This window comes from Luteibacter rhizovicinus (genome assembly GCF_004342265.1).
Classification (GTDB): domain Bacteria; phylum Pseudomonadota; class Gammaproteobacteria; order Xanthomonadales; family Rhodanobacteraceae; genus Luteibacter; species Luteibacter rhizovicinus_B.
Genome location: NZ_SMCS01000002.1, coordinates 573,834 through 631,504 on the forward strand (window position 1 = coordinate 573,834; position 57,671 = coordinate 631,504).

General features: G+C 64.3%; 48 protein-coding genes (2 of these 48 cut by a window edge). 24 read left to right on the top strand and 24 right to left on the bottom strand.

From position 1 onward, the window contains the following. The 8 genes from EC912_RS06675 to EC912_RS06710 form a co-directional block, all read left to right on the top strand. On the top strand, positions 1-442 hold the 3' end of the coding sequence (locus EC912_RS06675) for a 2-dehydro-3-deoxygalactonokinase (protein ID WP_132142357.1). It extends 578 nt beyond the left edge of the window; 442 of the gene's 1,020 nt are visible here — the last part of the coding sequence; its start codon lies off the left edge, out of view; its stop codon occupies positions 440-442. A gap of 37 nt (positions 443-479) precedes the next feature. Next, the gene (locus tag EC912_RS06680) at positions 480-1,469 is read left to right on the top strand and encodes an arabinose ABC transporter substrate-binding protein (RefSeq protein WP_132142358.1); all 990 of its coding nucleotides are present in this window, start codon (positions 480-482) and stop codon (positions 1,467-1,469) included. Then, positions 1,469-3,001: an L-arabinose ABC transporter ATP-binding protein AraG gene (gene araG, locus EC912_RS06685; protein ID WP_132142359.1), complete on the top strand. Its 1,533-nt coding sequence runs from the start codon at positions 1,469-1,471 to the stop codon at positions 2,999-3,001. Before EC912_RS06680 ends, araG begins: the two co-directional genes overlap by 1 nt. Beyond that, a complete protein-coding gene (gene araH, locus EC912_RS06690) occupies positions 2,998-4,002 on the top strand; it encodes an L-arabinose ABC transporter permease AraH (RefSeq protein WP_132142360.1) in 1,005 nt (334 codons plus the stop codon). Before araG ends, araH begins: the two co-directional genes overlap by 4 nt. After that, positions 4,002-4,916, top strand: a complete 915-nt coding sequence (locus EC912_RS06695) for an SMP-30/gluconolactonase/LRE family protein (RefSeq protein WP_132142361.1) — start codon at positions 4,002-4,004, stop codon at positions 4,914-4,916. Before araH ends, EC912_RS06695 begins: the two co-directional genes overlap by 1 nt. Continuing rightward, positions 4,913-5,725, top strand: a complete 813-nt coding sequence (locus tag EC912_RS06700; protein WP_132142362.1) for an SDR family oxidoreductase — start codon at positions 4,913-4,915, stop codon at positions 5,723-5,725. Before EC912_RS06695 ends, EC912_RS06700 begins: the two co-directional genes overlap by 4 nt. Positions 5,726-5,730: 5 nt before the next feature. Further along, positions 5,731-6,348, top strand: coding sequence for a 2-dehydro-3-deoxy-6-phosphogalactonate aldolase (locus EC912_RS06705; RefSeq protein ID WP_132142363.1), 618 nt, complete (start codon positions 5,731-5,733; stop codon positions 6,346-6,348). Between the two features lie 231 nt (positions 6,349-6,579). Then, entirely contained in the window at positions 6,580-7,728 is a 1,149-nt protein-coding gene (locus EC912_RS06710; RefSeq protein WP_132142364.1) for a hypothetical protein, read from the top strand. A 198-nt stretch (positions 7,729-7,926) separates the two neighbouring features. Here EC912_RS06710 and EC912_RS06715 read toward each other — a convergent pair whose 3' ends face one another. After that, positions 7,927-8,718 carry an AMP nucleosidase gene (locus EC912_RS06715; RefSeq protein ID WP_132142365.1) on the bottom strand — a complete coding sequence of 264 codons (792 nt, stop codon included), beginning with the start codon at positions 8,716-8,718 and terminating at the stop codon, positions 7,927-7,929. Positions 8,719-8,932: 214 nt separating this feature from the next. Here EC912_RS06715 and EC912_RS06720 point away from each other — a divergent pair, with 214 nt between their 5' ends. Then, the gene (locus tag EC912_RS06720) at positions 8,933-9,877 is read left to right on the top strand and encodes a DegV family protein (RefSeq protein ID WP_207906774.1); all 945 of its coding nucleotides are present in this window, start codon (positions 8,933-8,935) and stop codon (positions 9,875-9,877) included. A 2-nt stretch (positions 9,878-9,879) separates the two neighbouring features. Continuing rightward, a complete protein-coding gene (locus EC912_RS06725) occupies positions 9,880-10,527 on the top strand; it encodes a DUF4124 domain-containing protein (protein WP_132142366.1) in 648 nt (215 codons plus the stop codon). Here the strand turns inward: EC912_RS06725 and EC912_RS06730 are convergent. Then, positions 10,515-11,297, bottom strand: a complete 783-nt coding sequence (locus EC912_RS06730) for an SDR family oxidoreductase (protein WP_132142367.1) — start codon at positions 11,295-11,297, stop codon at positions 10,515-10,517. The two genes, EC912_RS06725 and EC912_RS06730, sit on opposite strands and share 13 nt — an antisense overlap. Before the next feature lie 76 nt (positions 11,298-11,373). Between EC912_RS06730 and EC912_RS06735 the strand changes: the two genes are divergently transcribed. Both EC912_RS06735 and EC912_RS06740 read left to right on the top strand, forming a co-directional pair. Further along, complete coding sequence (locus EC912_RS06735) at positions 11,374-12,174, top strand: ABC transporter ATP-binding protein (protein WP_243649176.1); 801 nt, start codon at positions 11,374-11,376, stop codon at positions 12,172-12,174. Positions 12,175-12,202: 28 nt separating this feature from the next. Beyond that, the gene (locus EC912_RS06740; RefSeq protein ID WP_243649177.1) at positions 12,203-12,427 is read left to right on the top strand and encodes a hypothetical protein; all 225 of its coding nucleotides are present in this window, start codon (positions 12,203-12,205) and stop codon (positions 12,425-12,427) included. A gap of 193 nt (positions 12,428-12,620) precedes the next feature. On the opposite strand, the gene sppA is transcribed toward EC912_RS06740, so the two are convergent. Both sppA and EC912_RS06750 read right to left on the bottom strand, forming a co-directional pair. Next, positions 12,621-14,528, bottom strand: a complete 1,908-nt coding sequence (sppA, locus tag EC912_RS06745; protein ID WP_207906775.1) for a signal peptide peptidase SppA — start codon at positions 14,526-14,528, stop codon at positions 12,621-12,623. A 51-nt stretch (positions 14,529-14,579) separates the two neighbouring features. Next, positions 14,580-15,968, bottom strand: coding sequence for an MATE family efflux transporter (locus EC912_RS06750; RefSeq protein WP_132142369.1), 1,389 nt, complete (start codon positions 15,966-15,968; stop codon positions 14,580-14,582). 163 nt (positions 15,969-16,131) lie between these two features. Here EC912_RS06750 and EC912_RS06755 point away from each other — a divergent pair, with 163 nt between their 5' ends. The 4 genes from EC912_RS06755 to tal all read left to right on the top strand — a co-directional run bounded on the left by EC912_RS06755 (position 16,132) and on the right by tal (position 22,232). Beyond that, positions 16,132-17,286 (top strand): DUF3667 domain-containing protein, encoded by a 1,155-nt coding sequence (locus EC912_RS06755; protein WP_132142370.1) that lies wholly within the window; start codon positions 16,132-16,134, stop codon positions 17,284-17,286. Between the two features lie 389 nt (positions 17,287-17,675). Continuing rightward, positions 17,676-19,850 carry a primosomal protein N' gene (locus EC912_RS06760; protein WP_132142371.1) on the top strand — a complete coding sequence of 725 codons (2,175 nt, stop codon included), beginning with the start codon at positions 17,676-17,678 and terminating at the stop codon, positions 19,848-19,850. A 25-nt stretch (positions 19,851-19,875) separates the two neighbouring features. Next, positions 19,876-21,162: an NAD(P)/FAD-dependent oxidoreductase gene (locus EC912_RS06765; RefSeq protein WP_132142372.1), complete on the top strand. Its 1,287-nt coding sequence runs from the start codon at positions 19,876-19,878 to the stop codon at positions 21,160-21,162. A gap of 116 nt (positions 21,163-21,278) precedes the next feature. Continuing rightward, the gene (gene tal / locus EC912_RS06770) at positions 21,279-22,232 is read left to right on the top strand and encodes a transaldolase (protein ID WP_132142373.1); all 954 of its coding nucleotides are present in this window, start codon (positions 21,279-21,281) and stop codon (positions 22,230-22,232) included. Positions 22,233-22,701: 469 nt separating this feature from the next. Here the strand turns inward: tal and EC912_RS06775 are convergent, their stop codons facing one another. From EC912_RS06775 to EC912_RS06830, 12 genes are all read right to left on the bottom strand, one after another. Next, entirely contained in the window at positions 22,702-24,114 is a 1,413-nt protein-coding gene (locus EC912_RS06775) for an efflux transporter outer membrane subunit (protein ID WP_132142374.1), read from the bottom strand. After that, on the bottom strand, positions 24,101-25,279 hold the full coding sequence (locus EC912_RS06780; protein ID WP_132142375.1) for an efflux RND transporter periplasmic adaptor subunit: 1,179 nt from the start codon (positions 25,277-25,279) through the stop codon (positions 24,101-24,103). Before EC912_RS06780 ends, EC912_RS06775 begins: the two co-directional genes overlap by 14 nt. Then, positions 25,269-28,478: an efflux RND transporter permease subunit gene (locus EC912_RS06785; RefSeq protein WP_132142376.1), complete on the bottom strand. Its 3,210-nt coding sequence runs from the start codon at positions 28,476-28,478 to the stop codon at positions 25,269-25,271. The genes EC912_RS06780 and EC912_RS06785 overlap by 11 nt, the downstream gene beginning before the upstream one ends. 132 nt (positions 28,479-28,610) lie before the next feature. After that, positions 28,611-29,981: a sensor histidine kinase gene (locus tag EC912_RS06790; protein WP_243649178.1), complete on the bottom strand. Its 1,371-nt coding sequence runs from the start codon at positions 29,979-29,981 to the stop codon at positions 28,611-28,613. Beyond that, entirely contained in the window at positions 29,965-30,645 is a 681-nt protein-coding gene (locus EC912_RS06795; RefSeq protein ID WP_132142378.1) for a response regulator transcription factor, read from the bottom strand. The genes EC912_RS06790 and EC912_RS06795 overlap by 17 nt, the downstream gene beginning before the upstream one ends. A gap of 81 nt (positions 30,646-30,726) precedes the next feature. Next, positions 30,727-31,587, bottom strand: a complete 861-nt coding sequence (rpoH, locus tag EC912_RS06800) for an RNA polymerase sigma factor RpoH (protein ID WP_132142379.1) — start codon at positions 31,585-31,587, stop codon at positions 30,727-30,729. Positions 31,588-31,800: 213 nt separating this feature from the next. Next, entirely contained in the window at positions 31,801-32,214 is a 414-nt protein-coding gene (locus EC912_RS06805) for a hypothetical protein (RefSeq protein ID WP_132142380.1), read from the bottom strand. Between the two features lie 229 nt (positions 32,215-32,443). Beyond that, entirely contained in the window at positions 32,444-33,139 is a 696-nt protein-coding gene (ung, locus tag EC912_RS06810) for a uracil-DNA glycosylase (protein WP_132142381.1), read from the bottom strand. Next, positions 33,136-33,978: a response regulator gene (locus tag EC912_RS06815; protein ID WP_132142382.1), complete on the bottom strand. Its 843-nt coding sequence runs from the start codon at positions 33,976-33,978 to the stop codon at positions 33,136-33,138. Before EC912_RS06815 ends, ung begins: the two co-directional genes overlap by 4 nt. 14 nt (positions 33,979-33,992) lie before the next feature. Then, entirely contained in the window at positions 33,993-34,970 is a 978-nt protein-coding gene (gene ftsX, locus EC912_RS06820; RefSeq protein WP_132142383.1) for a permease-like cell division protein FtsX, read from the bottom strand. After that, positions 34,967-35,644: a cell division ATP-binding protein FtsE gene (ftsE, locus tag EC912_RS06825; RefSeq protein WP_132142384.1), complete on the bottom strand. Its 678-nt coding sequence runs from the start codon at positions 35,642-35,644 to the stop codon at positions 34,967-34,969. Before ftsE ends, ftsX begins: the two co-directional genes overlap by 4 nt. Before the next feature lie 257 nt (positions 35,645-35,901). Next, positions 35,902-37,641, bottom strand: a complete 1,740-nt coding sequence (locus EC912_RS06830; protein WP_132142385.1) for a DEAD/DEAH box helicase — start codon at positions 37,639-37,641, stop codon at positions 35,902-35,904. 442 nt (positions 37,642-38,083) lie between these two features. Between EC912_RS06830 and trxA the strand changes: the two genes are divergently transcribed. The 6 genes from trxA to EC912_RS19505 all read left to right on the top strand — a co-directional run bounded on the left by trxA (position 38,084) and on the right by EC912_RS19505 (position 44,093). Then, positions 38,084-38,410, top strand: coding sequence for a thioredoxin TrxA (trxA, locus tag EC912_RS06835; RefSeq protein ID WP_132142386.1), 327 nt, complete (start codon positions 38,084-38,086; stop codon positions 38,408-38,410). Positions 38,411-38,549: 139 nt separating this feature from the next. Further along, positions 38,550-40,385 (top strand): transcription termination factor Rho, encoded by a 1,836-nt coding sequence (gene rho / locus EC912_RS06840; RefSeq protein WP_132142387.1) that lies wholly within the window; start codon positions 38,550-38,552, stop codon positions 40,383-40,385. Between the two features lie 159 nt (positions 40,386-40,544). Continuing rightward, positions 40,545-41,462, top strand: coding sequence for an RHS repeat-associated core domain-containing protein (locus EC912_RS19845; RefSeq protein ID WP_428993089.1), 918 nt, complete (start codon positions 40,545-40,547; stop codon positions 41,460-41,462). Positions 41,463-41,482: 20 nt separating this feature from the next. Beyond that, a complete protein-coding gene (locus EC912_RS06850; protein ID WP_132142389.1) occupies positions 41,483-41,827 on the top strand; it encodes a hypothetical protein in 345 nt (114 codons plus the stop codon). 187 nt (positions 41,828-42,014) lie between these two features. After that, the gene (locus EC912_RS06855) at positions 42,015-43,382 is read left to right on the top strand and encodes a glutamate--cysteine ligase (protein WP_132142390.1); all 1,368 of its coding nucleotides are present in this window, start codon (positions 42,015-42,017) and stop codon (positions 43,380-43,382) included. 18 nt (positions 43,383-43,400) lie between these two features. After that, positions 43,401-44,093, top strand: coding sequence for a UPF0149 family protein (locus EC912_RS19505; RefSeq protein WP_132142391.1), 693 nt, complete (start codon positions 43,401-43,403; stop codon positions 44,091-44,093). A 705-nt stretch (positions 44,094-44,798) separates the two neighbouring features. Here EC912_RS19505 and EC912_RS06865 read toward each other — a convergent pair. Further along, positions 44,799-46,229, bottom strand: a complete 1,431-nt coding sequence (locus tag EC912_RS06865; protein WP_132142392.1) for an OmpP1/FadL family transporter — start codon at positions 46,227-46,229, stop codon at positions 44,799-44,801. 226 nt (positions 46,230-46,455) lie between these two features. On the opposite strand from EC912_RS06865, the gene EC912_RS06870 reads away from it, so the two are divergent. Together EC912_RS06870 and EC912_RS06875 are read left to right on the top strand one after the other, a co-directional pair. Beyond that, positions 46,456-46,758: a YcgL domain-containing protein gene (locus EC912_RS06870; RefSeq protein ID WP_132142393.1), complete on the top strand. Its 303-nt coding sequence runs from the start codon at positions 46,456-46,458 to the stop codon at positions 46,756-46,758. An 86-nt stretch (positions 46,759-46,844) separates the two neighbouring features. Continuing rightward, complete coding sequence (locus EC912_RS06875) at positions 46,845-50,282, top strand: ankyrin repeat domain-containing protein (protein ID WP_132142394.1); 3,438 nt, start codon at positions 46,845-46,847, stop codon at positions 50,280-50,282. Between the two features lie 25 nt (positions 50,283-50,307). On the opposite strand, the gene EC912_RS06880 is transcribed toward EC912_RS06875, so the two are convergent. From EC912_RS06880 to EC912_RS06910, 7 genes are all read right to left on the bottom strand, one after another. Next, complete coding sequence (locus EC912_RS06880) at positions 50,308-52,116, bottom strand: monovalent cation:proton antiporter-2 (CPA2) family protein (protein WP_132142395.1); 1,809 nt, start codon at positions 52,114-52,116, stop codon at positions 50,308-50,310. Between the two features lie 138 nt (positions 52,117-52,254). Then, positions 52,255-53,244, bottom strand: a complete 990-nt coding sequence (gene hemB, locus EC912_RS06885; protein ID WP_132142396.1) for a porphobilinogen synthase — start codon at positions 53,242-53,244, stop codon at positions 52,255-52,257. Positions 53,245-53,323: 79 nt separating this feature from the next. Continuing rightward, positions 53,324-54,118, bottom strand: a complete 795-nt coding sequence (locus tag EC912_RS06890; RefSeq protein ID WP_132142397.1) for a heme ABC transporter ATP-binding protein — start codon at positions 54,116-54,118, stop codon at positions 53,324-53,326. Further along, entirely contained in the window at positions 54,115-55,164 is a 1,050-nt protein-coding gene (locus EC912_RS06895; RefSeq protein ID WP_132142398.1) for a FecCD family ABC transporter permease, read from the bottom strand. Before EC912_RS06895 ends, EC912_RS06890 begins: the two co-directional genes overlap by 4 nt. Next, positions 55,161-56,006 (bottom strand): heme/hemin ABC transporter substrate-binding protein, encoded by an 846-nt coding sequence (locus EC912_RS06900; RefSeq protein ID WP_132142399.1) that lies wholly within the window; start codon positions 56,004-56,006, stop codon positions 55,161-55,163. The genes EC912_RS06895 and EC912_RS06900 overlap by 4 nt, the downstream gene beginning before the upstream one ends. Next, entirely contained in the window at positions 56,003-57,076 is a 1,074-nt protein-coding gene (locus EC912_RS06905; RefSeq protein WP_132142400.1) for a hemin-degrading factor, read from the bottom strand. The genes EC912_RS06900 and EC912_RS06905 overlap by 4 nt, the downstream gene beginning before the upstream one ends. A gap of 11 nt (positions 57,077-57,087) precedes the next feature. Continuing rightward, positions 57,088-57,671, bottom strand: the end of a protein-coding gene (locus tag EC912_RS06910; protein WP_165973528.1) for a TonB-dependent hemoglobin/transferrin/lactoferrin family receptor. It continues 1,726 nt past the right edge of the window; the window shows 584 of its 2,310 coding nt (coding positions 1,727-2,310); its start codon lies off the right edge, out of view — the gene reads right to left on this strand; it ends in the stop codon at positions 57,088-57,090.

A 57,671-nucleotide genomic window follows, 5' to 3' on the forward strand; every position in this document is an offset into this window, starting at 1 on the left:
CTCGCACGACACCATTCTCGCCAGCTCGCTCAAAGAGGGTTTCGCCAAACGCATCGACAAGGAGATGCTGCTGGCCGGCGCGCGCTCGGCGAAACAGATCGGCCTGGGGCGCGCCTGTTTCAGCGTGCGCATCCTCGACCAGTTCGCCGTCTACGACGCGAATGCCCGCGCCAACTTCCTGCTGGGCGCCGTGCTTGGCTCGGACCTGCTCACCCTGAAGAACTCCAGCGCCATCCGCATGAACCCGGGTACGCGCTTCGTGGTCAGCGGCAAGCCGATCCTGCGCGAGGCCATCGCGCTTCTCGTCGAAGGCGACGATTTCTTCTCCGGTGCCGTGACGGTACTGAGCGACGACGAACAGCGCGACCTGGCGGGATACGGCGTTATCGCCGTCGCTCGCGTCCGCGGACTGGTCGATACGAACGAACCCGCGCTTGGCTAAGGCCATACGCAATTAACGATCCAACGAGGGAGCAATGATGAAAATTCGATTCGCTTTCGCACTGCGCGCACTTGCCGTCGCACTGGCCATGGCCAGCGCGCCCGCCTTCGCCGCCGACACCGTAAAGATCGGCTTCGTCGTGAAGCAGCCCGAGGAACCCTGGTTCCAGGACGAATGGAAGTACGCCGAGCAGGCGGCGAAGGAAAAAGGCTTCACCCTCGTCAAGATCGGTGCGCCGAGCGGCGATCAGGTGCTGACCGCCATCGACAATCTCAAGGCGCAGCACGCGCAGGGCTTCATCATCTGCACGCCGGACGTGAAGCTCGGACCGTCGATCGTGGCCAAGTCGAAGATCAATAACCTGAAGCTGATGACCGTCGACGATCGTCTTGTCGACGGCTCGGGCAAGCCGATCGAAACCGTGCCGCACATGGGCATTTCGGCAAGCAAGATCGGCGAGCAGGTCGGCGAAGCTATCGCGGCGGAAATCAAGAAGCGCGGATGGAAGCCCGAGGACACCGGTGCGCTGCGTATCTCCTACGACCAGCTGCCGACCGCGCGCGACCGTACCGACGGCGCCATCGCCGCGCTGACCGCCGCGGGCTTCCCGAAGGCGAACATCGTCAACGCGCCGGAAGCGAAGACGGATACGGAAAACGCATTCAACGCCGCGAACATCGCCATCACGCAGCATCCGAACTTCAAGCACTGGATCGCGTTCGGACTGAACGACGAGGCAGTGCTGGGTGCCGTACGCGCCGCCGAAGGTCGCGGCTTCCGCGCCGAGAACATGATCGGCGTCGGTATCGGCGGCAGCCGCTCCGCACTGAACGAATTCGCCAAGGGACAGCCGACCGGCTTCTACGGCAGCGTGCTGATCAGCCCGAAGCGCCACGGCTATGAAACATCCATCAACATGTACGACTGGATCGCCAGCAACAAGGCGCCGCCGATGCTGACGCTTACCACCGGCAAACTCGTCACGCGCGACAACGCAGCCGAAGTCCGCAAGGAAATGGGCCTCTGATGTCGTTTCTCGAGTTCCAGGGTATAGGCAAGGCATTTCCGGGCGTTCGCGCGCTGTCGGACGTGAGCTTCGGCGTGGACGCGGGTAGCGTCCACGGCCTGCTCGGCGAGAATGGCGCCGGCAAGTCGACCATGATGAAAATCCTGGGCGGCGAGTACGTGCCCAACGAAGGCCGGCTGGTGATCGACGGCCAGCCGCGTGCGTTCCGTTCCGCCGCCGATGCGATCGAAGCCGGCGTCGCGATCATTCATCAGGAACTGCAGTACGTTCCCGAACTTTCGGTGATGGAAAACCTCCTGCTCGGCCGCTTGCCCACCCGCCTGGGTCTGGTCGACCGCCGCCGTGCCCTGGACTGGACGCGCCAGCGCCTGAACGCGCTGGGCGTCGACCTCGATCCCCGCGCGAAGCTCAAGCAGCTTTCCATCGGCCAGCGTCAGATGGTCGAAATCTGCAAAGCCGTGCTGCGCGATGCGAAGATCCTCGCGCTGGATGAGCCGACCAGCTCGCTGTCGCATCGCGAAACCGACGTGCTGTTCCGCCTCGTCCGCGACTTGAAGGCACAGGGCAAGGCGATGATCTATATCTCGCATCGTCTGGACGAAATCTTCGAGCTTTGCGATGCGGCGACGATTTTCCGCGACGGTCGCAAGGTCGCCGATTTCCCGACTCTCGAAGGCATCACACGCGATACCCTCGTCCAACGCATGGTCGGTCGCGAAATCTCGGATATCTTCGGCTACCGTCCCCGCGTACAGGGCGACGTTCGCCTTGCCGTGCGCGACGTGACCGGACATGCGGTCGCCGAGCCCATCGGCTTCGATGTCCGCGCGGGTGAAATCGTCGGCTTCTTCGGTCTTGTCGGCGCGGGTCGCAGCGAGACCATGCGCCTGATCTACGGTGCCGACAGCAGAAGCGGCGGCACGGTGGCCATCGATGGCAAAACGCTACGTAGCTCGGATATCCGTTCCGCGATTCGTGGCGGCCTGATGTACTGCCCCGAAGATCGCAAGGAAGACGGCATCATCGGCGTGCGCTCCGTCGCGGAGAACATCAATATCAGCGCGCGTCGCAATCATCTGCGCGCCGGCATGTTCGTCAACGAAACCAACGAAGCGCGCACGGCCGACATCTTCATCGAGCGTCTGCGCATCCGTACGCCGAATCGTCGCCAGGAAATCCGCCTCTTGTCCGGCGGTAACCAGCAGAAAGCCGTGCTCTCGCGCTGGCTTGCGGAGAAAGATCTCCGGGTGCTGATTATCGACGAACCCACGCGCGGCATCGATGTCGGCGCGAAGAACGAAATCTACAACGTGCTTTACGAACTGGCCGAACGCGGTGTCGCGATCGTGATGGTGTCGAGCGAACTGCCTGAAGTACTCGGCGTGTCCGACCGCGTCATCGTCATGTGTGGTGGCCGGATCACCGGCGAGTTCACCCGTGAGCAAGCCAGTGAAGAAGCCGTGCTGGCCAGGGCGTTGCCCGAAGGCGCGGCGCGCGCGGATGCGAATACCACGAGGACTGTTTCACCATGACCGACAGCAAGACCGCCCCGGCACTCGACCTGGCGCCCGGCAGCAGCAATACCGAACGTCGCGCCGCATTCTGGCGGTTCGTCGACGACTACAGCCTCATCCTTATCTTCATCGCACTGTTCGCGGTGCTGAGCTGCACCGTCGAATATTTCTTCTCGTGGGATAACGTCGTCGGTCTGGCGCTATCCGTGTCGCAGATCGGCATGGTCGCGTGCACGATGATGTTCTGCCTCGCGTCGCGCGACTTCGATCTTTCGGTCGGCTCCACCGTCGCCTTCGCCGGCGTGTTGTGCGCGATTGTGTCCAATGCCACCGGAAGCGTCACGCTCGGCATCGCGGCCGCGCTGATGGCGGGTGCGGCGATCGGTTTCGTCAACGGCGCTGTCATCGCCAAGCTGAAGATCAACGCGCTAATCACGACGCTGGCGACGATGGAAATCGTACGCGGGCTGGCCTTCATCTCGTCGCAGGGTCAGGCCGTCGGCGTCGCCAACGAAGCCTTTTTCAGCATCGGCAGCTCCATCCTGTTCGGCTTGCCGGCGCCGGTATGGGTCACCCTCGCCTGCTTCGTGCTGTTCGGGGTACTCCTCAACAAGACGATCTACGGACGGAACACGCTCGCCATCGGCGGCAATCCGGACGCGGCGCGGCTGGCCGGCGTCTCCGTCGACCGCACGCGCATCCTGATCTTCCTGGTGCAGGGTGCCGTGGCGGCACTCGCCGGCATCATCCTCGCCTCGCGTATGACCAGCGGCCAGCCGAACGCGGGCGAAGGCTTCGAACTGAACGTCATTTCAGCATGCGTGCTGGGTGGCGTATCCCTGATGGGCGGCCGGGCAAGCATCAGCGGCGTGCTCGTCGGCGTTCTCATCATGGGCACCGTACAAAACGCCATGAGCCTGATGAACATCGATGCGTTCTATCAGTACCTCGTGCGCGGCACGATCCTGCTGATCGCCGTGCTGGTCGATCAGCTGAAGAATCGCCGGCAGTCCCGCTGATGGCAGCGAACGATACCTTCCAGCCCCTGGGGGCGACCCGTCACGCACTGGCCGAAGGCGTGCTGTGGGACGATCTTTCCGGCGTGATCCGCTGGACCGATATCCATGCGTCGCGCCTGTGGGAATACGATCCCGCCACCGGCAAGAGCCGGGACTGGATTCTTCCCGCGCGTCTGGCGTGCTTTGCCCTGACGCATAAGCCCGGCGTGCTGCTCCTGGCGCTCGAGCACCAGCTTGTGCGCTTCGATACACACGACGGCTCGATCGTGACGCTTGACGACATCGAACCCGAAATCGCCAGCACGCGCGCCAACGACGGTCGCTGTGACCGCGCGGGCAACCTCGTGTTCGGCACGCTGAACGAAGGCGGCAGCGAGAAGATCGCGTCGTTCTATCGTTATGGCGCCGACGGTCGCCTGAGTCGCCTCGCCCTGCCCAAGGCAGCGATCACGAACAGCATCTGTTTCAGTCCGGATGGCGAAACGATGTACTTCACCGACTCGCCCAGCCTGCGCATCATGGCCTGCGACTACGACGCCGCGACCGGCGAAGTCGACCGCATTCGCGGCTTCGCCGAACTGGACCCCGCACTCGGCGGTGAGCCGGATGGCTCGACGATCGATGCCGATGGCTTCCTGTGGAATGCGCAATGGGGCGCCTCGCGCGTCGTACGTTACGCACCGGATGGCCGCATCGACGCCATCGTCCACCTGCCTGCCCGCCAGCCGAGTTGCGTCGCCTTCGTGGGCCATGAACTCGACCAACTGGCAATCACGTCGGCGCGCCAGGGATTGAACGACGACGACATCGAACGGCAGCCATTGCATGGCGCCGTCTTCCTCGGCAAAGCGCCGAAAGGACGCGGCCTGCGCGAAAGCCGTTATGGACACGCCCCCCAAGGAATACACGCATGACCGCGGCAACCACGCGCTCCGACCCGCGCACGACACCCCTGCCCCGTCTGGCTGGCAAGATCGCCATCGTCACCGGAGCTGCCCAGGGCATCGGTGCAGCCACCGCGCGCCTGTTCGCGGCACACGGTGCGAAAGTCGTCGTCAACGTGCTGGAAGAAAACGCGGCGGCGCATGAAACCCTCGCCGCGATCGGTGTGGACGATGCCATGCTGTTTCAGGCGGACGTCACTGATCCCACTGCCATCGCCCGCATGGTGGAAGCCACCGTGCAACGCTTCGGACCGCCCGACGTCCTTATCAACAACGCCGGCATCAACGTCTTCAACGATCCGCTGAAGTTGAGCGACGACGAGTGGGCACGCTGCTTCGAAGTCGATCTCAAAGGCGCGTGGAACTGCAGCAAGGCCGTGCTTCCGCACATGCTCGCCGGGAAAGCCGGCAGTATCGTCAACATCGCCTCCGTGCACGGGCACAAGATCATTCCGAACTGCTTCCCCTATCCGGTAGCCAAGCACGGACTGATCGGCCTGACACGCGCACTGGGCATACAGTACGCCGCGCAAGGCGTGCGCGTGAATTCCATCTCCCCGGGTCTCATCCTTACCGCCATCGCCGAAGCCGGCTTCGCCTCCGCGCCGGATCCGGCGGCGGAGCGTCAGCGTCAGGCCGATATCCTGCCGACGAAGCGCATCGGCGAACCCGACGAAGTGGCCTATACCGCGCTCTTCCTCGCCAGCGACGAAGCACGTTTCATCAACGCCGCCGATATCCTCATCGACGGCGGCCGCTCCCAGCTGTACCACGAGTGATTCCGATGACCTGGCCGACTGCCCTTCCCCTGATCGCCATCCTTCGCGGCATTACTCCCGACGAAACGCTCGCCCATGTCGGCGCACTGGTCGACGCGGGATTCGACGCTATCGAAATCCCGCTCAATTCGCCCGACTGGATGCTGAGCATCCCCGCTGCCGTTTCGCGATACGGTGCACGCGCGCTGATCGGTGCGGGCACGGTCCTGACGCCAGAAGACGCCGTGGAGGTCGCGCGACTCGGCGGCAAGCTGATGGTGACGCCGAACACCGATCCGGCAGTGATAAGACAGGCTCGCGAGAGCGAGTTGTACACGGCCATCGGCTTTTCCACGCCAAGCGAAGCGTTCGCCGCACTCAAGGCTGGCGCTCACTCCCTGAAACTCTTTCCCGCGACGACATTCGGTCCGGCGTATATCAGGGCAATCCGCGCGGTGTTGCCGAAGAACGTTCCCCTGTTGGCGGTCGGCGGCGTGACGCCGGAGAATCTGCACGAATTTCTCGACGCTGGCTGTATCGGCGCGGGTCTTGGAAGCGATCTGTACAAGCCGGGCCAGTCGCCCGCACGCACGAGCGAACGCGCCAAGGCATTCATCGACGCTTACCGCAGCTATCGCGTTTGAATTCGCCGTTCACGACGATTCGTGCAGGGTGTCTCTGACGGAATAACGGCAGTAAAGCAACGCCCGCGCACATGCGTGGGCCTTCGCTGCAGCGGGTATATGCGAATTCACAATGGGCATGCGACGACCTTAGAGTCGACCGGTCGCGGAATCGACCGCGATAAACCCTGTGAAGGACCACTTATGCCATCGTTACCCTTACGCAACCGCTTACGACGACTTCTACCCGTCATGGTATTCCTACCCGCGCTCGCGGTAGCGGGAAATCCATCCGCGCCGTCCTCCCACGCCATCGCCATGTTCGACGAAACAGTAGCGGCGGGCCTGCCTCGCGCAGTCGCGCTGCCGACGTCGGCGAAACAAGCACGCGGGTCCGCCAGCGAGAGCGAACTCCTCATCGAATCGCCACTGGATATCGAATTGCATTTTCCCGGCGACGTGCCGGCCACCATGTACACCGCAACCTGGCAGGGCGAGCCCGCGGTCGTAACCCGATCGGACGGACACCTGGACATCACCGTACTCACCCCGGACGGCGTCGCCATTACGGGCTACAGCGACGACGCCGAAGAGCCGCATCACGCCTCTCCGGACACCATGTCCCGGGAAACCGACCCACCGGCATCGCATGACGTCGCGACGACGTCCCGGGGTACGCGCGCCTCCCGCCCGGTCGACCGCATGACTTTCGACGCTAACGCGTACTCCTGGACACGACCGAAGATCGTTTTCTGGATGTTCCAGCACGACGACACGCTCGATATCAGGCTACCCCACATTCACGCGGGCTACGTGGCCTGGTGGCTCGCCGACATGATGAAGATCGTGCCCACACGCCAACTGGCCGTGATCTACAGCGAGAATGTCGAGGGCGTGACGGATATGGCTTACGGTCACCCGTCCTCTCTTGAGGACTGGTCGAGGGCGATAAAGTCCTATGCGCTGCAAGAAAATCTGCCCTGGCTTCCCGGAAAAATGGACTTCAAGTTCATGCTCCTCACGAAGAACCTGCCTGTGCCCAATGCTACCGGTGTGGCGTGGCACGGCGGCGATCAGGCCATGGGGTCGCTCAATGGCCGCTATACCATCGTCGCCCACGAGTACGGCCACAGTCTTGGCACGATGCACGACGATGCCGAAATATTCTGGAACAGAGGCTGGCCGTGCGAATCGAACATGATCGCGGTCACCACACCGCTAAGAGCAAACTGCTACCGCTACACGGCGAAGAACGAACGAAATATACGAGTCTTCCTGGCCCGTGAATGGAGCTCGACCCTCAGCCCAAACATTCCGGACATTCCGAAAAACATCGCTGACGAACCTTCGATCTGGCCACCCGGGGTAATTCGCGATATCCCGTCCATCGTCATCGATTGACTGCCGTGAACAGGCGGGGACGAGGGATCGATTCGCTCATTACCGATCCCTCGTCCCCGCGGTCGACTTATCGGACCCCACAACAGGCATGCGACGACCTTACAGTCGGCCGCGATGAACGACGATACCGCCTGCCCGGGCAGCCCCGATATACCGCTTAACAAACTCGACGCACACCCCACACCATCGAATGATGGTTTATTCAGTGTCGCCGTCGTCTTCAAAGCGAAGATGCTTCACGCTACGGCCATGACGACGCACCAGCTTCAGCGCTTCGACACCGACCTTGATGTGCCGCTCGACGAAGTTGGCGGTGACGTTCTTGTCGCTGAGTTCCGTCTTCACGCCTTCGGGAATCATCGGCTGATCGGAAACGAGCAGCAATGCACCGCAGGGAATGTGGTTGGCGAAACCGGCGGCGAAGATCGTCGCGGTTTCCATGTCGACTGCCATGCAACGCGTACGGCGCAGGTAGTCCTTGAATACCTCGTCGTGTTCCCAGACGCGGCGGTTGGTCGTGTAGACCGTGCCAGTCCAGTAGTCGTGCCCGAGGTCGCGGATCATGGTGGACACCGCGCGCTGGAGCTGGAAGGCCGGTAGCGCGGGAACTTCGGGCGGCAGGTAATCGTTCGAGGTGCCCTCGCCACGGATCGCCGCAATCGGCAGCACCAGGTCGCCGATGGCATTTTTCTTCTTCACGCCACCGCACTTGCCCAGGAACAGCACGGCCTTGGGAGAGATGGCACCCAGCAGGTCCATGACCGTGGCGGCGTTGGGGCTGCCCATACCGAAGTTGATAAGGGTGATGCCATCCGCCGTGGCATTGGGCATGGGCCGGTCGCGACCGTTGACCGGCACACCATGTTCTTCGGCGAAACGTTCGACGTAATGGCCGAAATTGGTCAGCAGGATGTGCTCGCCGAACTCCTCGACCGGCGTACCCGTGTAACGCGGGAGCCAGTTGGAGACGATTTCGTTCTTGGTTTTCATTGCGGATCACGCCAGGCGGGGCCGACACGGCATCCGTTGGACCCTGAGGTCCGGGACGGGTTTGTGCGGCGCGGTTACCGGCGACGCCACGCCGGCGAGCTGCCAAAGTTTGTGACGCACAGTGTAGCATCCGCCTTAACGAAGGTAGGCGAAGCGGAAGGGTGCTTCTCAACTACCGACCACCCGCAAGGGGACAGGAAGGGGGGAGCTCCAGATGCGAATCGGCGTAGCTATCGACGCGGCCTGCGATGTGCCGCAATCCTTCATCGAGCAGAACGGCATCGCCGTGATGCCGATCACCGTCCGGGTGGACGGTCACGTGTTCAAGGACGACCGCGATCCCGTGGAAATCCAGCGGTTCCTGGACCAGAAGCTCGGCAGCCGGGGCCATTCGGCGGAAACCGAGCCCAGTACCGTCGAGGACGTCCAGCACCTGTTCCTGGATCGCATGGTCAAGGAGTACGACTGCGTCATCTGCCTGACGATCATGGCGACGCGCAGCCCGATCCACGACAACGTCATCAAGGCCAGTTTCGCGATCCTGAAGCACTATCGCCCCGTTCGCGAAGCGGCCGGCATAACCGGCCCCTTCCTGATGCGCGTGGTGGACACCCGCAGTATCTTCGCCGGCTCCGGGCCGTCGGTGGCCGAAGCCATACGAATGATCCAGACCGGGCAGCCCCCGCAGCAGTTGCGCGAACGGGTGGCGCATATCGCCAACAACTCCTACGGCTACATGATGCCCCGCGACCTGCACTACCTTCGGGCACGGGCGAAGAAGAAGGGCGATCGCAGCGTCAGCGCCCTGAGCGCGATGCTGGGCTCGGCGCTGGATATCAAACCCTTGCTGCGCGCGTATCGCGGCGAGACTGCGCCGGTCGGGAAAGTACGCGGGTTCGAGCACGGTGCGCAGACCCTCTTCGACTACGCCGCGAAGCGTGTGCAGGCGGGCCTGCTGGTGCCGGCACTTTCGCTGAGCTACGGCGGCGACCTCGACGACATGCGCAATCTCGTCGGCTATCACGCGCTCACCCGCGCCTGCGGCGACGCCGGTGTTGAGTTAATGGAAAGTCCGATGAGCATTACCGGCATGGTGAATGTCGGGGAGGGCGCGCTGACAATCGGCTTCGCCTCCGAAGAACACGTCGCCGAGTTCTGACGATGCGACTACGCTGGTTTTTCCCGCTTCTGCTGGCGACCTGTGCGCCGGCAGGCGCGGAGACGATCTACAAGTGCGTCGGCGCGAACGGCCTGCCCAGCTACCAGCAACAACCCTGCGCGAAGGGTCAGAAACAGAACACCATCCAGCTACAGGATTCGGCGCCTGCGTCCGGCCAGGTCGCACCGATGCCGGCGCCCCCGCCGCGCGAAGAGGCGTTGCCGCCTCCCCCGCAGCCCACGGCGCCGCGCGTGCCGCCGCCGCGCGTCTACGCCTGCGTTCGCGCGACGGATGGCAAACCATATACCAGCGCCAATGGTCATCCCGATCCCTATCTCGCACCCTTCGGCGTACTCGGCGCGGTGCAACAGCCACTCGCCGATGTCTATGGTCCGCCGAACAACGCGGGCGGTTCCGCACCGGAACTCAACCGCGGACGCGTGAGTTCCACGCTCGTCGCGAATAACTATGTCTGGGTGCAGGACCAGTGCCGCGAATTGAGTCCCGCCGAAGCGTGCAGCGCGATCCGGGACGAATACGACCAGAACGATCTCAAGCTGCGCAACGCGTTCAAGAGCCAGCAGGGGCCGTTCGAGGAGCAAGCCGCACGGCTGAAAGCGAAGCTCGCCGGCTGCGGTCAGAACCCGTAGCGCAGGAACCCGCCGTCCACGGCGATGACCTCGCCGGTGACGTAGCTGGATGCCGGCAGGCACAGAAACGCCACCGCGCCGGCCACTTCCTCCGGTTCGCCAATACGACGCATGGGCGTGCGGTCGAGGACTTCTTCCAGATACTCGGCATCCGCCAGCGCGGGTTCCGAACGCTGCGTGCGGATATACCAGGGCGCCACGGCGTTCACGCGGATACCGTCTTCGGCCCATTCGCAGGCGAGGTTGCGCGTGAGCTGGAGCAACGCGGCCTTGGTCATGCCGTACGGCGATCCGGTGCGTACATGGGTGATACCGGAAACGGAGCCGACGTTCACGATCGCGGCGTTGGCGTGCTGGACCAGATGCGGATAACCGAGACGGCACATCTCGAAGGCCGAGAACACATTGAGTTCGAAGAGCTGCCGGTATTCGGCCTCGGCGTATTCGAGCGTCGCACGCGGGACGTTGCCGCCCACGTTGTTCACCAGCACGGACAGGCTGACTCCCAGATCGACGACCCAGTCGAAGACCGACAGGCGGTCTTCCTGATCGGCCAGATCGGCGGCGAATGCCAGAACGTCCACGTCGGGACATTCTTCCGCCAGTTCGCCACGCACCTCTTCCAGTTGCAGTTCGTCGCGTGCCACCAGCAGCAGGTCGGCGCCAAGCGCCGCGAGTTCGCGCGCGCAGGCATAGCCGATGCCCTTGCTGGCTCCCGTCACCAGGGCCGTTCGGCCGTCCAGTCGCCAGTTGCCGAGTCGTGGGTGCATGCGAGATCTCCGTCGTTATCCGCGCATCGTACAACGTGCGAACATGAGGCGACCCGCACCCGCATGGAGACGCCCCGTGGACCCGACCGCCCCGCTGCTCGAGATAGACCACGCCACCGTGGTCCGCGACCGGCATGCCCTGCTCGACCGGCTTTCGCTGCGGATCGAAGCCGGTCAGCACACGGCGATCCTCGGCCCCAATGGCTCGGGTAAGTCGACACTGGTCAAGCTGATCGAACGGCGCATCTACCCGCTGGTGCACGACGACGGCAAACCGGTGCTACGGGTATTCGGACGCGAACGCTGGAATGTCGTGGAACTGCGTAGCCTGCTCGGCGTGGTTTCGTCGGATTTGCGCCGCGAGTTCGAAGGGATGACGCAGAACGCCCTGGATGCCGTGCTGTCCGGTTTCTTCGCTTCGTTGACGCTCGGGCTCGATCACGAAGTGACGGACACCATGCGCCGGGAGGCACTGGACGCGCTGCATCGCGTCGATGCCGCGCATCTGGCCGACCGCGATGTCGCCACGCTGTCCACTGGCGAGGCTCGCCGCGTCCTCATCGCGCGAGCACTCGTACATCGGCCTCGCGCGCTCCTGCTCGATGAACCATGCGCCGGACTCGATCCGGGCACCCGCCGTCGTTTTCTCGATCATCTTCGCCGTCTGGCGCAGGAAGGCACGACGCTGATTCTCGTCACGCATCACATCGAGGAAATCGTCCCCGAAATCGGTCACGTCGTCATGCTTCGCGATGGCGCCCTGTTCGATCAGGGCCCGAAAGAGCGACTGCTGCGCGACGAATGCCTTTCGGCGCTGTTCGACTGGGATATCGCAGTCGAGACGGACGACGACTTTTACGCGGCGCGGCTGCGCTAGACTCCGGGCGAATCGCCTAGAGCCATCCATGAACCGACTTGCCGTGTTCGCCGTGCTTACGCTCGCCTGCGTCGCCTGCTCGAAGAAGATCGAACCGCAGCCGCCGACCCCGCAGGCCGCCGCATCCACCGCGCGCGTGGCTACGCCATGGGATCCGCTGCTGGCGGATAAGAAGCGTGCGGAGGATGTGCAGAAGACGGTCGACGATCAGGCGAAACGGCAACGCGATGCTGTGGATGCGCAGGATAAATAATTCCGCCGCAGGCGCGCTCTATCGGTAGGAGCCCGCTTGCGGGCGAAAGCCAACAGGGCGAGGAAGACGGATGCTCACCTCCGCGAGCCCGGTCTTCTGGCTGCGGATGTCACGCACATCTTCATCGCTTCGTTGGCTTTCGCCCGCAAGCGGGCTCCTACACAAGCACCGCTTACAAGCTACCGCGCAGACACTATCTCGGCGAACAGAAACAATACGCATAAACCTGCGGCTTGCCCGGCTGCGCGTTGCGGAACAGCGCCAGCTCCGGCGCCAGCATCGGCAGCTGCGAGACCCACGACGGCAGTCGTACGCCGTACGACAGTGCGACGTGCGCCGAAGAGCTCTCGCTCATATTCGTCAGGAATCGTTCGAACGCACCCATCGGCTTTTCGGCATAGCGAACGCTGAAATCGTCACCGAGGTTCGCCTTGGCCGCAGCCGCGTGAACGGCATCGTCGAGGCTGCCCAGCTGATCGACCAGACCGCGCTCCAGTGCCTGCTTCCCTGTCCACACACGCCCCTGTGCAATGGCGTCGACCGATGCGAAGTCTTTGTTGCGCGCCTTGGCGACGCTGCCGACGAAGTCGCGGTAACCCTTGTCGATGATGCTCTGGATCAGCACGCTGACCTTCGGGTCGAGCGGACGAGTAATGTCGAATGCGCCGGCAAGCGGGCCGGTGCCGACGCCGTCGCTGGTGACGCCGAATTTCTGCAACGTATCGGGCACGGTGAAGAACATGCCGAAGATGCCGATCGAACCGGTGATCGTATTGGGTTCGGCGAAAATGCGATCCGCATTCATCGAAATCCAGTAACCACCGCTCGCCGCCATATCGCCCATCGACACGACGACCGGAATGCCCGCGTCGCGCGTGAGTTCCACTTCGCGGCGAATCTGTTCCGCGGCGAACACTTCGCCGCCGGGCGAGTTCACGCGCAGCACCAGTGCACGGGTACGCTTGTCGTTGCGCGCCTGACGGATCAGCTGTGCCGTCGAATCGCCGCCGATGCTGCCCGGTCCCTGTTTGCCGCCGACGATTTCGCCTTCGGCCACGACGACCGCAACGCCGGGCTTCGTGGTCAATGCGTCCATCGAAAGACCGCGATCGGCGATATATCCCGACAGGTCGACCTGTCGGAACGCGTCTTCGCGGCGTCCGGCCGGTACGCCTTCCTTATGCAGCAGTTCGACCAGCTGCTGTTCGGTGGCGATGCCGTCGGCGAGGTGCTCCTTGAGCGCCAGCTCGGCAAGATTGCCGTTGGTGCTCTGGATACGCTGCGGCAGTTCGTCGATATCGGCGCGCAGCGCGACGGGATCGATGCCTCGGCGCTTCGACACTTCGTCGATCCACGTATCCCATAGGCCGCCGAGCCAGAAGGCATCGGCCTGTTTCGATTCGGGCGACGCGTGGTCGAGGATGAAGGGTTCGGCAGCGGACTTGAACTGACCGACGCGGAACAGGTGCACCTGCACGCCGAGCTTGTCGAGCAGGTCCTTGTAGAAGAGCCGGTAGTTCGCAAGGCCCGTGGCGACGACGCCGCCTTGCGGGTCGATCAGGATGCGGTCGGCATGTGCCGCGAGGTAGTACTGGCCCTGGTCGAGATTGACCGACCAGACCAGCACCTGCTTGCCGCTCTTGCGGAAGCGGTCCAGCGCCGCGCCAACTTCGCGCAGCGCGGCGAAACCGCCAGCCTGGAGCTTGTCCGGCTTCAACAGGATGCGCGTGATCCGCGCGTCTTTCGCCGCCGCGTCGATGGCGCCGACGATGTCGCGCACCTGGGTCTGCTTCGGCTGCTCGCCGGAAAGCCGGCTGAACGCGCGCGACAGCGCATCGATGCTGAATTGCTCGACGAGCTGGCCTTCCGGCGCGAGCACCAGCACGGTCTTGTCCTGGATGGCATTGCTTCCGCCACTGGTGAACAGCACCAGCAGGAAGACAAAGAGCAGCCCGAAAAAGATGCCGTTGATGATGACGAGCCGCACCACGTTGACGCCGCGGCCGAAGCCGAACAGCGCCGCGACGAAACCGTTCCGGCGACGCGGCGGCGGAGCCGGGCGCGGCAGGGGCGGCGGGATGGCGTCGTGGCGTTCCGTCATGGGGCAGACCTCTTGGAGTTGCGTGCAGCGTAACGCGTCAGGCGACGCGCATCACGTGTGTAACGGCAGGGGCGGCGAAGTGTCCGAATTGCCCCGCCAGCGTTCGGTGGCGCTGATCCGGTAGAACCTTGCGAACAGCAGCACGGCGGCCATCGAAAGACCGGCGATCAGGCCCATCCACATGCCTCGCGCACCGAGGTCGTGCACGAAAGCCAGGTACCAGCCGACCGGCATCCCGACCACCCAGTAGGCGAACATGGTGATGACCATGGGAACGCGCGTGTCCTTCAACCCGCGCAGGGCGCCGTTGGACGCGACCTGGATACCGTCCGAAAACTGGAAGAAACCCGCCAGTATCAGCAACTGCGATGCCATGGCGAGCACGCCGGGATCGCCCGTGTACAGCCGGGCGATGGGACCTGGTATCGCCAGCATCACGCCCGACGAAACCAGCTGTGTCACGAGGATCAGTGCGATGCCGCAGAACCCGGCATAGCGCACGCCCGCGCCGTCCCCGCGGCCGACGGCGTTGCCGACGCGCACGGTGATGGCCATCGACAGACCCAGCGGGATCATGAAGGCGACCGATGCCACGTTCAGCGCCACGTGATGGGCGGCGGTCACCGTTTCGCCCAGTCGGCCGATCAGCAGTGCAACGGCGACGAACAGTCCGCCTTCCATCAACAGCGTGACCGCCATCGGCACGCCGATATGCAACAGCTGGCCGATGGGTTGGCGACGCGGCAGGACAAAGCGCTGGCGAAGATTCAGGTCGCGATAGTTCCGGTGGAGCAGCACATAGGCCGCGAAACCCAGCATTTCCAGCCAGAGCACGATCGCCGTGGCGATACCGCTGCCTCTCGCGCCCATGGGCGGGAAGCCGAGCTTGCCGTACATCAACACGTAACCCAGCGGCGCCAGCACCAGCAGTCCGCCGAAACTGAAGTACATGGAGGGCCGCGGCATGGACAGACCTTCGGACAGCCCGCGCAACGCGAAATACGTGGTGAGCGCGGGCGCCGCCCAACTGATGGCGTGCAGGAAACCGGTCACGTCGGGCCGCAGCGAGGGCACCACGCCGAACGCATTCATCAGCGGCGCGGCATGGCGCACGCCGAACCAGAGCAGGATGCCCAGCCCCCAAGCGATCCACAACGCCTGATGGAATACCGCGCCGACCTCGGCGCGACGACCGGCACCGTCGAGCTGGGCCACGGTCGGGGGCACCGACATCATCGTGCCGATACCCGTGACGATAGCCAGCGCCCAGATGCTGGCGCCCGTGACCACGGCGGCCTGCGTATGGGCGTTGAGGTGTCCGGCGAGCACGGCGTCCACGACATTCGTGCCGATCGCGCTCAACTGGGCAATCACCATCGGCAGGGCAAGCCGGAGGGTGGCGCCAATGTCGCGCCTGGCGCGGGCACGGTCGATGGACATGGGTGGGGACTGCGGGGAAAAGTGGTCGGTATTGTAAGACACAACCTCAAATGGCGCTGAGGAGCCCCATCCGTTTGCCGGTTGCAGGAGCCCGCAAGCAGGCTCCTACAAGAAGGCGGCGGGGCATGCCATCATCTGCGCTTCATGTCGGGGGACAAGACGAATGAACGAACTTAAGCCGGCACCGGTGCTTCTTTGCGCCAATTGCAGCACCGAGTTGCAAGGGGAGTTCTGCTACCACTGCGGCCAGTCGGTGAAGAGCGTGCTGCGACCGGTCTCGCACATGATCGAGGACGTGGGCGATCTGTTTTTCCACCTCGACGAGCGCGTGATCCATACCCTGCCCGCACTGTATTTCAAGCCAGGCTTCCTGACCCTCGAATACTTCGCCGGCCGCCGGGTGCGCTACATCGCGCCGTTCCGCCTGATGTTCGTGTTCTGCCTGCTGGCGTTCTTCTTCGTCCACATGATGCTGGGCGCCGCCGAACATACGAGCTTCAAGAACGAAGAGCCCGTCGCCATTGGCAATACCGACGCGTTCGTCGCAGCGAAGACGCCAGAGGAGGTAAAGACGATTTACACCTCCCGGATCGAGAGCCTGGAACACGCAGCGGACAACCCCGAGCTTCCCGCCATGGCCCGCATGGGGATCGAAGCCGGTCAGACAATCGTCTGGAAAGCCGCCAACGAACGACTGATCCAGCTCGGCGCCGACGCCTTGCCGACGCCCAGGGCGTTGCCCGGCAATGGCAACGACCGGGACATGTCCACCTTTCCCGTGGAGGTCCATGCCTGGTGGCTTCCCAGTTTCCTCAACGAGCGCATCAGTGAAGGGCTCGTTCATATGAAGGCCAACGTCATCCTGCTGAAGAACGGCGGTCCGCAGCGCCAGCTCGCGGCACGTCGCCTCCAGGATGGCGTGTTCGGTGTGTTGCCCCAGGTCATGTTCGTCCTGCTGCCAATCTTTGCCCTGATCCTGAAGCTGTTCTATGTCTTCCGCCGACGGCTCTACATGGAACACTTCATAGCGTGCCTGCACAGCCACGCGTTCATGTTCCTGTCGCTGCTGATCCTGACGATCCTGGGCATGCTCGCCGCATGGGTGAGACCGCATGCCGGGTTCGTGGCTAGCAGCATTGGCTGGGTCCAGTTTGCGATGGTCCTCTGGATCCCGATCTACCTGTTGATCATGCAAAAGCGGGTTTACCGGCAAGGCTGGGGTATGACGGTCTTCAAATACTGGCTGGTAGGCAGCATCTACTTCTGGTTGCTGGTAGCCGCGCTGTGCATGTCCATCGTGATTTCCATGGCCCATTGACGGCTAGGATTTTTTCCTAGCCGAACCAGGTTGTACACAGCCCGCGAACGGCCGTCGCAATTGTCAATATCCTGACGAAGCGAAGTGAAGAGCCTTCGCCATGTTTTTTCAGGCCATTGATATATAAGCATATTTCAGCTTGGTTAAAATGTACCCAAGCTGACTCGAAGGGCCTAACCATGCGCCTTGGATGGCCTCCATCCGACGCTCATCCACAGACTTATCCACAGGACTTGTGGATAACCGGGAAACCCTTCGCACGACGGGCACTTACCGGGGACTCCTCTGACAACCCGCGTCATCCGACGCCAACTCCATGATCGTGCCCGCAAAGCCGCTGGTCAAAGATTGACCAGCTTCAATCTCTCGCGCGGGTACACTTCCCGACCATGCCCGCAGTCCTTCGCGTCGCCCTTCCCCTACCCTTGCTGACCCTCTTCGACTACCTGCCTCCGGAGGCAGGTGTCGCTGCCGCGGGGTCTCGCGTGCGGGTGCCGTTCGGCCGCGGCGAGATGCTCGGCATCGTGATCGATCCTGCCGCCGAGGCAACGGTCGGCAAGGGTCGGTTGAAGCGCACGCTGGAAGTTCTGGACCCCGCGCCGTTGCTCGATGCGGAACTGCTGGCGACGCTGAGCTGGGCTGCCGAGTACTGGGCTGGCGCGCCCGGCGAGGCCTTCGCCAACGCACTACCGCTCGCCCTTCGCGAACCCCGGGCATTGCCCGCGACCGGACGCGAGGTATGGGCCATGACCCTGCAAGGACGTAGCGCGCTCGACGCAGGCAGTCGCAAGGCCGGAAGCGCGGCTTTGCTGACGGCACTCGCGGACGGACCGCGCGCCGCCGACGAACTGCAGCTGGCGTTGCCGGGCTGGCGCGCGGCCGCGCGTCGTCTGGCGGAAGCCGGGCTCGTCGAAAAACTCGATCTCGAAGAAGTCGCCCTCCCCGCCAGTCCGGCACCGGGCCCGGCACTCAGCGACGAACAAAGCCAGGCGGTAGACGTCATCGGCGCCGCGTTCGGCCGGTTCCAGCCCTTCGTGCTGGACGGTGTTACGGGCAGCGGCAAGACCGAGGTATATCTGGCGCTGATCGAGCGGGCGCTGGCCGAAGGCCGGCAGACACTGCTCCTGGTTCCCGAGATCGGCCTCGCCCCGCAAACGGTACGCCGGCTGCGCGAACGACTGGGCGTCGCCATCGAAGTGCTGCACTCCAATCTTGCCGAAGGCGATCGCGCCCGTGCGTGGTTGCGCGCCCGGAATGGCACGGCCAAGGTCGTACTCGGCACCCGTTCGGCGGTGTTCACTCCCCTGCCCAAAGCCGGGCTGATCATCGTCGACGAAGAACACGATCCTTCTTATAAGCAACAGGAAGGCTTCCGCTACCACGCCCGCGATCTCGCCCTGGTCCGAGCCCGTGCCCACGGCGTGCCCGTCGTGCTGGGCTCGGCCACGCCGTCGCTGGAGAGCCTCGCGAACGTGGATGCCGGACGCTATGAACGCGTCGCCCTGCGCGGCCGTCCCGGCGCCTCCCAACCGACGCAGGTACGCATTGTCGACATGCGTGCGCAACGCCTGGACCACGGCCTGTCGCCGACCCTGCTCGCGGCCGTGACCGACTGCATCGGCCGGGGCGAACAGGCGCTGGTGTTCCGCAACCGGCGTGGTTACGCCCCCGTCCTGCTCTGCTACGATTGCGGCTGGCATGCGGACTGCCCGCGTTGCGACCGCCCGCTGACCCTGCACGCCCGGCGACGGCGCCTGATCTGCCACCACTGCGACTACACAGCGCACGTTCCCGAGGCCTGCCCCAGCTGCAAGTCGGCCAATATCAGCCCACAAGGACAGGGCACCGAGCGTCTGGAAGAGGCGCTGACCGAGCGCTTTCCCGATACGCCCGTCATCCGGGTCGACCGCGAAACGACCCAGCGCCGGGACGCCTTCGACACACTGCTATCCAGCCTGCGCGACGACAAGCCGGCAATCCTCGTCGGCACGCAGATGCTGGCCAAGGGACACGATCTGCCGAACCTCACGCTGGTCGCGATCGTCGGCGTGGACGAGGGACTGCACAGCATCGACTTCCGGGCCAGCGAACGGCTGGCCCAACTGGTGGTCCAGGTAGCCGGGCGCGCCGGGCGCGCCCGCAAGCCGGGCAGCGTATTGCTCCAGACCCATCATCCCGACCACCCGTTGCTGCATACCCTGCTGCGTAGCGGTTACGGCGCCGTGGCGAAGGAGCTGCTGGCCGAGCGCAAGCTGATTCAGTTGCCACCGTATGCCCATCAGGTGCTTCTGCGCGCCGACGCCCACGACCGCGCCGACGTCGATGCTTTCCTGATCCAGGCGAACGAGGCCATCGGCGATCCCGGCGACATGCGCGTCGCAGGGCCGATGCCGGCGCCCATGCCACTGCGCGCAGGTCGTCACCGGGGGCAATTGCTGGTCGAAGCCGACACCCGTGCGCGCCTGCATGCCTTTCTGCGCCCTTGGCAATACGCGTTGGCCGCGTTGCCGACGGCCCGCAAGGTGCGTTGGTCACTCGACGTAGACCCGATCGATCTATATTGAGCACTCCACATCGGCGGGAGCTTTCATGCATAGCGACGATGCCGCGCGGGGCAAGCGACACCGCGTACTGATCATCGGCGGCGGTTTCGGCGGACTGTCGGCCGCCAGAGCACTGGCGAAAACGCCAGTCGAGGTAACGCTGGTGGACCGGCGCAACCACCACCTGTTCCAGCCCCTGCTCTATCAGGTCGCCACGGCTGGCCTTTCCGCGCCGTCGATCGCCGCGCCGCTGCGTTTCATCCTGCGCGAACAGGCCAACGCGTTCGTCTACATGGACGAGGCCCTGGAAATCGACCGGGAACGGAAAACCGTGCGCTTCGCCCATGGGGTACGCGAGTACGACACCCTCGTCGTCGCGACCGGCGCGGGTCATGCCTACTTCGGCCACGACGAGTGGGCGAAGGACGCACCAGGACTGAAGACGCTGGAAGACGCATTCCACATCCGCCGGCGCATCCTGCTGGCGTTCGAGAACGCCGAGCGCGAAACCGATCCCGCGAAGCGGCAGGCGTGGCTGAACTTCGTCATCGTCGGCGGCGGCGCAACCGGTGTGGAACTGGCTGGCACGCTGGCGGAAATCGCCAGACATACGCTGCCGCGCGAATTCCGCAACAGCGAGCCGCGCGATGCCAACATCATGCTGGTGGAAGCCGGCCCACGCGTGCTGCCCGCCTTCGCCGAAGATCTTTCGGAGAAAGCCCGCAAACAGTTGGTGAAGCTGGGCGTCGACGTGCGCACCGGCGGCGCGGTCACCGCGATCGATGCGCATGGCGTAGATCTCGGCGACCAGCACATCGCAGCCCGTACCGTACTGTGGGCCGCTGGCGTGGCGGCCTCGCCATTAGGAGCGCTGCTCGGCGCGCCGGTCGATCGCGCGGGGCGCGTGCAGGTACTGGGCGATCTCAGCATCCCCGGTGACCCGGATGTCTTCGTCATCGGCGATCTGGCCAGCGTCAACAGCGACGGCAAGCCGGTGCCCGGCGTAGCGCCGGCGGCAAAACAGATGGGCGCGTACGTCGGATCGGTCATACGCGCGAGGATCGAGGACCAGGCCGCACCCGCGCCCTTCCGCTATCGCGACGACGGCTCGCTCGCCACCATCGGCCGCATGGCGGCGGTGGCGCAGTTCGGCAAGGTGAAGCTGTCGGGCGTCCTGGCGTGGTGGGTCTGGCTGATCGCCCACGTTTACTTCCTGATCGGTTTCCGCAACCGTCTGGTCGTGCTCATGGACTGGGCGTCGTCGTACTGGACCTACCAGCGGCACGCGCGCATCGTGCAGGGCGATATCGGCCGCGACGATCCGCCACGATGAACGGCCGCGTTCCCTGCACATTGTCTCCACGTAGTTAAACCCAAACCTACAGATGCATACCCCCCGGCGCCAATCGGCGCGACAATAGGGGTCTTACCGGCACAGGAACCGCTCTCGTGACGAACCAGCTCGAACAACTGCGCAAGATCACCACCGTCGTGGCCGACACGGGCGACATCGAAGCCATCGCGAAGTACAAACCCGTCGACGCGACCACCAACCCGTCGCTGCTGCTGAAAGCGGCCGGCATTCCGGCGTACGCCTCGCTGCTGGACGAAGCCATTGCCTGGGCGAAGGGCAACGGCAACGATCGCTCGCAGCAGCTGATCGACGCCGGCGACAAGCTCTCGGTCCTCGTCGGCCGCAAAATCCTGGACGTGGTTCCGGGCCGCGTATCGACGGAAGTCGATGCCCGCCTCTCGTTCGATACCAACGCCACCATCGCCAAGGCCGAACGCCTGATCGGCATGTACGACGAAGCCGGTATCTCGAAAGACCGCATCCTCATCAAGACCGCTTCGACCTGGGAAGGCATCCGCGCCGCCGAGCAGCTCGAAAAGAAGGGCATCAAGTGCAATTGCACCCTGCTCTTCAGCTTCGAACAGGCCGTGGCCTGCGCCGAAGCCGGCGTGTTCCTGATCTCGCCGTTCGTCGGCCGCATCTTCGACTGGTACGTCGCCAATACCGACAAGAAAATCTACGCGCCGGAAGAAGATCCGGGCGTGCAGTCGGTCCGCAAGATCTACGATTTCTACAAGCTGCACGGCTACGAAACCGTCGTCATGGGTGCCAGTTTCCGCAACATCGGCCAGATCCAGGCCCTTGCCGGCTGCGACCGCCTCACGATCAGCCCCGAGCTGCTCGGCGAGCTCGAAGCCAACACCAACGATCTGCCGCTGGCGCTGAAAGACAGCGGCAAGCGCGAAAAAGCGGGCGAGCGCCTGACGGAAGCCAAGTTCCGCTGGGGCCACAACGAGAACGCGATGGCCACCGATAAACTCGCCGACGGCATCCGCAAGTTCGCGGTCGATCAGCGCAAGCTCGAAGCGTTGCTGGGCGCGAAGCTGTAAATCCGTTCCCACAGGCGTAAAAAAGGTTCTTCACGTTTTTTTGTGGAGGGCTCGGCTTCGCCATCGCTTTCGCGCTGTGACGTTTCGGGGAGAGCATCGCGTCGACGCATGGGTATAGCTGACCACATGCCGGTCCAGTCCCGTCACGTGCTCGGCTCGCGCTCTGCCCACAGCCAACCGCAGTCGACGGTACCGTGGCCGGGTTGGCCCTTGGGGCCGCCTTAGCCGAGGGCCGCGATGACTGACTGACGGAGCGAAGCGGCGCTACGGCCCGCTCCCGCAGGGACGGCGCCGAAGGCCCCAAGGGCCAACCCGGCCGCGGCTTCCACAAGGCACGAGCGTGAGGCGGCCAAGTCACGGATAACACGAGCCACCCAACGCTTGTGCTTACCCGAAGAGCGACGAGAAGCGTGAGGCCGTCCCCGCTAAGACGTGAGAAACAAAAAAAAGCCGCTCGCGCGGCCTTTTTTTATGCACCTGTCGTCGACCAGCCTCCGCCTAGTGCACGAATCAGCTGCACGCTCGCACGCAACTGGCGTGTCTGCAGATCGAGCACGCTGCGTTGCGCATCGAGTGCGGCCGTCTGCGCCTGCACGACATCGAGATAGCCCACCGCACCCGCGCGATAACGATCCATCGACAGATCGACGGAACGCTGGGCGGCATCCGCCGCTGCCTTCTGATCGTTCAGTGCGGAACCGAGATCCTTCAGCAGCGTGAGATTGTCCTCGACCTGCTGGAACGCCGTGAGTACGACGCCGCGATACTTCGCACCCGCTTCGTCGGTCGCGGCTTTCGCCGCTTCGACGCCGGCTTTGCGACGACCGCCATCGAATACATTCAGCAACAGGTTCGGTCCGATGGCCCAGAAGCGATTCGGCGCGCTGAGCAATCCACCGTAAACATCGCTCTGATAGCCGCCCTGCGCACTGAGCGTCACTTGCGGAAAATACGCGGCTCGCGCGACGCCGATACGCGCATTGGCCGCGGCCGTACGACGTTCGGCTGCCGCGATATCGGGACGACGCTGCAACAGAAGCGATGGCACTTCGAGCGGAATCGTCGGCACGGGGACGATATCCGTCTGTGCGGCGACGTGGAATGACGACGGCGAATCGCCGACCAGTACAGCGATGGCGTGTTCGACCAGCGCCCGCTGTGCCTGCGCCTGCTGAAGCTGCGAGCGTGCCGACGACAACTGCGTCTGCGCGCGTGCAACGTCGAGTCCCGAGGCGATACCGCCCTGGTGACGCGTCTGCGTGAGCTGCAACGCACGCTCGAAAGCGTCGATGCTTTCCTGCAACAGCTTTACCTGCCGATCCAGTCCATTGAGCGCGAGATAGCTGTCGGCAAGCTGCGCCTGAAGGCTTAGCCGCGCCGATGCAAGATCGGCTGCCGATGCCGCCTCTTCCGCGGTACCGGCTGCGACGGAGTCACGCACACGGCCCCACAGATCGACTTCGTAATCGACTTCACCACCCAGCGTGTATGAGTCGTATACCGCAGGCGATGTCGAACCGCGCAGCGGCTTGGTATCCGACTGCCGATCGCGCTGGCCATTGCCGTTGAGACCGACCTGCGGGAACAGTCCGGAACGCACCTGCGACGTGAACGCCTGGGCCTGGCGGTAATGCGCCAACGCGGCGGCGAGGTCGGCATTGTTTTTCGACAATCGCGTCTGCAGATCGTCCAGTCGCGAATCGCCGTACAGCTTCCACCAGCCGTCGCGTGCGAGATGATCGGCGGGCTTCGCGTCCGTCCAAGGTGTCGTCGCACCCGCGTATTCGGTGGCTTCCGGCGTCACGGGCGCCTGATAGGTCGGGGCGAGCGAGCAGGCCGAAAGGCTCGCTGCCAGCAACACGACGAGTTCAAGCCTGCGCATGGGTCGCCTTCGCCTTTTCCGGAGCTGCAATGCGTACGGTGTCGCCATCCGCGAGACCGTCGGGCGGGCTTTCGATGACGCGGTCACCGGCGGCGATGCCGGAACCCAGCTCTACGCTCTTACCGTAGTCGCGCGTGATGGTCACGGTCTTGAACGCCACTTTGTTCTGTCCGTCGACGACAGCGATGCGCAGACCCTTGTCGTCGAACACGAGCGCACTGGCTGGCACACGCAACGCACCGGCATCCGTCGGCAGGTCGAACGTCACGCTGGCATAGCTACCGGGAAGTAGCTGGCCATCGGTATTGTCGACCGCCAGCTGGACCAGGGTCGTACCCGTCGTCGCGCTGATGGCGTTGGCCGATGCTTCCACCGTACCCGTGAAGGTCTTGCCCGGATACTCGGGAACCGTCAGCGTGGCTTTGGCGCCCGGACGAATGGAAGGTGCATAGTTCTGCGGCACGTTCACGTACATGCGCAGCATATGCGTATCGGATACCACGAACAGCTCCTGACCGCCGCCGCCTGCGTTGATGAGCGCGCCGACATCGGTTTCGCGCGCGGTCACCACACCGTCGAACGGCGCGACGATCCGGGTGAAGCTCTTGAGCGCGACGATGCGATCGACGTTCGCCTGACCGGAACGCGCCAGTGCCTGCTTCGCGGTGTAGTCGCCGGTTTTCTCGTCGACTTCCTGCTTCGATACGGAATCGGAATCGCGCATCGCTTCCCAGCGTTTCGCGGTGGTACCGGCCAGTGCGGCATTTGCCTGGGCACTGGCGAGGTCCGCGCGAGCCTGCAGCAATTGCTGGTCGAGGTCCGGGGTTTCGATTTCGGCAAGCAGCTGACCGGATTTCACCTTCGCGCCGATATCGGCCTTCCAGTACTTCAGGTAACCGCTGACGCGCGCGTAGATCGGCGCACGTGCATAGGCGTCCAGACGGCCGGGCAGTTGCAGGCTGTGATTGGCGTCGCCGGTTTCCGGCGCGACGATAGCGACGGTCGGGGTCGACTGCTCGTCCGTCCACTTGCGCAGCTTGTGCGCGTCGTTCGCGCGCGTGGCCACACCGGCTACGACGATGGCAAGCACGACGATGGCTGCGATGATGCCTGCGAGCCGCAAGCGACGACGCGGTGAGGGGGACTGGAAAGAATCAGACGACATGGACGGGCTCTCCGGAAGCGGGCACCGGTGCGGGCGAGGCACGGCCGTGCTTCGCGTGGATGATGCTGAAAACGACGGGGACGAACATAAGGGTTGCAATGGTGGCGAACACCAGGCCGCCGATCACGGCGCGGCCGAGCGGTGCGTTCTGTTCGCCACCTTCGCCAAGGCCAAGCGCCATGGGTGCCATGCCGATAATCATCGCCAGTGCGGTCATCAGCACGGGGCGGAAGCGAACGAAACCGGCTTCGATCGCGGCCTTCGTCGCATCGCCGTGTTCGGCAAGGCGTTCGCGACAGAAACTCACCACGAGGATCGAGTTCGCCGTGGCCACGCCCATGCACATGATCGCGCCGGTGAGTGCGGGGACGGACAGCGTCGTGTGCGTCGCGAACAGCATCCAGACGATGCCTGAAACGGCAGCCGGCAACGCGGTCACGATCACGAACGGATCGCTCCACGACTGGAAGTTCACGACGATCAGCAGGTAAATGAGCACGATGGCGCCGAGCAAGCCGAGGATCAGGCCGGAGAAGGCGCTGTTCATCGTCTGCACCTGACCGAGCAGCGCAACGTTCGACGCCTTCGGCAGGTACTGCTTGTTGGCGTCGATGACTTTCTGGATATCCGCCGCCACGCCGCCGAGATCGCGATCCTGGGTCGTGGCGAATATCTCGACCATCGACTGGATGTTGTACTGACTGACTACCGCATTGGATGCATTGCGACTGATGGTCGCCAGACCGCCCAGCACCTGCGACGTACCGCCACCGCTGGAGCTGATGGGCACGTTCTCCAGTGCGGGCAGCGAGTCGAGACTGTACTGCGGCGTCTGCATCACGATGGAATACGAAATGCCATTCGCGGGATTGAGCCAGAACGTCGGGGCGACCTGACTCGAACCGGCGAGGTTCACGCCAAGGCTGCTGGTGACATCGCGCTCGGTGATGCCGACCTGCTGCGCACGGGAGCGATCGACGTCGATGGCGAAGCCGGGGTTGGCCTGCGACTGCTGAATGCGTGCGTCGACCACACCGGGGATGCGGCGGATATCGCGTAGCAGACGATTCGCGTAAGCAAAGTTGCCCGGCAGGTTGGCGCCACGAATCTGCAGATCGATCGGCGCGGGCGCGCCGAAGTTCAGGATCTGGCTGATGATATCGGCGGGCGGGAACGAGAACGTCGTACCGGGGAATTTGCGCGGCAATTTTTCGCGCAGCGTACGCACGTAGCCGGCGGTCGGCGCGTGACCTTCCTTCAGCGATATCTGGATATCGCCATCCTGCGATCCGATGGTGCCGGTGTTGTTGTATGCCGTGTTGATACCGCTGGCGGACAGGCCGATGTTGTCCACGACCGTACCGAGCTGCTCTTCCGGAATGATCTTGCGCACGGAGTCCTGCACTTCCGCGAACAGCCGTGCGCTTTCCTCCACACGCGTACCGACCGGTGCGCGCACGTGCATCAGGATCTGACCCGAGTCGACCGACGGGAAGAAGTTCCGGCCGAGCATCGGTACCAGTGCGAACGACAGCACGACGAAGGTCATGAACCCGATGATGAAGACGCGGCGATGTGCCAGCGCCATCTGCAGCAGGTCGTTGTAAACATCGCGAACGCGCTCGAAGCCACGCTCGAACGAGCGCTGGAACTGGACCAGCGGATTGCGCGACGGCGGCTTGCCGACGCCGTTGCCGTGTTCGTCCGTATGCGGAGCATGCGGGTGCAGGAGATACTTCGCCATCGTCGGCACCAGTGTGCGTGACAGGATGAACGAGGCGATCATCGCGAACATCACGGCTTCGGCCATGGGCACGAACAGGAAGCGCGCGACGCCATCCAGGAAGAACATCGGCACGAAGACGATACAGATACACAGCAGCGACACGAACGCAGGCGTCACGATCTGAGCCGCGCCGTCGAGAATCGCCGTTTCGACGTCCTTGCCGTGCTCCAGATGCCAGTTGATGTTCTCGATGGTCACCGTCGCATCGTCGACGAGGATGCCGACCGCCAGTGCGAGACCGCCCAGCGTCATGATGTTCAACGTTTCGCCGAATGCGGAGAGCGCGGCGATGGAGCCGAGGATCGCCAGCGGAATCGACGTCGCGATGATCACCGTCGAACGCCAGCTTCCAAGGAACAACAGGATCATCAGACTGGTCAGCGCCGCGGCAATGATGCCTTCGCGTGCCACGCCGGTGATCGCCGCGCTGACGAAGAGCGACTGGTCGCCGATGGGCGCGATCGTCAGCGAGTCGGGCAGCGAGCTCTTCAGCGCCGCGACCCTTTCCTTGATGCCCGAGATGATCGCGAGCGTCGACGCGGAACCGTTCTTCAGCACGGTCATCAGTACCGAGCGGTTGCCGTCGACGTGCACGATATTGGTCTGCGGCGGCGCACCGTCGCGAACGTGCGCGACATCGCGGATATAGACCATCGCTCCGCGCACGCTCTTCACCGGAAGATTGCCGAGTTCCTGGATATCCGACGGCGCGTTGTTGAGCTGCAGCGTGTATTCGAACTTGCCGATCTTCTGCGTGCCTACCGGTGTGATCAGGTTCTGCGCCGCCAGCGCATTGGCGACGTCCTGCGCGGAAAGACCGCGGGCCTGCAGCGCCGGCGGGTCGATGTCGATCTGCACCTGACGCGTCTTGCCGCCGAACGGATAGGGAATCGCGGCACCCGCTACCGACGTCAGCGCCGGGCGGATGACGTTAAGGCCAAGATCGCCGAGGTTCTGTTCCGTCAGCCCCTTGCCGGACAACGCCAACTGGATGATCGGCACCGTCGAAGCGTTGTAATTGAGGATCAGCGGCGGCGTGGTACCGGGTGGCAGCTGACGCAACAGCGTCTGCGCCACGGCGGTGACCTGTGCGTTGGCGGTGCGGATATCGACGGTCGGCTGGAAGAAGATCTTCACGACGCCGAAGCCGGAGATCGACTGGGCCTCGATGTGTTCGACGTCGTTCACCGTCGTGGTCAGCACGCGCTCGAACGGCGAGGACACACGTCCGGCCATCTGGTCGGGAGGCAGGCCGGTGTACTGCCAGACCACCGCGATGACGGGAATCTTGATGTCGGGAAAGATATCCGTCGGCGTGCGGATAGCGGCCAGCGGACCCACGATGAGGATCAACAGAGCGAGAACGACGAATGTATACGGTCGCGTGAGAGCGATCCGGACAATGCCAAGCATGGGGACGGGTTCCGTGCGCGATGTTGCGACGCGCAAAAGTGTGCACCCCACGGCCCGTTCAGCGTAGTGAAGAATAATTCATGCTGGATTTAAATGCGCTCATCCCTGCGCGGAAGTGCCCTGTGCAGGCGGTCAGGCTGCCTTGGGATTGCAGATCACGCTGAATTGCGCCCCGTGGGCGTCGCCGCCGATTTCCAACGAGTATCCGTGCAGCTTCACGATGGCGTTGACGATGCTGAGCCCCAACCCGGAGCCCGGTTGTGCCCGCGTGTTGTCGCCGCGATAGAAGCGACGTACGACCGCCTCGCGTTCGTCCGTGGGAATGCCCGGACCGCTGTCGACGATATCGATGCGTGCGTTGCCTTCCACGTCGACACCCGCGGTCAACCGAACCGCACCGCCGTTGGGAGTGAACTTGATCGCGTTGCCGACGAGGTTCGCCAACGCTTCGAACAAGAGCTGCGGGTCGCCGCGCAATGCCGGCAGTTCGCCGACCGTCAGCTCGAACCGCTGCCCGCGGTCCTCGGCCAGCGGCACATAGAATTCGTATACGTCGCGAATCACCTGCGCGAGATCGATGTCGGCGAAGCAGGCGCTGCGCTGGCGATCTTCCAGTTCCGACACGCGCATCAGCGCGCGGAAGCGGGTGAGCACGGTATCGATGTCGTCCACGCATGCATCCAGCAACGCTGCTTCGGGACGCTGACCGATCTGTTGCTGCGTGCGATACAGCCGCGTGCGCAAACGCGTGAGTGGCGTACGTAAATCGTGGGCGATGTTGTCGCAGACACCCTTCACTTCGCCCAGAAGACGTTCGATTTCGCCGAGCATCGTATTGACGATGCCGGCCAGAAGATCGAGTTCGTCGCCACGCCGGCTCACCGGCAGGCGACGCGTCAGATCGCCTTCGCGAATAGGAGCCGTCGCGTCCTGAATTTCGCGAATGCGTCGCGCGGGTCCGCGCGCGATCAGGATGCCGCCGAGCAGACCGGGCAGCAGCGTGAGCGAAAGCCCCCACAGGAGCCCGCGCTTGATGATCGTGCCGACACCGTCGATCGTATTGCTTTCCTTCGCCACGACCAGCCGCTGACCGTTCGCCAGGTGCACGGTCACGCCGCGCGCACGCGCCGGACGGTTCGCATCCGGATCGGCCAGACTCGCCTTCAGCGGATACACCACGCCGTCCTGCACCAGCTCGTCGGGAAGCCGGGTGATATTGCCCGCCACCGGCTTGCCGTCCGCATCGAACAACCCGACCCACATGATGCCTTTCGGGTCGATAACGCTGGCCGCTTCCACCGTCCCCTGCAGGCGACGCGGATCGGAGACTTCGAGATAGTGGATGCGCTGGAGAAGCATCTGATCGATGACGCCAACGAGATAGCGCGACGCCTCCCACTGCACGACGCCAAGCAGGATCACGCACCAGATGGCGAACAACGCGCCGTAAATAAGGATCAGGCGCGATGAGGCCGACCGCCAGACGTCAATCAGCGGGCGCAAGGAGATACCCCGAACCGCGTACGGTGCGAATGAGTGGCGACTGACCGGGACCGTCGATCTTGCGACGCAGCCGGCCGATATGGACGTCGATTACATTGGTTCCCGGATCGAAATGAAATCCCCACACCTGCTCGAAGATCATCGTCCGCGTCAGCACCTGGCCGGCGTTGCGCATCAGGAATTCCAGCAGACGGAATTCGGTGGGCAGCAGCGTCAGCGGCTGGCCGTTGCGATTGGCAACATGGCGGACGAGATCGAGTTCCAGTTCGCCGACGCGCAGCCGGTTCGATTCGACATTGGGCTGACGACGGCGCAACAGCACTTCCGCGCGTGCGGCCATTTCGTCCGGAGCGAATGGTTTGGTGAGGTAGTCGTCGCCGCCGGCGCGCAGGCCGCGCACACGGTCGTCGACATCGCTCAGCGCACTGATCATCAGTACGGGCGTATCGATGTGGCGCTCGCGCAATGCCGCGACGATGTCGATGCCGTCCATGCCGGGCAGCAGGCGATCGAGCGTGATGATGTCGTAGCCGTCGTTCAGAGCACGGGTCAGACCCTCGCGCCCATCGGCCACCCAATCGGCCGTCATGCCGTGGGAAGCCAGCTCCGTGACGATTTCACGCGCCGTGACTTCGTCGTCCTCGATGACCAGCACCCGTGCCATCCAAACTCCGCGACCTGAGGGAAAGGGAAAAGGAAACGGCCCCACGAGGGGGCCGTTCGTTATCTTACGCCTTGCCGAAGGTCAGGCCGCAATGGCCACGCGCATCTTCTTCATGGCATTGGCTTCGATCTGGCGGATACGCTCGGCCGAAACGCCGTATTCGTCCGCGAGATCCTGCAGCGTGGCCTTGTTGTCTTCGGCCAGCCAGCGACGCTGAATGATGTCGCGCGAGCGATCATCCAGGTTGCTGAGCGCCGAGGACAGCGCGCCCATCTGGTTTTCGCTGGCGTCGGCATCCGCCACGTTGTCGTACGGATCGGCGCCTTCATCGACCAGGAACGCCGCCGGAGCCGGCTTGTCGTCGTCATCGGCGTCGGCCGGAGCCTCGAAACCGATATCGCGACCGGACAGACGCGATTCCATCTCGCGAACGGTGGCCTCGGGAACGCCGAGATCCTTCGCGACGACGCGCACTTCCTCGGCATTCATCCAGCCCAGGCGCTTCTTGCTCTTGCGCAGGTTGAAGAACAGCTTGCGCTGCGCCTTGGTGGTGGCGACCTTGACGATGCGCCAGTTGCGCAGGATGAACTCGTGCATTTCGGCGCGAATCCAGTGCACCGCGAAACTGACCAGGCGAACGCCCTGATCCGGGTCGAAGCGCTTCACGGCCTTCATCAGGCCGATGTTGCCTTCCTGGATAAGGTCGGACAGCTGCAGGCCGTAACCGTTGTAACCGCGAGCCACGTGAACGACGAAGCGCAGGTGAGACATCACCAGCTGCTTGGCGGCATCGAGGTCGGTCGCGTCGCGGAAACTACGCGCCAGCGCCTGCTCCTCGTCCAGGCTGAGCACCGGAATACGATGAACGGCCGAGATGTAGGAATCCAGGCTGCCAACGACGCTCGGGACACCGAAATTACGGGTGACGAGGGCTTGGGACATCTTGGAACCTCCTGAAAATTCTTTTGGCAGGTTAGCACTGACCCTATGAGAGTGCTAAGTCCGATAAAGGTTCATCGGTTAACTGTACGCAATGGTACAGAAATACCCCGGGCGTGTCCATATAGGGGCCACGGCTGTTCAGGAGGTAGCAGGTTGTGGGGGCTACTTAACGGATGAGTTTGGGGCTAAGTCGTGGATTTCAAAGGGGGAGGATCACTTAGCCTCGGGCCCTTTCATGGAATAGGTCACGTTCGAAACCCCTGTGACATAGAGCACGCCATGGCCGACCTTGCCGCTGAAGACCCCCACGAAATCGGCCTCAATGGTCTTACCGACGGAGCCCTGATACCCCACACCGTCGACAACCCGGTCGACCGGCGCCCAATTCACGTCCTTTCCCGCCGAGTCCACGGCAAGAGCTTTCCCGCAGGAGGGGTCGACGATGGCCGCACCGTGAATCCCGTCGGTCACGTACTGAGCATGCAGGCGGACGCTGCGACCTTCGAACAGCTCGGGGTGAGCTCTAATGTCGCAGACGGATGTTTGTTTACTTCCGGACGACGGTCGTGAGCATGCGGCAACCAGGGTGCATAGCAGGATGCAGGGAACGAGAACGGCGAGCCTCATGGACAGGAGCCTCCATTGGCGCACCACAAGATCGCACTCATCATCAAAGGGATAGATTTATCGACTCCATCCAGACCATGGCGACCTTTACGTAACTTCCTCGGCGTGTAGAGCGAAGCTCCCCCATACGCAGGCCGACAACAAGCCCCAAAATCTATACGTCGCGCTCCCCTATCCATGTGCAAGATGTTTATACCTAGGGACCGCGGGATGGTGCAACCTGAGCGCGCTACGACAAAGGGAGAGGCGGCAGCGACCAGTCGATCGGCTCTTGCCCGTGCGACATCAGGTAGTCGTTGGCCTTGCTGAAATGCCCCGAGCCCAGGAATCCCCGGTGCGCCGAGAGGGGCGAGGGGTGGACGGACTTCAGGACCAGATGGCGCCTTGTATCGATCAGCTGACCCTTCTTCTGTGCGTACGAGCCCCACAGCATGAAGACCAGACCTTCGCGTTCGCGGTTCAGCGCTTCGATGGCCGCGTCCGTGAAACCTTCCCAGCCCTTGCCCTGATGGGCGTTGGCGTTGGCCTGCTCCACCGTCAGTACGGCATTGAGCAGCAGCACGCCGCGGTCGGCCCAGGCGGTGAGGCAGCCGTGGCCTGGGCGCTGGATGCCGAGGTCGCGGTGGATTTCCTTGAAGATGTTGTCGAGCGACGGCGGTACGCGCACGCCGGGCTGGACCGAGAAGCAGAGCCCGTGGGCCTGGCCCGGGCCGTGGTAAGGATCTTGCCCGAGGATGACGACGCGGACGTTGTCGAATGGCGTGTGGTCGAAAGCGGCGAAAATATCCGGGCCGGGCGGGAAGATGACCTTGCCCTGCCTTTTCTCCTCGCGGAGAAAATCGCTGAGCGACCGCATGTCCGGACGGTCGAGATAGGTACCGATGCGCTCCTTCCACGACGGCTCGAGCTTTACCCGTTCGTTCATTCCGCGGCGGCCCTCTCTCGCAGGTGCAGTGCGACGCGAAGCTGGAAGAGCAACTTGGTGATCAGCAGCTTCTCTTCGATGGGTTTCTCGACGAGATCGTTGGCGCCGGCGCGCAGCAGCGCGGCCTGGTTCGCCGGATTCTCGTCGCCCGTCATGACCAGCACGGGCAACTTGCCCTTGCCGTAACCGAACTCGTTGCGGATGCTTTCGACGAGGTCGCCGCCGGTAAGCTCACCCTTGAGGCTGACGTCGGTCAGGACGATGTCCGCGCCGATCTCGCCCTGCTTGCGTGACGTTTCAAGCCGCGCGATGGCGTCCTCGGCACTGATGACGTGATGCACGGTCAGCCCGTATTTCTCCATCATGCGGCGCGTGGCCAGCGCGACGACACGGCTGTCTTCCACGTAGAGGACTTCGCCCTCGGCGCCACCTTCCGGCCGGATATAGCCAAGGATGAATTCGGCCAGCGCGCCGAAGCCGAGGGATTTGTCGAAGTAATCGGTGACGAATTCGCCGAGTTCGCGCCGATGCAGGCGCGCCTCGACGTCGCCGGACACGACGACGATCGGCATGTATATCTGCGGCGCGCTTTCGCGAACGAAACGCGCCAGCTCCAGTCCATCCATATCCGGGAGGCGCAGCGCGATCGTGACGAAGTCCATGACGCCATGCTGCAACTCGGCCTGGGCCTCGGCACCCGTGCCGCAGCCGATGACTTCGACGCCGGGCATTTCCGCGGTGACGACGCGCGTGATCAGCTGGCGCACGACCTTCGAGCCGTCGACCACAAGAATTCTCGGCGACGCCCCCGCGACGCGCGAGCCTATCTGACGATCCATTCCCCCTCCCCCACTCATGCCGCGGCTGCGCGACGCAGCTGCCGGGCACTGACCAGACGCGCTCCCAGCCAGCCGAGCAGGGCGGAAACCAGCGGAACCGCCAGCAATAGCCACGCCGGCAGACCACCGAACGACACGCTGCCATCGTATGCCGCGGCGAGGCGCCCGACTGGGCCGGCCATCGCAAGTTCGGCCAGCACGGCCAACCCCACGGCGAGGACCCCGGCGAAGAGCCCGAGCCAGATGCCGGCATACAGATAAGGTCGGCGCACGAACGACCGGCCGCCGCCTATCAGCAGCAGTACGCCGATTTCGGCGGCGCGACTCTGGATATCGACGCGAATGGTATTGCCCACGACCAGCAGTGCCGCGACCGACAAGAGGATCGCCAGCAGCAGCACCGCCCGGGTGCCGACGCCGATAAGGGCATCCAGACGCTGACGCCAGGTGCCACTGTCCTGCACGACGTCCACGCCGGGCATGCCCCGCATGGCCTGCACCAGAGTGTCGACGGCATCGGCCGGCAGGCCGGGTTTCGGCTGGACCTGCAACACAAAGGGAAGCGGATTGGTGTCGAGCGACTGCAACGCGCCGGTGAAGCCCTGCATCTGGGCCAGCTCGTCCAGACCATCCTTCGGCGTTTTAATCTGCACGTCGGCGACTTCCGCCCGCTCCCGCAATGCGGCGGCGGCCGTTTCCGTGCCACCCGCGTTCTGGCCGGACTTGAGGAAAACGCTGATCGACTGATTGCGGCCGAGGGCATCGCTCATACGCTGGACGTTGCCCAACAGCAGATAGAAAGCGAGCGGCAACGCCAACGCGAAGCCCATGACGGCGACGGTCAGCGCGGTACCGAGAGGGCGCGCCCGCAGCCGCTTGAAGCTCGTTACAAAACTCCAGGCGTGATGCTCGCGCCACGCCGAGAAATGCTGCGGACCGCTGCGCTTGCTGGGGCCTGCGTCGGGACGACGCTCTTCGCGCGGCGTGTTCATACGACCTCCGTGGCGGGCACGTCGGCTACAAGGCGGCCGTGGTCGAGGACGACGACGCGCTTTTTCATTCGTTTGATAAGCATGAGGTCATGGCTTGCCACGAGGACAGCGGTGCCTACCTGCTGGAATTCGGCGAAGAGGCCCATGATTTCCATGGCGAGCTGGGGATCGAGGTTGCCGGTGGGCTCGTCGGCGATCAGTACGGAAGGCTTAGCCACGATGGCGCGGGCGATACCCACGCGCTGCTGCTCACCCGTGGACAGCGCGGAAGGCAACTGCTTCTCGTAGCTAAGCAAACCGACCTTTTCCAGCGCCGCACGTACGCGTCGACCGCGATCGGCGGGCGCGACGCCCGCGATGACCAGCGGCAATTCGACATTGGCGAAAACGGTACGGTCCAGCAGAAGCCGGTGATCCTGGAACACCATGCCCAGCTTGCGCCGCAGTTTCGGAATATCGCGGGCCCGGACGGTCGCCAGATTCTGGCCGTCGAGGGTGACGATGCCGTTGGTTGGCCGCTCGATCAGGGCCAACAGTTTGAGCAGAGTGCTCTTGCCTGCGCCGGAATGGCCGGTGACGAACGCCATTTCACCGGCGTCGACGCGAAAAGACACATCGGAAAGGGCCTGGTGATTGCCCTCGTATCGCTTGCTCACCAGATCGAAACCGATCACCGAATCATCCGCCCGTTGCACGAAGTGCAGAGCATAAGAGATGTGCCGGTGAATAAGGCGATTAGGGGTACCGGAACGCTGAACGAATCCCCCGTAGGAGCGCGCTTGAGCGCGATCCCCGAGTGCGGGGTGCGGACGACCGGGGCAGATACTGCCGAGGTCGCCCGCGTATTTCGTCCGGTTCAGCTCATCGCTTCGCAGGAATCGCGCTCGAGAGCGCTCCTACGGCAAAGCGATGGCCAGGCGACGACAGCGGCTTACTTGCCGCCGAACAGCCGGCCCAGGCGCTTGAAGAACCCGACCTTTTCGGTGGGCACGGCCGACTGCGACGGGCGGGCCGGAACGGCTGCCACGTGGCGCGACGGACGCTTCTGCTCGTTGCCCTGCGATGCTTCGCGGCGCGGGCGCTCGCCCTGCGGGCGGGCTTCGCCACTACGCGGCACGGCGCTGCTCTCGCCGGCGACGCCTTCGCGCCCACCGCGACCCTTGCCACCACGACGGCGACGACGCTTGCGCGCGGCACCATCGGCGGCGATGGCTTCCGCCGCCGCGGGCAGGTCGGCCACGGTTTCGGCGACGACAACCGTGGTTACCGGCACTTCCGTCGACACGGACTCGGTTTTCTCGACACGCGGCGGACGCGGACCACGCGGACGATCGCCCGAACGGCTACCGCTGCTGCCACCACGACCGGCACCGCCGGCACCGCTGCCGTTGCGGGGACGCTTCTCGGGCGGCGCGCCACGGGTCGGGATATGGCCGTCGTTGTCGTTCGGATCTTCGACCTCGTCCTGCATGCCGTCGGCACGCGGACGCGGCGCCGGCATGATGAGCATGTCGGGCTCGACACGCGCCGTCGGGATCTTCTGGTTGATATAGGTTTCGATGTCCGGCAGCCCCATCGCGTACAGGTCGCAGGCGAAGCTGATGGCGTCGCCTTCGGCACCCAGACGCGCCGTACGGCCGATGCGGTGCACGTAGTCTTCGGCGTCCTGCGGCAGGTCGTAGTTGAAGACGTGGCTGACGGCCGGGATGTGCAGACCGCGGGCCGCCACGTCGGTGGCGACCAGCATGTCGATCTGGCCTTCCTGGAAGCGCTGGAGCAGCTTCTGACGCTTGATCTGCGGCACGTCGCCCGAGATGGCGCCGACACGGTAGTTATTCCGCTTCAGGCGATCGGTGATGCGCTCGGCGGCGGCCTTGGTGTTCACGAAGATGATGCTGCGCTCGGCGCCGGTGCGCTCGAGCAGATTGAGCAGCAGCGGCATCTTCTCTTCCTTGGACGGGAAGTAGACGACCTGGCGAACGCGGTCGGCCGTGATGTTGTCCGTCTCGACGACCAGCTTCTCGGCGTTGTGCATGTGCTCGTAGGCCAGTTCCAGCACGCGATGGCTGAGCGTGGCCGAGAACAGCAGGACCTGGCGGGCTTCGCGCGCCGGCAGGCGGCGGAAGATGAAGCGCACGTCCTTGATGAAGCCCAGATCGAACATGCGATCGGCTTCGTCGATGACCATGACTTCGACGCTGCCGAAGCTGAAAACGTCCTGCTTGTAATAATCGAGCAGGCGACCCGGCGTGGCGATGATGATGTCGCAGCCGTCGCGCAGTTGCTGGCGCTGCTTGTCGTAGTCGACGCCACCGTAGATCAGCGCGGTACGCAGGCCGGTGTGGGCGCCGATGGCCTTGGCGTCCTTTTCGATCTGGATAGCCAGCTCGCGCGTCGGCGCGATGATCAGGGCGCGGGGATCGCTGTCCTTGCGGTCGGCGTGGGCCGGCGAGGTCAGCAGGCGGTTCATCAGGGCGACCAGGAACGCGCAGGTCTTGCCCGTGCCGGTCTGCGCCTGGCCGGCGACGTCGCGGCCGGTAAGGGCGACGGGCAGCGTCAGTGCCTGGATCGGCGTGCAGCGCGTGAAGCCTGCGTCGGCGAGACCCTGCTGAAGGAGGGGATGGAGGTCGAGGTTTTCGTAGAAGACGTCGGTGAGAACGGTTTGCGACATGAGTATGGGATGACCGGATCGGGCGGCCGCGAAGGCGGGCGCCGGTCCCTTGAGGCCAGGATTGGCCAGGGACGGTGGGGTGATCCGACGTGCGGTCGGGAGGTGGCGGCAATGCGGGCTCTGCCCCGCCTGCCGGCGACACGCTCCTGGCCATAGGCCGGAGGCGGCTGGCGCGCGACCCGACAGCTCCCGCTGGCATAGGTGAAAAGGCTGGCCAGATGCGGGGTTAACCCACGAGCCACTTCACCTATGTCAACGGAAACCATCCGTCCGCGCCCTTGAATCGCTTGAATCGCGCCCCGAGTTGCGTTGGAATGAAGACCAAGGCCGCAATGGCTTGTGTCCTCGTCCCCGGTTCAAACCGCGCAACAAGGTTCCATAAGTGTAGCCGAACCCGGCCGCGCGGTCGTCAACCCCCACTTAACACTTCCTGGAGAACCCGGTGAACGACCTGATCACCCATGTGAGCGACGAGGCCTTCCAGCGCCACGTGCTCGAATCCGACACACCCGTCCTGCTCGATTTCTGGGCCGAATGGTGCGGTCCCTGCAAGTCCATCGCTCCGATCCTGGACGAACTGGCGACGCAGTACGAAGGCAAGCTGAAGGTCGTGAAGATCAATATCGACCAGAACCAGAAGACACCCCGCGAATACGGCGTCCGTGGTATCCCGACCCTGATGGTCTTCAAGAACGGCAAAGTCGAGGCGACGCAGATCGGCGCCGTCGGCAAGGGTCAGCTGACCCAGATGATCGATAAGGCGATCTGATCGCCCTTCAGAGTGTGAGGCGCTTTACGGCGCGCCTCACACGGTGCTAGGCTCTTTCGGGTTCGCCAGGACTGTTCTGTCCTCCTATTGGGCGAGCCCCCTCCCTTTTTCTTCCAACGGCGCCCCGTGAGGTTTGCCCGTGTCCGATATCGAAACCAAAAATCCCAACGACGCCAAGAGCGCCGGCGACCAGCCTGCAGCCGAACCGCGCCCCCGCGCGACTCGCAGCAGGGCGAAAGCCGCTGTGGACGCTCCGGCGCGTGCCGCTCCTGCGGAAGCCAAGGCAGTTGCTGCCCCGGCACCCGCTCCAGCGGCTCCAGCACCGGCTCCGCCTCCCGCTCCGGCCCCTTCGCCTGCTCCGGCACCACAGGCCGAACTCCAGCTCGGCGGCGGTTCGCAGGACGGCAACGTCCAGGCGGCACGTCCATCCGAACCCCGCGAGGGCAACGGCAACGGCGGCCAGCAACCGCAGGGGCAGCAGCCCCAGCAGGGTCAGAACAACGGCCAGCAGCAGAACAACAACGAGCGCCGCGACCAGCAGCAACAACGCGAAGGTCGTGACGGCCGCGGTCGTCGCCGTCGCAACGAACGCAACAACCAGAACCAGCAGCGCCCGCCCGGCGGTGGTGGCGGCGGTGGTGGCAATCCGCGCAACAACAACGGCTATCCCGTCGACGACGACGAGAACGCCGATGCGGGCAGCAGCGATCGCCTGATCAACCTCACCGAACTCAAGCGCATGAACGCGGTCCAGCTCCTGGACTTCGCCGAGTCACTGGGCGTTCGCGAAGGTGTCGCCCGCCAGCGCAAGCAGGACGTCGTCTTCAACATCCTCAAGGCGCACGCACGCTCCGGCGGCGGCATCTGGGCGGAAGGCGTTCTGGAAATCCTGCAGGACGGCTTCGGCTTCCTGCGCTCGGCCGACGAGTCCTACCTGGCCGGTCCGGACGACATTTACGTGTCGCCCAGCCAGATTCGTCGCTTCAACCTGCGCACCGGCGACTACATCACCGGACGCGTACGTCACCCGAAGGAAGGCGAGCGTTACTTCGCCATGCTGAAGGTCGACGACATCAACGGCGATCCGCCGGAAGCGTCGAAGAACAAGCTGCTGTTCGAGAACCTCACTCCGCTGTTCCCACGCAAGGCTTTCAAGCTCGAGCGCGGCAACGGTTCGACCGAGGACATCACGGGCCGCATCCTGGATCTCGTCGCACCGATCGGTCGCGGCCAGCGTGGCCTCATCGTCTCGCAGCCGAAGTCCGGTAAGACGATGATGCTGCAGAACATCGCGCAGGCTATCCAGTACAACCATCCGGACGTCCATCTGATCATGCTTCTGATCGATGAACGCCCCGAGGAAGTCACTGAAATCGCCCGTACCGTCCGCGCCGAAGTCATCAGCTCGACGTTCGACGAGCCGGCCGTGCGCCACGTGCAGGTCGCCGAAATGGTGATCGAGCGCGCCAAGCGCCTGGTCGAGCACAAGCGCGACGTCGTGATCCTTCTCGACTCCATCACCCGCCTCGCACGCGCCTACAACACCGTGGTTCCGAGCTCCGGCAAGGTCCTCACCGGTGGTGTCGACGCCAATGCGCTGCAGCGTCCGAAGCGTTTCTTCGGTGCCGCACGCAACGTCGAGGAAGGCGGCAGCCTGACGATCATCGCCACGGCGCTGACCGACACCGGCTCCAAGATGGACGAGGTGATCTACGAGGAGTTCAAGGGCACGGGCAACATGGAAGTGCACCTGTCCCGCCGTATCTCCGAGAAGCGCGTCTACCCGGCCATCGACATCAACCGCTCGGGTACCCGTCGCGAAGACCTGCTCATCGACCCCGACCTTCTCGCGAAGATCTGGATCCTGCGCAAGCTCCTCCACCCGATGGACGAACTCGCGGCGATGGAGTTCATGCTCGACAAAATGAAGACCACGAAGTCCAACGACGAGTTCTTCAATTCGATGAAGCGCTGATCCAGCGCCTCGTTCGGAACGGAAAGGCCGCCCTCGGGCGGCCTTTCTTTTGTAATAAGTCGCCCGGCTGATGCATAACCTTGCTAAGGTTACGCATCATTGACTTTGGGGGAAGTCATGCACGACTCAGCGTTGGCATTAGGCGCATCTTCATACCGGATGTCGCCTTCCAGGCGATACATTTCATATCTCGCATTCTTTATTGCGAATCTTCTTTGCTCCGCCATACGGGCGGAAACCGTGCGCTACTACTTCTCGGATCCACAGGGCAACATTCTAGTTGAGACGGACGGACAGGGTGTCATAACAGCGGTCCAGGACTATCGTCCGTACGGCCAAATTGCGTTGGGCCCAGCACATGACGGACCTGGATATACGGGACACGTAACTGACTCAGACACGGCTCTCGTGTATATGCAGGCCCGCTACTACGATCCAAGCATAGGGCGCTTTCTCAGCGTCGACCCACTGGGGCCCGACAGTGCCAATCTTCCCAGCTTCAACCGATATATGTATGTAGCGGGTAATCCTATTGCCAACATCGACCCCGACGGCCGAGACATACTTGTTATTGCGGGTGGTCACCGCGCAGGTAGCTTGAGCCCTTTCGGACACGTGGCATCCTCCATACAGGGATATGGAGTTGCGAGTTTCGGCAACGGCACTCCTCTCGGAACATCAACAACGCAGTACCTGACAACGGAAAGCACCTTGCGTAGTCAGGTAGTGACTATTCTCCCCACGAGCACGACTCAGGACCAGCAGGCATCTAGCTTCGTTTCGACAAAACTCATTACGAGTGACGCCGGACTGATCGACAATTGCGCAGTCAAGACAAATCTTATACTGAATGCGGCAGGTGTTTCGACCCAAGACATTCCATTCCCAGGCGGTCTCTCCAGGGACGTGTCGTCCACACCCGGAGTCAAGACTTACTTAATTCCTAAAAATGGTCCAATCCCACAGGAATTGCAGAACTTCCTTAAAACATTCGATAAACCATCGTCTGAGCCCAACAAGGATCCTGCGCCCCAACCTCCCCCGCCGCCGGACAAAAGCCCCGATCAACTCATTTAGAGTCAGCAATGATGAGAATAATGAAGCACATTCTTGGCGCAATACGCTCATTGATGATACTTCTGGCGCTGACAGCTGCCGCCGCGGTTGGGGCTTGTGCCTGGATATCGCGTCAGGGCAACGCTGCATACACTGAAATTCATACCGGGGACGAGAAGCGCCAAGTTACCGAGCGATTCAATATGCCCTTCTCGGTGCAGCGCAGCGGTGAGGGACACCTCGCTTTTACTAACGATTTGTGCAGCAAGCCATGCGCTCAGCGCCTCTGGTTCGACAACCGCTTCTCCCTCGATACTCAAGCGTGGTCGTTCGATCTCGACGAACAAGGCCGTGTCGTAGGAAAGAACGCATGGGCATCCCCCTGACGTAGACGGTCTGGCACCTGACACCGCCTCTCACCTCTTAGCCATACCGGCTGCGCGCCCCCAGTACAGCAATGGTTTCCATCGCCACCGGCAGGCGATACGCTGCGCTCCGTTACGCCTTTTGAATCGGCGCTGGCGCCCCCAATTAGGGCGCTCCCGAAGGTCCGCCATCGTCAAGGAAGTACCCGTGTCCATCCCCAGCGCCGCAAAGAGCACGCCGATCGGCGATCGCAATGAACTGGTCGACTATCTGGCGCAGGGCGAAAAGCCGCTGGACGCGTGGCGGATCGGCACGGAACACGAGAAGTTCGGCTTCCATACCGACGACCTCAGGCCACCTGCATTCGAGGGCGAACGCGGCATTCGCGCCATTCTCGAAGGCGTGGCCTCGCGCTACGACTGGGAGATCGCCCGCGAAGGCGAGACCCCGGTCGCACTGACGCGCGGCAAGGCGAACATCACCCTGGAGCCCGCCGGTCAGCTGGAGCTTTCGGGTGCGCCGCTGGAGACGATCCACGATACCTGCGAAGAAGTGATGGGGCACCTCCACGAGGTACGCTCGGTCGCCGACGAGCTCGGCATCGGCTTCCTTGGCATGGGCTTCCAGCCGAAGTGGCGTCGCGACGAAATGCCGTGGATGCCCAAAGGCCGCTACAAGATCATGCGCGAGTACATGCCCAAGGTCGGATCGCTCGGCCTGGACATGATGACGCGCACCTGCACGGTGCAGGTCAATCTCGACTTCGCCACCGAAGCCGACATGGTGAAAAAATTCCGCGTCGGACTTGCGCTGCAGCCGATCGCGACAGCACTGTTCGCCGACTCCCCTTTCACCGAAGGCAAACCGAACGGTTATCTGTCCTATCGCTCGCACGTATGGAGCGACACCGACAACGATCGCACCGGCATGCTCGATTTCGTCTTCGAAGATGGATTCGGTTACGAGCGCTATGTCGATTACATCCTCGATGTGCCGATGTACTTCAGCTACCGCGATGGCAAGTACGTCGACCTGTCCGGTCAGGACTTCAAACGCTTCATGAAGGGCGAGCTACCCGCATTGCCCGGCGTGAAGGCGACCATGAAGGACTGGGCCGATCACCTGACCACCGCGTTCCCGGAAGTCCGTCTGAAGCAGTACCTGGAAATGCGCGGTGCCGACGGCGGTCCGTGGAATCGCCTTTGTGCGCTGCCGGCATTCTGGGTTGGACTGCTATACGACGATCAGGCGCTGGACGCCGCGTGGGACCTGGTGAAGGATTTCTCGCGCGACGAACGTCACGCATTGCGCGATGGCGTGCCGAAGCATGCGCTGAAGCTGCCGTTCCGTGGACACAGCGTGCGCGAACTTTCGCTGGACGCCCTGAAGATTGCATCGGGCGGCCTGAAGCGTCGCGCGAGATTGAATAAGAATGGTGCCGACGAATCCATTTATCTCGAGCCGCTTTTCGAATTCGCTTATGCGAACCAGACACCCGCCGAGCGCAAGCTCGAACTCTTCCATAGCTCGTGGGGCGGCAGCGTCGATCCCGTGTTCCGCGAATTCGCGTACTGACAGGCAGGGCCAGCCGCAATGATGCTCGACGAAGACAAACTCGAACGCCTGGAAGCCCTGCTTACCGATACCAACCGATATTCGGTGGAAACCGTCGACGGCTTGTTCAGTGCTGCCATCGTCGGTCCGGGCAACGCGACGCTCGACGATTGCATCGCCTTGCTGGAAATAGGTGGCGCGCAGCCCTGGGCTTCCGAGCGCGACGAAGCCGAAGCGCACAAGCTGCTCGAAGCACTCTGGAAGATGATTGCGTGGCGCGTCGGCGCCGACCCGATCGATCTCGCCGACGAAGCACTGCCACTGGTCGACATGCCGATCGAGTTCGAGGAACTCGACGATGTCAGCACATACAAGGGCGATTTCCCCCTCGCCAGCGACTGGGCCATCGGTTTCCGTTTCGGCATCAACGAATGGACCGGCGCATGGTCCGAATGGCTGGATGACGATGTCAGCACGTTCTTCGGCATCGTGACCACGCTGTCGAGCGATCAGGCACCCGCCGGCGGAGACGAGGACGGCGCCAAGCCGCCCACCTTTACCGAACGCCTGCAACTGCTCAACGCTATTCCGCACTACCTCTCGACCTTCCATCGCCGACGCCTCGGCGAAGCCCACCCGGGCACCGTGCGACACGCGCAGGGCAAGACCGGGCGCAATGATCTGTGCCCCTGCGGCAGCGGCAAGAAATACAAGAAGTGCTGCGGGGCGTAGTGACGTAAGCGCTCTTTGTTTAAGGACCGCCGCTGGGTGGCTTGTGTTATCCGCGGCTTCGTCGGCTCACGCTCGTGCCTCGGGGAGGCCGTGACCGGGTTGGCCCTTGGGGCCTTCGGCGCCGTCCCTTCGGGAGCGGGCCGTAGCGCCGCTTTCGCTCCGTCAGTGGGTCATCGCGGCCCTCGGCTAAGGCGGCCCCAAGGGCCAACCCGGCCACGGCACCGAAGGTTGCGGTTTGTTATGGGCAGAGCGCGAGCCTGCGGGCGTGGCGGGCATGCGGTCATCACTGACCATGCATCGACGCGATGCTTTCCTCCACGTGACCGCAGCATCCGGAAGAGCCGTCGGCCACCACCCTCGACGCGACTTGCGCAACCGAGCGCGGCGGGCGGAAAAGGCCCGCAGGGGGCGGACCTGGACGGTCCGCCGTTTTTGCTGAGGCAGGGAGGCCGAATCAAAAACCCCCGCCCACAGCGCGGGCGCGACGGGGCGCAGCCATCAGACAAAAGCCGCAAAGCGGCTCTCCCTTCCCGAGCGACGGTGAAGCCGGAGCGTCGAGGGTGGTGGCCGACGGCTCTCCCCGAAACGTCACAGCGCGAAAGCGATGGCGAAGCCGAGCCGCCCCCGACAATGCGAGAAGAACCATAAAAAAAACCTCCCCGTCACCGGGGAGGTTTTTCATTCAGTACCGCGATTCCGGATGGATCAGAACGCGTACTTGGCCGAGACGCTGAGCAGGTTGCCCTTGTCGTCGTTCTCGCCGGTCAGGATGTCGTTCGTCGCGCTCTTCGCGCCAGCGATGTGCGCGCTGTTCACGAAGATATGGGCGAAGCCGGCATTGAGTTCGAAGTGCTCGGTAGCCTTGTAGCCAACACCGAACGAGATCCACTGGCGGGTCGAGTCCGGCACGCGCGGCGAGCGGGTGTCGTCGTACGTCGGGGTGCTGTCGATGGCCACACCGGCGCGAAGGGTCAGCTTGTCGTTGACGTAATACTCGCCACCGACGGAAGCGAACCAGCTGTTACGCCAGGCGTAGTTTTCGACGCTGGCCGGCTGCGACGGGTTGCCGTAGTTGACGCGCAGTTCCTTGAAGGAATCCCACTTCGTCCACGACAGGTCCATACCCAGACCGAACTTCTCGTCCTGGTGCCAGAAGCTGGCCGAGGCGATGGCCGGCGTGGTGAAACCCGCCGTACCGGTGGTGTGGGTGAACGGGGGCTGGCCCGAGCCCAGCAGTGCGCCGACGGCCGGGTTGGACAGCACCGCGCTGACGTTGGCCGGAACGGTGTAGTTGGCCGTGCCTTCCAGCGTGTGGGAGATCTTGGAGCGGTAGTTCAGCGAGAGGCGATCGTTCGGCGTGAGCTTCCACAGACCGCCGACCTGCCAGCCGTAGGCCCAGTCGTCACCCTTGATGCGGGCGGTACCGTCGCTGCCCGGCGGGACCACCGTCGCCCAGGTGCGGGCAAGCGCAGCGGCGTTCGCCGGCGGAAGCTTGCCCGACGCCGCGGCCTGCTGGATGAGGCCGAGGCCGACCGTATTGAAGTTGATCGCGCTGGTCAGTTCCGCGCTGGTCTTCTGCGCGATACCGCTGACGCCGACGGCGAAAGTGTCCGACACGTCGTACGACACCGAGAGCGTCGCGTCGAGGGACTTGAAGTCGGACTTGATGCCGTTGTAACGGCCCACCCAGTTCGAGTCGTATTCGGTCTTGAAGCCGAACGGCGCGGTGAAGCCGACGCCGACGTGCCACTTGTCGGCAAACTGCGTGGCGAAGTACATGGCGGGCACCGGAATCGTGGTGCCTGCGTCGCCGCCGTTGCCGCCCGAGATGGGACGACCCTGGGCGTCGTGCCCCGTGCCGGTGAACTTGGTGCTGAAGTTGACGCCCGTGACGTCGGCCTGGAAGACGTTGCCCTTGAGCAGCGTCATGCCAGCCGGGTTGTTCACGATGGTCGATGCATCGTCACCCGCGGTCGTGGAACCGGCAAAGGCGCGACCCAGCGCCTTGGCGCTGTTCTCTTTCAGCTGGAAAGCGCTCGCATTTGCTGCCTGCGGGGCGATCAGGGCACCGGCGATAGCGACGGTGAGGGCGGCGAGTACCAGCGGGCGGGTACGGCTGAGGAAAGTGGTCTGCATGCGGTATGGCTCCTTGCGTGCTCTTCGGGCTTGGCGTGACGACGCAGCGAAAAGATCACCGCATTCATACGCGCGTTTAACATCTTGGGGTGGAACTCTGATGGCATTGACATAAATTTTGCAAGTGCTGGTGCAACAAACCCCAAATATCGGTGTCGAACGCACACACATGCGCGCGGACCCGCTGGTAGCATGGAATGCCGAGCCGTCCGCGAGACCGAAGCCCATGCATTGTTTCGTCTACGCCAGTCAGCGCAAACCCGGCACGTACGTATGGCTCTCGCGTCGCGAGGGCTACGACCTGCTGCCCGAACCGCTCGCCCTGCTTTTGGGGGACCTTCGCTTCGTGCTGGAGGTCGAACTCACGCCCAATCGAAAGCTGCCGAACGAGGACACCGACCGCGTGCTCGACGCCCTCGGCAGGGACGGCTGGCATCTGCAGTCGCCGCCCAACGAAATGCTCAGCGTCGGCAACCAGCAGAACCACAATCGCGAGCTGAACATCGATGAGGACGTTGCCCGCGTTTAATCGCCGGCCGTTCATGTCGCCGATGTGCAACGGCGGTTAACACGACGTTACCGCGAAGGCCCCATACGCTACGTATACTGCGGCGCATGGCCAATCCCAAACGTCGTCGCCCGCCGCTGCACAAAGCGCTGCTCTGGTTCCTGCCCGCCCTCGCCGCCGTGGCGTGTGCCGGATTTTCCGCGCATCCGCTAGCGCTGATTCCGCTCTTGCTGGCCAATGCGCTGGCGATGGGCGCGATATGCCATGCCATAGGCTTCGACCCCGAAACGAGTTTCATCAGGACGATGCTGCGACGCGGCTCCGCCCATGTCGTGATGTTCACGGCGTATACGTTCGTGGTCTTCGTGCTGGTCGCATGGCCTTTGCTGAAACTCACGCAGGCACCCAGCCTTGGCGCCGCGTTGCTGCTGGCTGCCACGCTGGTGGTCGCGCTCGCTTCGTTGTGGCGGGTATGGCCCGCGTTCGGGCTGCTGTTCCTCTGGGACGACGCCTATCCGGAACACAGTGGCGAAGGCTCCTGGATCTTCACGGCCATCGCGCGCAGCGTCGCGTTCGGGCGACACCTTTCGGCGGAAGAGCGCTTCTTCTCGCACTTCATTCCCGCCGCGCTCGGCTTGCTGGTACTTGCCTTCTGCGCCGTCGCGCTCAGCGGACTCTACGGCGTACTCCCTTCGGAGATGCGCATCGCCGCGCTGGCGATTTACGGCGTTGTCCTGTTGCCGCTGGCCTGCATGGTCATTGCCAATCGCACCCTGCGCGCCCTGCTCTGCGATCGTCGCGGCCATATCCGCGGGCATGCCGCCACCGATAAACCACCGGCTTCCAAACCGGCACCGATCGCCGAACGCCCGCCTCTCGTACTGACGGCGGAAGAGATCCAGCCGGGCCAGCGCGAAGCGGAGCTGCTGGCCGCCGTGCGCGCCGGCGATATCGAACGCGCTATCGCACTCGTCGAAGCGGGCTCCGATCCGGATACCGCAGCGGAACCCGGCGATCGGGACCAGCGGCCGGTCCTTACGCTAGCCGCGCTGCTGCCCGATCCTCGCCTGCTGCGCTCGCTGATCGCGCGCGGGGCAGACGTCAATCGCGCGCAAGGTGGCGTCACGCCACTGCTCGCCGCGACGCGGGACAGCTGGCACGGTCGTCCGGACTCGGTGCTGACCCTGCTTGCGAATGGCGCGAATGCCGCCGGGACGGATGCCGAAGGCAATACGGCGCTGCATGGCGCGGTCCTCAGCGCGGAGCCTATCGTGGCAGCGATGCTGCTGGACGCGGGCGCTCCGGTGAGTGCGGTCAACGCCGCCGGTGCGACGCCGCTCGTGATCGCGTGTCGCGCGGCGAACTGGACGATCGCACGCTTCCTTCTCGAACACGGTGCACGTCCGGCTGTCGCCGATGCGGAGCCGGCCCTCGTCGCGGCCGCGGGTATCGCCGACGACGACGCGGAAGGCGTGAAGCTGCTGCTTCGGCACAAAGCGCCGGTGAATGCGACGGGCGCGCAGGGTCGCACCGCTTTGCTGGTCGCCGCGGGAGAAGGTCACGAACAGATCGTGCGCGCGCTATGCCTGGCCAACGCCGATCCGAATATCGCCGATCGCAACGGCACCACGCCGCTGATGGAAGCCGCGCGCGCCGGTGCGCACGGTATCGTCCAGTTGCTGGCCGAGGCGCAGGCGAATGCCCGTGCGCGGGACAGCCACGGACGCGATGCGCTCACGCTGGCCTGCCAGTCGTCGCGTGCGCAAGCGGCAACCATTCGCGCGCTTCTCGCCCTTGGCGCACAGCCGAAGGAAGCCGGCGGCGATGGACGCAGCGCACTGGACCATGCCGCCTCGACCGGCCGCTGGGACCTGGTCGCGCTACTGGACCCGGATACGCCGCTGCCGACATCTCTTAGCGAAGCGGTCATGCCCGAGGCGGGCGCCGATTCGCCGACCCATCTCCTCGATGCACTGCGTTTCGGTCACTGGGCCGTGGCGTCGACGTTCTCCGCACGCGTTCGCGAATGGCCGCAGGACGAACTCGCGGGACTGTATGTCGACCTCAGCGGCACGGGCCTGGATGCGGCGCGACGCTGGCTGCTGGACCACGGCCTGTCGGCCGAAGCGCGGCTGGCGCCGACCAGCCTGGACGACGACACGGCGCCGCAACTCGGTCGTCGCCTCTTCGATGCGCTGCTGACGCAGCTTCCCAATGCGGCCGACGCGCTGTTCCAGCTGATGCGCGCGGGCGCGACGCCAGCCGGTACGGGCCTGTTGGGACACGCCATCTGCCGGATGGAAGGCAACGACGACCGGCTGACGATGGCCATGCTCGAAGCGGGCGCCGATCCCTTCGGTGCGGACAGCCGCGGCCGCACGCCGGTGCATATGGCCGCCGCCACCGGCCGGGCCACTCTGCTGGGCGCGCTGCTCGCCCGCGGCACGAATCCGAATGCGCGCGATACCGGCGGCCGCACGCCGTTGCATGCCGCGCTCGAACAGGGCGACGACAGTCTTCCGCTGGTGCGGCTGCTGGTTTCCCACGGTGCCGATCCGGAAGCGACCGACGTCAATGGCGAGACGCCCTTTGGGCTCGGCATCGGCCACGGCGACGTCGAGCGCTGGCTGACCTGGCCGCAATGGCCGCTGCCGCGTCGCGCGCTGCGCGCCGACGATCTTCCGGTCGCCGCGGCGGCTGGCGATACCCACGCCATCGACCGGTTGCTGGAACTCGGATTCGCCGTCGACACGCGCGATCCCCAGGGCGCGACCGCGTTGTTGCGCGCCTGCGGCGCCGGTCAGCGCGACGTCGCCGCTCACCTGCTTGCCGCGGGTGCCGATGCCACGACCACCGCCGGCAGTGGCGTGACGCCGCTCGCCGCCGCGGTCAACGCGCGTCGCGACGGCATCGTCGATCTGCTGATCGAGCACAAGGTACCGGTGGACCAGCGCCTGCCCGGCGAGGCCACGGCACTGATGATCGCCGCCACGCTCGGCTATCCCGAGATCGTGGAGACACTGCTGGCCGCGGGCGCGGACAGCAATGCGGAAGATGCGCACGGACACACTGCGCTGCATGCCGCCGCACAGTATTGCTTCGGCGGCACGGACAGTCTGCGCGCGCGCCGGCTGCTGGACCTGCTGATCCGTCACGGCTCCGACGTGAATAAAGTCGACCGCGAAGGGAAGACGCCCCTGCTCCTGCTGCTGGGCGCACACATGCGGCCCGGCAGCGCGGCCGACGCCACGCATCTGGGCGCCTTGCTTCCGGCGATGCTGGATGCCGGTGCGCGCATCGAACATGCGGACCAGCGCGGCGTAAGCGCATTGCACGCGTGCGCCATGCATGCGCTGCTACCGCCTGCGCGCGTCCTGATGACGCGCGGTGCCGATCGCGGTGCGGCCGACGCCTTCGGACGGACGGCGGCCGATGTCGCGCGGCATCTTGGTTTCGTGGATATCGCGCACGAACTCGGCGCGCGTAACAACGCGATCCCCAGCGTGCGGCAGACGCTGCGCCAACCGGCGCAGCCTTCGGAGTAGTCGCTCACCTAAAAGGAAGCGCGCGTCAGGCTTTCCGTTCGCGCTCGCGCTCTTCCGCCGAGTCGGCCTCGAACAATTGCTGGAGGTCGACCAGGGCGTCCCTCGACGACTGAATCAACGCCGCTTCGTCGTCGTAGACGAGGTATTGCGAGCGCAGCAGCTGTTCGTCCTGCTTCTTGAAACGGTCGATGCGGTCCTGCGCGATCGACTCCGAAAAACCCAGTGACACGAGTACGTTCCGAGTCATCTTCAGGCTCGAATAGAAGGTCTCGCGCACCGGATCGTCGACGCCGATGTCCATCAGACGAAACGCGTGCTGACGGTTACGGGCGCGGGCCACAATCTTCAGGTGCGGGTACTGGCGCCGGACGAGACGCGCGGTACGGATGTTCGCCTCGGGGTCGTCGGTGGCGATGACGAAGACCTTGGCCTTGTCCGCCTGCGCGGCGCGCAACATTTCGGGACGGGCGGGATCGCCGAAGAACAGGGACGTGCCGCCGAAGCGCCGCGAGGTATCCACCTGTTCGACCGAACTCTCCAGCGCCACGAACTGGATGCCCTGCGCGCGCAGCAGACGGGCGACGATCTGACCCATGCGGCCGAAACCCGCAATGATGACCTGGGGGGTGTCGGCCTGGATTTCGTCGAACTCCCGGTCGGGTTTTTTCGCCTTCTCGTGAACCAGTTTCGACGCCGCGATCACCAGCACGGGCGTCAACGCCATCGACAGCGAAATCGCCATCACCATCAGGCCGCGCTGGCTATCGTTGATCAACCGGTTCTGCTGAGCCAGGTTCAGGATGACGAACGCGAATTCGCCGCCGCTGGCGAGAATGGCCGCGAGCCGGAGCGAGTCGCCGTTCGTAAGCGAGCCGACGATGCGGCCGAGCGGCCAGATCAGGATGGCCTTCACCGCCAGCAGCAGTCCCACCATGCCGAGGACCAGCAACGGTTTGGATGCCAGCAGCGCCAGATCGACGGACATGCCCACGCTGACGAAGAACAGGCCCAGCAGCAACCCCTTGAACGGCTCGATGTTCGATTCGAGTTCGTGGCGGTATTCGGAATCGGCCAGGAGCAGACCGGCGAGGAAAGCGCCGAGTGTCGTGGAGACCCCTGCAACCTCCATCAGCCACGCCGTACCCATGACGACGAGCAGCGCCGTAGCGGTGAACACCTCGGTGCTCTTGGCGCGCGCCACGAAGCGGAAGACATGACGCAACACCAGCCGGCCGCCGACGATCACGGCGACGATCACGCCCACGACCTTCAGCACGTTCATGATGTCCGGCCCGTGGGCATCGCGGGCGACGGCGCCCCCGAGCAGCGGCACGGCGGCGATAAGCGGGATAGCCGCCAGGTCCTGGAACAGCAGGATCGCGAACGCCTGACGGCCATAGGCGGAACCGGCCTCCTTGCGCTCGGCAAGGATCTGCAGGCCGAAGGCCGTCGACGAAAGAGCCAGACTGCCGCCGACGATAACCGCGGCCTTCCAGGTCAGGCCGAACAGGAGGTAGCCCATCGTGCCCAGCGCGATGGCGCAGACCGCGACCTGGAGCAGGCCGCTGCCGAATACGGCGCGCCGCATGACCCACAGGCGCGATGGCGAGAGTTCGAGGCCGATGACGAACAGCATCAGCACGACGCCGAAATCGGAGATCTCGGCAACGCCCGCCGTATCGCTGACCAGACCAAGCGCCGACGGTCCGATGACGACGCCGGCGAGCAGATACCCCAGCACCGCACCGAGCCGGAAGCGTTTGGTGAGCGGCACGGCGATGACCGTCGCGAGAAGGAAGACGACAGCGGTCTTCAAGAAATCATGGTTTTCCATGCACGCACTCCCTGACGATCGCCCGGGATTATGTCATGCAGGGATGGGTGGCGTTTTGCGAAAAACAGCTCTTTGACGCGGATGTTCAGCCGAAGCCGTGTAAGAGCGCGCTCAAGCGCGCTCTTACAAACAGGACAGTCAGCCTTTCAGCCAGCGTGCCACGTCGACCGCGAAATACGTCAGGATGGCATCGGCACCGGCGCGCTTCATCGCCAGCAGCGATTCCATGACCACCGCGCGCTCGTCGAGCCAGCCGTTCTGCGCGGCGGCCTTGATCATCGCGTACTCGCCACTGACCTGGTACACGAAGGTCGGCACACCGAAGGTGTCCTTCACGCGGCGGACGACATCCAGATACGGCAGGCCGGGTTTGACCATCACGGCATCGGCACCTTCCGCGATATCCAGCTCCACTTCGCGCAGCGCTTCGTCGCTGTTGCCCACGTCCATCTGGTAGGTGTGCTTGTTGCCCTTGCCCAGGTTGGCCGAGGAACCCACCGCATCGCGGAACGGGCCATAGAAGCTCGACGCGTACTTCGCCGAATAAGCCAGGATGCGGGTATGGATGTAGCCCTCGTCCTCCAGCGCCTCGCGAATGGCGCCGATACGGCCGTCCATCATGTCCGAGGGGGCGACGAAGTCCATGCCCGCCTCGGCCTGGGCCAGCGACATCTTGATCAGCGCCTCGACGGTCGGCTCGTTCATCACATAGCCGGTCTCGTCGATCAGGCCGTCCTGACCGTGCGTGGTGTAGGGGTCGAGGGCAACGTCGCCGATCAGGCCCAACTCGGGGAAACGCTCTTTCAGTGCCCGGGTGGCGCGCTGGAACAGTCCCTGCGGATTCCACGCCTCGCGGGCATCCTCGGTCTTCACCGATCCGTCGACGGACGGGAACAGTGCCAGCGCCGGAATGCCCAGATTCACGCATTCCTCGCCCAGCTTCAGCAGTTCGTCGATCGACAGCCGATCCACGCCCGGCATCGACGGCACCGGCTGGCGGACGCCCTCACCTTCCACCACGAATGCGACCATGATCAGGTCGGCGGTCGTCAGCACGTTCTCGCGCATGAGAGCGCGGGAGAAGGCATCGCGGCGCATACGGCGCATACGAACGGCGGGAAAGGTCATGGGGCGTGCCTCGATGGGGGAGCGATCCGCCCATTTTACCCCCGCCCCGCCATCCGCGTGGGCGACAGGGCGTCGCAGGCTAGCTGGGCACGATCGTCCAGCCGGTAGGGTCGTGGGCCCGGCGTTCCAGCGAAATGCCGTAGACCTCCGAGAGCATCGGGGGATCGAGGGCCGTCTCGGGCGTGCCCTGGCGCAGGATGCGGCCACAGGCGATCACGGCTATGTCGTCGGCGTAGCGCGCCGCGAGGTTCAGATCGTGCAGCACCGCGATCACGCCGAAGCCCGCCGCCGCCAGTTCGCGCGCGCGGCGAAGAATGAAGTGCTGGTGCGCGATGTCCAGTCCGGCCTCCGGTTCGTCCAGCATCAGCCAGGCGCCTTCGTCGGCGGCATCCCATATCTGGGCAAGCACTCGCGCCAGTTGCACGCGCTGCTGCTCGCCGCCGGAGAGTTCGAGGAAATTCCGTCCACGAAACGCCCAGGCATGCGCGGCGCGAAGCGCCGCGTCGACGATGGCGCGGTCGCGCGCTTCGTTCGGCGTATGCGGACTGCGGCCCAGTGAAACCACTTCTTCGACGGAAAAACCGAACGTCAGCTGGACGCGTTGCGAAAGCATGGCTCGCCGGCGCGCCAGGTCACGGGTCGGCCACGCACCCAGTGCCACGTCATCCAGCGTCACACTGCCCGCCGCTGGCGGCAACAGCCCGGAAAGCACGTTCAGCAAGCTGCTTTTGCCGGCACCGTTCGGGCCGACAAGTACCAGCACGCGACCCGGCCGGGCCACGAGGTTCGCTTCGGCAATGATCGTCCGTGCGCCTCGCACGACGTCCACGCCCCTGCAACGAAGCACGCCACGTTCCGCGTCCGGCTTAGTCATTGCACACCCTCGCCGACGCGATTGCGCAGCAGAAGCCAGAAAAAGAACGGACCGCCGACGATGGCCGTCAGCACACCGATCGGCAATTCGGCGGGAGCGACCACCGATCGCGCCAGCGTGTCCGCCGCCACCAGCAACGCTGCACCGCCGATCGCGGAGGCGGGAAGCAGCAGGCGATGATCGGGGCCCCAGACCATGCGCAGAAGATGCGGTACGACCAGCCCGACGAAGCCGACGACACCCGTCATGGCGACGGACGCACCCACCGCGAGAGCGACCAGCAGAATCAGCACGGGCTGAAGACGCTCTGGCCGGAAGCCGAGAAGCGATGCCTCGTTTTCGCCAAGCAACATGGCGTTCAATGCCCGCGCCACACGCGGAAGCAGAACCAGTGGAACGACGATCCATGGCGCGACCACGCCAAGCCGCATCCAGTCGGCACCGCCCAGGCTACCCAGCGACCAGAACGTCAGATCGCGTAGCTGGTTCTCGTTGGCGAGAAACGTGAGCAGTCCCACGCCGGCCATCGCGATGGCATTGATGGCGACACCCGCGAGCAGCAGGTTGGCGACACCCGGGCGCCTGCGCCCGATGCCATAGACGATACCGGTCGTGACGAGGCCGCCGACGAAGGCGCACGCCGCGATGACGAAACTGCTCGCACCGCTGTGCCCCGACCCGCCGAGCACGATGGCGGCGACGGCGCCCAGCGCCGCGCCGGCGGAAACACCGATCAATCCGGGGTCGGCGAGCGGATTGCGGAACAGGCCCTGCATGGTCGCGCCGCTGCTAGCCAGCGACGCACCCACGATGACGCCAAGCAACAGACGAGGCAGGCGCAGCATGAGAACAACGCGGTCGTCCCCGATAGCATCCGCGCCCGCGAACCAGCGGCCAATGGCACCGGCGACTTCGCGCGCCGGCACGTCCATGGCGCCCGTCGTCAGACTCCACAACGCCGTTCCCGAAAGCAGCAGGCCCAGCAGCGGCAGACTCCAGCGACGGCTTCCGTGCCGCGTAGCCCTCGGCAACGGAATCGCGTTCATGGCTTATATGCCGCCCATTGCGCCTGCAATGCCTGCGCCGTTTCTGCCGTGCGCGGACCGAAGCCGAGCAACGCCTGCCCGTCGACGAAAACGATGCGCCGCGCGCGGCCCGCGGGCGTCTGCGCGATGCCTGGCATCGCCAGCACACCGTCGACACCACCCACGTCTTCTTCGCGTTCGTGCATGAGCACGATGACGTCCGGCGCCAGTGCAACCATTGCTTCGGGCGACACCGCCTTGTAACCGGCGAACGAATCGATAGCGTTATGCCCACCCGCCAGCGCCAGTGCGCGATCCGCCGCGGTATCGCGACCGGCCGCCATCGGACTGCCGCTTCCCGTCGACATCAGGAAGATCGCGCGCGGATGACGCGGCATCGCCGCAACGGATTTCGCCAGCGCGGCGAAGCGCACATCCACATCGCGCGCCAGCGCGGCGGCTTCTGTCTCGCGACCGAGCACTTTGCCGATCGCGAGGATCTTCGCGGTGACGTCGGCCGGTGTCCGCGAGACCGGCAACAGCTCCATCCGCACGCCGGCATCGCGCAGCTGGGCGACCGCGGTCGCCGGACCGGCATCGTGCGTGGCAAGGATCAACTGCGGATGCAGGGAGAGCACACCCTCGGCACTCAGCTGACGCAAATAGCCGACTTTCGGCAGACGCGCCGCGGCATCCGGCCACTGGCTCGTCGTATCCGTCGCCAGGAGTCCGTCCTCGGCGTGCAACGCGTAGACGGTTTCGGTGATATCGCCACCCAGCGAGACGAAACGCGTCGCCGCCGACACCGTCGTTGCGGCCATCGACGCAACGACGAGACATGCCGCCAGCCACCGCCGGCTCACGACACACGCTCCAGACCGGCGAGCAGCGCGCGCCAGTCGTCGCGTTCTGGAACGCCGGGCTTGCGCTTGCCGAAGACCTGCGCGATCTGCGTACCGTCTTCCGCGTAAAGTTCCAGCGACGTAACGACGCCTTCGGGCACCGGCTTGCGCACCACCCACGATTCGACGATGCGCCCCTCGCGCAGATGCAGGTTGAAGCCTTCGTCCAGCACATTCAACCAGGGATCGGCGACCTTGATGTTCTTCACCGGCCCCGTGTGGATCTGCACGACACCCGGCGATCCGACGAAAATCATCAGCGGTACTTCGGTAGCCGCCGCGCCCTCGAGCATGCTCCGCATCGAGCCATTGTCGACGCGCTGCGCGAACTCGTCGCCGACCAGTCGCAGGGCTTGCGTGCGCGTGGTCTGGTGACGTTTCAGCAGAGCGAAGAAATCGTGGGGATCGCGCAGTGCACGCCAGCCGTCGCGCAGCGAGTCGACATTCACTTCGGCATCGGGCCGGCGCGAAGGCAGCGGATCGGCCACGTCGACCAGCTCAAGCAACGGCGACTGCACCGCCGCCGTATAACGATGCACCAACGCACGCCATGCCGAACGGTCGGTGCCTTCGGTGAGATAGACCTTGTGCACGGCACGCCCGTCGCCATCGAAGAACTGCAGACTTTCCAGTTCGCGACCGCGCGAGGTTTCGCGAACGGCGAAACCGAAGTGCCAGTGACGGAAGAACAACCGCAAGTCGATATCCTCCGCGAGCACGATACCCATACTGCCGCTGGCATCGACGTTGTCGTACTGCCCTTTCTTTTCGTGCACGCAGTAATCGTTGCGTGTGAGCACCATCACGCGGCCGAGCGACGGCAGGTCGCGGATCAGATCGGCGAACGTGCCCTCCAACCGGATGACGCCGTCGCCGCAGCGACTGGCGACAAGTTCGCCTTCGCTCACGCCCAGACGGGCGGCAACATCGCGGGCACGCAGCAGCGGCTCATCCTGGCGAAGGCGCAGCCAGCCCGTACGCAGACTGGGAATATCGACCGGAGTGGGTATGGCATTCGTGTTCTCGAGCATGGTTCGTCTCCTCAGAAGCTGTAACGGGCGGACACGTTGAACGACCGGCCCGGCATGGTCAGGCGCTCGATCTGGGCCGTGCGCTGCTGCGTATCGTCGACACCGCCACCGCTGGCAACGTTGGCGAGCACACCGCCGTGCAGGGCGCCCCAGTCCCAGTAGCGCCGGTCGGCGATGTTGCTGACGCCCGCGGCCAGTTCCACCGAGCCGATCGGCGTCCAGTGCGCGTAGAGATCGATCGTCGCGTAGCCCGGCGCCGAGAACAGCGACGTCGCGTCCAGACGATCTTTCCGGCGCACCGCCTTACCAATCAGTTCGACGCCCCACGCTTTTGCGTCATAGGAAATACCGAGCACGGCCGATGCCGGATCGACGCTGTTGAGCGGCGATGTGCCGGTCTGGCCGATGACCGTCTTGTCGCCGCGCGCGGCACTGAGGCTGCCTTCGAGTTTCCAGCCGGCAAGCGAGCTATTGAGCGCACCCAGGTTGAGTCCCGCCGTCGCTTCCGCGCCCTTGATCGTCGCCTTGGGGAAGTTGACCGCCTGCATCACGATCAACAGGTTCTGATCGAGGGCCCATTGCGGCCACTGCGAAC

What these genes read in the sequence shown, in the direction of transcription:
- EC912_RS06680 (WP_132142358.1), top strand. Translation starts at nt 480, where the DNA reads ATGAAAATTCGATTCGCTTTCGCACTGCGCGCACTTGCCGTCGCACTG.
- araG (WP_132142359.1), top strand. Translation starts at nt 1,469, where the DNA reads ATGTCGTTTCTCGAGTTCCAGGGTATAGGCAAGGCATTTCCGGGCGTT.
- araH (WP_132142360.1), top strand. Translation starts at nt 2,998, where the DNA reads ATGACCGACAGCAAGACCGCCCCGGCACTCGACCTGGCGCCCGGCAGC.
- EC912_RS06695 (WP_132142361.1), top strand. Translation starts at nt 4,002, where the DNA reads ATGGCAGCGAACGATACCTTCCAGCCCCTGGGGGCGACCCGTCACGCA.
- EC912_RS06700 (WP_132142362.1), top strand. Translation starts at nt 4,913, where the DNA reads ATGACCGCGGCAACCACGCGCTCCGACCCGCGCACGACACCCCTGCCC.
- EC912_RS06705 (WP_132142363.1), top strand. Translation starts at nt 5,731, where the DNA reads ATGACCTGGCCGACTGCCCTTCCCCTGATCGCCATCCTTCGCGGCATT.
- EC912_RS06710 (WP_132142364.1), top strand. Translation starts at nt 6,580, where the DNA reads ATGGTATTCCTACCCGCGCTCGCGGTAGCGGGAAATCCATCCGCGCCG.
- EC912_RS06715 (WP_132142365.1), bottom strand. Translation starts at nt 8,718, where the DNA reads ATGAAAACCAAGAACGAAATCGTCTCCAACTGGCTCCCGCGTTACACG.
- EC912_RS06720 (WP_207906774.1), top strand. Translation starts at nt 8,933, where the DNA reads ATGCGAATCGGCGTAGCTATCGACGCGGCCTGCGATGTGCCGCAATCC.
- EC912_RS06725 (WP_132142366.1), top strand. Translation starts at nt 9,880, where the DNA reads ATGCGACTACGCTGGTTTTTCCCGCTTCTGCTGGCGACCTGTGCGCCG.
- EC912_RS06730 (WP_132142367.1), bottom strand. Translation starts at nt 11,297, where the DNA reads ATGCACCCACGACTCGGCAACTGGCGACTGGACGGCCGAACGGCCCTG.
- EC912_RS06740 (WP_243649177.1), top strand. Translation starts at nt 12,203, where the DNA reads ATGAACCGACTTGCCGTGTTCGCCGTGCTTACGCTCGCCTGCGTCGCC.
- sppA (WP_207906775.1), bottom strand. Translation starts at nt 14,528, where the DNA reads ATGACGGAACGCCACGACGCCATCCCGCCGCCCCTGCCGCGCCCGGCT.
- EC912_RS06750 (WP_132142369.1), bottom strand. Translation starts at nt 15,968, where the DNA reads ATGTCCATCGACCGTGCCCGCGCCAGGCGCGACATTGGCGCCACCCTC.
- EC912_RS06755 (WP_132142370.1), top strand. Translation starts at nt 16,132, where the DNA reads ATGAACGAACTTAAGCCGGCACCGGTGCTTCTTTGCGCCAATTGCAGC.
- EC912_RS06760 (WP_132142371.1), top strand. Translation starts at nt 17,676, where the DNA reads ATGCCCGCAGTCCTTCGCGTCGCCCTTCCCCTACCCTTGCTGACCCTC.
- EC912_RS06765 (WP_132142372.1), top strand. Translation starts at nt 19,876, where the DNA reads ATGCATAGCGACGATGCCGCGCGGGGCAAGCGACACCGCGTACTGATC.
- EC912_RS06775 (WP_132142374.1), bottom strand. Translation starts at nt 24,114, where the DNA reads ATGCGCAGGCTTGAACTCGTCGTGTTGCTGGCAGCGAGCCTTTCGGCC.
- EC912_RS06780 (WP_132142375.1), bottom strand. Translation starts at nt 25,279, where the DNA reads ATGTCGTCTGATTCTTTCCAGTCCCCCTCACCGCGTCGTCGCTTGCGG.
- EC912_RS06785 (WP_132142376.1), bottom strand. Translation starts at nt 28,478, where the DNA reads ATGCTTGGCATTGTCCGGATCGCTCTCACGCGACCGTATACATTCGTC.
- EC912_RS06795 (WP_132142378.1), bottom strand. Translation starts at nt 30,645, where the DNA reads ATGGCACGGGTGCTGGTCATCGAGGACGACGAAGTCACGGCGCGTGAA.
- rpoH (WP_132142379.1), bottom strand. Translation starts at nt 31,587, where the DNA reads ATGTCCCAAGCCCTCGTCACCCGTAATTTCGGTGTCCCGAGCGTCGTT.
- EC912_RS06805 (WP_132142380.1), bottom strand. Translation starts at nt 32,214, where the DNA reads ATGAGGCTCGCCGTTCTCGTTCCCTGCATCCTGCTATGCACCCTGGTT.
- ung (WP_132142381.1), bottom strand. Translation starts at nt 33,139, where the DNA reads ATGAACGAACGGGTAAAGCTCGAGCCGTCGTGGAAGGAGCGCATCGGT.
- EC912_RS06815 (WP_132142382.1), bottom strand. Translation starts at nt 33,978, where the DNA reads ATGGATCGTCAGATAGGCTCGCGCGTCGCGGGGGCGTCGCCGAGAATT.
- ftsX (WP_132142383.1), bottom strand. Translation starts at nt 34,970, where the DNA reads ATGAACACGCCGCGCGAAGAGCGTCGTCCCGACGCAGGCCCCAGCAAG.
- EC912_RS06830 (WP_132142385.1), bottom strand. Translation starts at nt 37,641, where the DNA reads ATGTCGCAAACCGTTCTCACCGACGTCTTCTACGAAAACCTCGACCTC.
- EC912_RS19845 (WP_428993089.1), top strand. Translation starts at nt 40,545, where the DNA reads ATGTCGCCTTCCAGGCGATACATTTCATATCTCGCATTCTTTATTGCG.
- EC912_RS06850 (WP_132142389.1), top strand. Translation starts at nt 41,483, where the DNA reads ATGAAGCACATTCTTGGCGCAATACGCTCATTGATGATACTTCTGGCG.
- EC912_RS19505 (WP_132142391.1), top strand. Translation starts at nt 43,401, where the DNA reads ATGATGCTCGACGAAGACAAACTCGAACGCCTGGAAGCCCTGCTTACC.
- EC912_RS06865 (WP_132142392.1), bottom strand. Translation starts at nt 46,229, where the DNA reads ATGCAGACCACTTTCCTCAGCCGTACCCGCCCGCTGGTACTCGCCGCC.
- EC912_RS06870 (WP_132142393.1), top strand. Translation starts at nt 46,456, where the DNA reads ATGCATTGTTTCGTCTACGCCAGTCAGCGCAAACCCGGCACGTACGTA.
- EC912_RS06875 (WP_132142394.1), top strand. Translation starts at nt 46,845, where the DNA reads ATGGCCAATCCCAAACGTCGTCGCCCGCCGCTGCACAAAGCGCTGCTC.
- EC912_RS06880 (WP_132142395.1), bottom strand. Translation starts at nt 52,116, where the DNA reads ATGGAAAACCATGATTTCTTGAAGACCGCTGTCGTCTTCCTTCTCGCG.
- hemB (WP_132142396.1), bottom strand. Translation starts at nt 53,244, where the DNA reads ATGACCTTTCCCGCCGTTCGTATGCGCCGTATGCGCCGCGATGCCTTC.
- EC912_RS06890 (WP_132142397.1), bottom strand. Translation starts at nt 54,118, where the DNA reads ATGACTAAGCCGGACGCGGAACGTGGCGTGCTTCGTTGCAGGGGCGTG.
- EC912_RS06895 (WP_132142398.1), bottom strand. Translation starts at nt 55,164, where the DNA reads ATGAACGCGATTCCGTTGCCGAGGGCTACGCGGCACGGAAGCCGTCGC.
- EC912_RS06905 (WP_132142400.1), bottom strand. Translation starts at nt 57,076, where the DNA reads ATGCTCGAGAACACGAATGCCATACCCACTCCGGTCGATATTCCCAGT.